The organism is Dyadobacter sp. AC419, from assembly GCF_979253085.1.
Genome location: NZ_CEEDCD010000031.1, coordinates 1 through 57671, shown reverse-complemented (window position 1 = coordinate 57671; position 57671 = coordinate 1). Strand labels below are relative to the sequence as shown.

49 protein-coding genes and 10 pseudogenes (1 of these 59 running past the window's edge) are annotated in these 57671 nt (G+C 45.9%); 35 read left to right on the top strand and 24 right to left on the bottom strand.

The features are described from left to right. Nucleotides 1–574: the 5' portion of a TonB-dependent receptor gene (locus tag AC0IYG_RS30075; RefSeq protein WP_471714719.1), read on the bottom strand. It extends 395 nt beyond the left edge of the window; only the first 574 of its 969 coding nucleotides appear in the window; its start codon is at nt 572–574; its stop codon lies off the left edge, out of view. Nucleotides 575–911: 337 nt separating this feature from the next. On the opposite strand from AC0IYG_RS30075, the pseudogene AC0IYG_RS30070 reads away from it, so the two are divergent. From AC0IYG_RS30070 to lolA1, 3 genes and pseudogenes are all read left to right on the top strand, one after another. Further along, nucleotides 912–1944: pseudogene (locus AC0IYG_RS30070) on the top strand (quinone-dependent dihydroorotate dehydrogenase). Between the two features lie 38 nt (nt 1945–1982). Continuing rightward, complete coding sequence (locus tag AC0IYG_RS30065; RefSeq protein ID WP_471714718.1) at nt 1983–4505, top strand: FtsK/SpoIIIE family DNA translocase; 2523 nt, start codon at nt 1983–1985, stop codon at nt 4503–4505. A gap of 94 nt (nt 4506–4599) precedes the next feature. Continuing rightward, the gene (gene lolA1 / locus AC0IYG_RS30060; RefSeq protein ID WP_471714717.1) at nt 4600–5250 is read left to right on the top strand and encodes an outer membrane lipoprotein periplasmic chaperone LolA1; all 651 of its coding nucleotides are present in this window, start codon (nt 4600–4602) and stop codon (nt 5248–5250) included. 103 nt (nt 5251–5353) lie between these two features. On the opposite strand, the gene AC0IYG_RS30055 is transcribed toward lolA1, so the two are convergent. The 7 genes from AC0IYG_RS30055 to AC0IYG_RS30025 form a co-directional block, all read right to left on the bottom strand. Next, complete coding sequence (locus AC0IYG_RS30055) at nt 5354–5821, bottom strand: ferritin-like domain-containing protein (protein ID WP_471714716.1); 468 nt, start codon at nt 5819–5821, stop codon at nt 5354–5356. Nucleotides 5822–5960: 139 nt separating this feature from the next. Further along, nucleotides 5961–6926 (bottom strand): lipid A deacylase LpxR family protein, encoded by a 966-nt coding sequence (locus AC0IYG_RS30050; protein ID WP_471714715.1) that lies wholly within the window; start codon nt 6924–6926, stop codon nt 5961–5963. Between the two features lie 26 nt (nt 6927–6952). Then, on the bottom strand, nt 6953–8053 hold the full coding sequence (locus tag AC0IYG_RS30045) for a DNA topoisomerase IB (RefSeq protein ID WP_471714714.1): 1101 nt from the start codon (nt 8051–8053) through the stop codon (nt 6953–6955). 118 nt (nt 8054–8171) lie between these two features. Beyond that, the gene (locus AC0IYG_RS30040; protein WP_471714807.1) at nt 8172–8372 is read right to left on the bottom strand and encodes an ATP-binding protein; all 201 of its coding nucleotides are present in this window, start codon (nt 8370–8372) and stop codon (nt 8172–8174) included. Further along, a complete protein-coding gene (locus AC0IYG_RS30035) occupies nt 8279–10462 on the bottom strand; it encodes a GAF domain-containing protein (RefSeq protein WP_471714713.1) in 2184 nt (727 codons plus the stop codon). Before AC0IYG_RS30035 ends, AC0IYG_RS30040 begins: the two co-directional genes overlap by 94 nt. A gap of 3 nt (nt 10463–10465) precedes the next feature. Then, complete coding sequence (locus tag AC0IYG_RS30030) at nt 10466–11083, bottom strand: biliverdin-producing heme oxygenase (protein ID WP_471714712.1); 618 nt, start codon at nt 11081–11083, stop codon at nt 10466–10468. A gap of 26 nt (nt 11084–11109) precedes the next feature. Next, nucleotides 11110–11553: a response regulator gene (locus tag AC0IYG_RS30025; protein WP_471714711.1), complete on the bottom strand. Its 444-nt coding sequence runs from the start codon at nt 11551–11553 to the stop codon at nt 11110–11112. A 203-nt stretch (nt 11554–11756) separates the two neighbouring features. Between AC0IYG_RS30025 and AC0IYG_RS30020 the strand changes: the two genes are divergently transcribed. From AC0IYG_RS30020 to AC0IYG_RS29915, 22 genes and pseudogenes are all read left to right on the top strand, one after another. After that, a complete protein-coding gene (locus tag AC0IYG_RS30020) occupies nt 11757–12320 on the top strand; it encodes a DUF4142 domain-containing protein (protein ID WP_471714710.1) in 564 nt (187 codons plus the stop codon). 195 nt (nt 12321–12515) lie between these two features. Continuing rightward, nucleotides 12516–14088, top strand: a pseudogene (locus AC0IYG_RS30015) (sulfatase family protein). A gap of 10 nt (nt 14089–14098) precedes the next feature. Continuing rightward, nucleotides 14099–15567: pseudogene (locus AC0IYG_RS30010) on the top strand (phytoene desaturase family protein). Between the two features lie 411 nt (nt 15568–15978). After that, complete coding sequence (locus AC0IYG_RS30005; protein ID WP_471714709.1) at nt 15979–16647, top strand: formylglycine-generating enzyme family protein; 669 nt, start codon at nt 15979–15981, stop codon at nt 16645–16647. Nucleotides 16648–16668: 21 nt separating this feature from the next. After that, nucleotides 16669–17196 carry an RBBP9/YdeN family alpha/beta hydrolase gene (locus tag AC0IYG_RS30000; protein WP_471714708.1) on the top strand — a complete coding sequence of 176 codons (528 nt, stop codon included), beginning with the start codon at nt 16669–16671 and terminating at the stop codon, nt 17194–17196. Between the two features lie 80 nt (nt 17197–17276). Next, a complete protein-coding gene (locus AC0IYG_RS29995; RefSeq protein WP_471714707.1) occupies nt 17277–17726 on the top strand; it encodes a YceI family protein in 450 nt (149 codons plus the stop codon). Nucleotides 17727–17743: 17 nt separating this feature from the next. Next, nucleotides 17744–17884, top strand: a complete 141-nt coding sequence (locus AC0IYG_RS29990; protein WP_471714706.1) for a hypothetical protein — start codon at nt 17744–17746, stop codon at nt 17882–17884. Nucleotides 17885–18208: 324 nt separating this feature from the next. Next, the gene (locus AC0IYG_RS29985) at nt 18209–19120 is read left to right on the top strand and encodes a glycoside hydrolase family 130 protein (RefSeq protein WP_471714705.1); all 912 of its coding nucleotides are present in this window, start codon (nt 18209–18211) and stop codon (nt 19118–19120) included. Between the two features lie 90 nt (nt 19121–19210). Next, nucleotides 19211–19777 (top strand): annotated as a pseudogene (locus AC0IYG_RS29980) (fasciclin domain-containing protein). Between the two features lie 287 nt (nt 19778–20064). Next, a complete protein-coding gene (locus tag AC0IYG_RS29975) occupies nt 20065–20781 on the top strand; it encodes a 3-keto-disaccharide hydrolase (RefSeq protein ID WP_471714806.1) in 717 nt (238 codons plus the stop codon). A gap of 34 nt (nt 20782–20815) precedes the next feature. Then, the gene (locus AC0IYG_RS29970; protein WP_471714704.1) at nt 20816–21667 is read left to right on the top strand and encodes a sugar phosphate isomerase/epimerase family protein; all 852 of its coding nucleotides are present in this window, start codon (nt 20816–20818) and stop codon (nt 21665–21667) included. Between the two features lie 24 nt (nt 21668–21691). Then, complete coding sequence (locus AC0IYG_RS29965; RefSeq protein ID WP_471714703.1) at nt 21692–22759, top strand: ThuA domain-containing protein; 1068 nt, start codon at nt 21692–21694, stop codon at nt 22757–22759. 32 nt (nt 22760–22791) lie between these two features. Further along, nucleotides 22792–23619, top strand: coding sequence for a sugar phosphate isomerase/epimerase family protein (locus AC0IYG_RS29960; protein ID WP_471714702.1), 828 nt, complete (start codon nt 22792–22794; stop codon nt 23617–23619). Nucleotides 23620–23752: 133 nt separating this feature from the next. Then, on the top strand, nt 23753–23920 hold the full coding sequence (locus AC0IYG_RS29955; RefSeq protein WP_471714701.1) for a hypothetical protein: 168 nt from the start codon (nt 23753–23755) through the stop codon (nt 23918–23920). Next, a complete protein-coding gene (locus AC0IYG_RS29950) occupies nt 23866–24558 on the top strand; it encodes an alpha/beta fold hydrolase (RefSeq protein WP_471714700.1) in 693 nt (230 codons plus the stop codon). The genes AC0IYG_RS29955 and AC0IYG_RS29950 overlap by 55 nt, the downstream gene beginning before the upstream one ends. 48 nt (nt 24559–24606) lie before the next feature. After that, complete coding sequence (locus AC0IYG_RS29945; RefSeq protein ID WP_471714699.1) at nt 24607–25674, top strand: aldose 1-epimerase family protein; 1068 nt, start codon at nt 24607–24609, stop codon at nt 25672–25674. A gap of 44 nt (nt 25675–25718) precedes the next feature. Beyond that, nucleotides 25719–26933, top strand: a complete 1215-nt coding sequence (locus AC0IYG_RS29940; protein WP_471714698.1) for a class I mannose-6-phosphate isomerase — start codon at nt 25719–25721, stop codon at nt 26931–26933. Between the two features lie 18 nt (nt 26934–26951). Next, nucleotides 26952–28014 (top strand): annotated as a pseudogene (locus AC0IYG_RS29935) (sugar phosphate isomerase/epimerase family protein). A gap of 19 nt (nt 28015–28033) precedes the next feature. After that, nucleotides 28034–29195 (top strand): annotated as a pseudogene (locus tag AC0IYG_RS29930) (Gfo/Idh/MocA family protein). Between the two features lie 190 nt (nt 29196–29385). Beyond that, nucleotides 29386–30888 carry a sugar ABC transporter ATP-binding protein gene (locus AC0IYG_RS29925; RefSeq protein ID WP_471714697.1) on the top strand — a complete coding sequence of 501 codons (1503 nt, stop codon included), beginning with the start codon at nt 29386–29388 and terminating at the stop codon, nt 30886–30888. An 11-nt stretch (nt 30889–30899) separates the two neighbouring features. Then, entirely contained in the window at nt 30900–31886 is a 987-nt protein-coding gene (locus tag AC0IYG_RS29920; protein WP_471714696.1) for an ABC transporter permease, read from the top strand. Next, a pseudogene (locus AC0IYG_RS29915) lies at nt 31883–32819 on the top strand (sugar ABC transporter substrate-binding protein). Before AC0IYG_RS29920 ends, AC0IYG_RS29915 begins: the two are co-directional and overlap by 4 nt. 6 nt (nt 32820–32825) lie before the next feature. Here the strand turns inward: AC0IYG_RS29915 and AC0IYG_RS29910 are convergent. Both AC0IYG_RS29910 and AC0IYG_RS29905 read right to left on the bottom strand, forming a co-directional pair. After that, nucleotides 32826–32978: a hypothetical protein gene (locus tag AC0IYG_RS29910; protein ID WP_471714695.1), complete on the bottom strand. Its 153-nt coding sequence runs from the start codon at nt 32976–32978 to the stop codon at nt 32826–32828. Then, on the bottom strand, nt 32962–33432 hold the full coding sequence (locus AC0IYG_RS29905; RefSeq protein WP_471714694.1) for a DUF6934 family protein: 471 nt from the start codon (nt 33430–33432) through the stop codon (nt 32962–32964). Before AC0IYG_RS29905 ends, AC0IYG_RS29910 begins: the two co-directional genes overlap by 17 nt. 143 nt (nt 33433–33575) lie before the next feature. Between AC0IYG_RS29905 and AC0IYG_RS29900 the strand changes: the two are divergent. Both AC0IYG_RS29900 and AC0IYG_RS29895 read left to right on the top strand, forming a co-directional pair. After that, a pseudogene (locus tag AC0IYG_RS29900) lies at nt 33576–34945 on the top strand (Gfo/Idh/MocA family protein). 388 nt (nt 34946–35333) lie between these two features. Further along, nucleotides 35334–35831 (top strand): DUF4136 domain-containing protein, encoded by a 498-nt coding sequence (locus tag AC0IYG_RS29895; RefSeq protein WP_471714805.1) that lies wholly within the window; start codon nt 35334–35336, stop codon nt 35829–35831. Between the two features lie 194 nt (nt 35832–36025). On the opposite strand, the gene AC0IYG_RS29890 is transcribed toward AC0IYG_RS29895, so the two are convergent. The 5 genes and pseudogenes from AC0IYG_RS29890 to AC0IYG_RS29870 form a co-directional block, all read right to left on the bottom strand. After that, nucleotides 36026–36304, bottom strand: coding sequence for a hypothetical protein (locus tag AC0IYG_RS29890; RefSeq protein ID WP_471714693.1), 279 nt, complete (start codon nt 36302–36304; stop codon nt 36026–36028). A 173-nt stretch (nt 36305–36477) separates the two neighbouring features. Then, on the bottom strand, nt 36478–36828 hold the full coding sequence (locus AC0IYG_RS29885; protein ID WP_471714817.1) for a hypothetical protein: 351 nt from the start codon (nt 36826–36828) through the stop codon (nt 36478–36480). Between the two features lie 226 nt (nt 36829–37054). Further along, nucleotides 37055–40279: pseudogene (locus AC0IYG_RS29880) on the bottom strand (efflux RND transporter permease subunit); the annotation flags it as partial. A 138-nt stretch (nt 40280–40417) separates the two neighbouring features. Then, the gene (locus tag AC0IYG_RS29875; protein ID WP_471714692.1) at nt 40418–41407 is read right to left on the bottom strand and encodes a TolC family protein; all 990 of its coding nucleotides are present in this window, start codon (nt 41405–41407) and stop codon (nt 40418–40420) included. After that, nucleotides 41404–41622, bottom strand: coding sequence for a hypothetical protein (locus AC0IYG_RS29870; protein ID WP_471714691.1), 219 nt, complete (start codon nt 41620–41622; stop codon nt 41404–41406). Before AC0IYG_RS29870 ends, AC0IYG_RS29875 begins: the two co-directional genes overlap by 4 nt. A 249-nt stretch (nt 41623–41871) precedes the next feature. Between AC0IYG_RS29870 and AC0IYG_RS29865 the strand changes: the two genes are divergently transcribed. From AC0IYG_RS29865 to AC0IYG_RS29855, 3 genes are read left to right on the top strand one after another with little or no spacing between them, the layout of a single operon-like run. After that, on the top strand, nt 41872–42549 hold the full coding sequence (locus AC0IYG_RS29865; RefSeq protein ID WP_471714690.1) for a response regulator transcription factor: 678 nt from the start codon (nt 41872–41874) through the stop codon (nt 42547–42549). Next, nucleotides 42546–43082, top strand: a complete 537-nt coding sequence (locus tag AC0IYG_RS29860) for a hypothetical protein (protein WP_471714689.1) — start codon at nt 42546–42548, stop codon at nt 43080–43082. Before AC0IYG_RS29865 ends, AC0IYG_RS29860 begins: the two co-directional genes overlap by 4 nt. After that, on the top strand, nt 43063–43806 hold the full coding sequence (locus AC0IYG_RS29855) for a sensor histidine kinase (protein ID WP_471714688.1): 744 nt from the start codon (nt 43063–43065) through the stop codon (nt 43804–43806). Before AC0IYG_RS29860 ends, AC0IYG_RS29855 begins: the two co-directional genes overlap by 20 nt. A 123-nt stretch (nt 43807–43929) precedes the next feature. On the opposite strand, the gene AC0IYG_RS29850 is transcribed toward AC0IYG_RS29855, so the two are convergent. Together AC0IYG_RS29850 and AC0IYG_RS29845 are read right to left on the bottom strand one after the other, a co-directional pair. After that, nucleotides 43930–44586: a hypothetical protein gene (locus AC0IYG_RS29850; RefSeq protein WP_471714687.1), complete on the bottom strand. Its 657-nt coding sequence runs from the start codon at nt 44584–44586 to the stop codon at nt 43930–43932. Further along, nucleotides 44573–45427, bottom strand: a complete 855-nt coding sequence (locus AC0IYG_RS29845) for a hypothetical protein (protein ID WP_471714686.1) — start codon at nt 45425–45427, stop codon at nt 44573–44575. The genes AC0IYG_RS29850 and AC0IYG_RS29845 overlap by 14 nt, the downstream gene beginning before the upstream one ends. A gap of 122 nt (nt 45428–45549) precedes the next feature. Between AC0IYG_RS29845 and AC0IYG_RS29840 the strand changes: the two genes are divergently transcribed. After that, nucleotides 45550–48501: an FAD-binding and (Fe-S)-binding domain-containing protein gene (locus tag AC0IYG_RS29840; RefSeq protein ID WP_471714685.1), complete on the top strand. Its 2952-nt coding sequence runs from the start codon at nt 45550–45552 to the stop codon at nt 48499–48501. Nucleotides 48502–48508: 7 nt separating this feature from the next. On the opposite strand, the gene AC0IYG_RS29835 is transcribed toward AC0IYG_RS29840, so the two are convergent. Further along, nucleotides 48509–48658, bottom strand: coding sequence for a hypothetical protein (locus AC0IYG_RS29835; RefSeq protein ID WP_471714684.1), 150 nt, complete (start codon nt 48656–48658; stop codon nt 48509–48511). A gap of 307 nt (nt 48659–48965) precedes the next feature. On the opposite strand from AC0IYG_RS29835, the gene AC0IYG_RS29830 reads away from it, so the two are divergent. Beyond that, on the top strand, nt 48966–49379 hold the full coding sequence (locus AC0IYG_RS29830; RefSeq protein ID WP_471714683.1) for a hypothetical protein: 414 nt from the start codon (nt 48966–48968) through the stop codon (nt 49377–49379). A 22-nt stretch (nt 49380–49401) separates the two neighbouring features. Next, nucleotides 49402–49707, top strand: a complete 306-nt coding sequence (locus AC0IYG_RS29825) for a hypothetical protein (protein ID WP_471714682.1) — start codon at nt 49402–49404, stop codon at nt 49705–49707. A gap of 74 nt (nt 49708–49781) precedes the next feature. Here AC0IYG_RS29825 and AC0IYG_RS29820 read toward each other — a convergent pair whose 3' ends face one another. The 6 genes from AC0IYG_RS29820 to AC0IYG_RS29795 are packed head-to-tail and all read right to left on the bottom strand — an operon-like array spanning nt 49782 to nt 54412. Then, complete coding sequence (locus tag AC0IYG_RS29820; RefSeq protein ID WP_471714681.1) at nt 49782–50543, bottom strand: SusD/RagB family nutrient-binding outer membrane lipoprotein; 762 nt, start codon at nt 50541–50543, stop codon at nt 49782–49784. Further along, entirely contained in the window at nt 50540–51253 is a 714-nt protein-coding gene (locus AC0IYG_RS29815) for a SusD/RagB family nutrient-binding outer membrane lipoprotein (protein WP_471714680.1), read from the bottom strand. The genes AC0IYG_RS29820 and AC0IYG_RS29815 overlap by 4 nt, the downstream gene beginning before the upstream one ends. Nucleotides 51254–51277: 24 nt before the next feature. Then, nucleotides 51278–51658, bottom strand: coding sequence for a hypothetical protein (locus AC0IYG_RS29810; protein WP_471714679.1), 381 nt, complete (start codon nt 51656–51658; stop codon nt 51278–51280). After that, complete coding sequence (locus AC0IYG_RS29805; protein WP_471714678.1) at nt 51655–53925, bottom strand: SusC/RagA family TonB-linked outer membrane protein; 2271 nt, start codon at nt 53923–53925, stop codon at nt 51655–51657. Before AC0IYG_RS29805 ends, AC0IYG_RS29810 begins: the two co-directional genes overlap by 4 nt. After that, nucleotides 53922–54050, bottom strand: coding sequence for a hypothetical protein (locus AC0IYG_RS29800; RefSeq protein ID WP_471714677.1), 129 nt, complete (start codon nt 54048–54050; stop codon nt 53922–53924). The genes AC0IYG_RS29805 and AC0IYG_RS29800 overlap by 4 nt, the downstream gene beginning before the upstream one ends. 44 nt (nt 54051–54094) lie before the next feature. Beyond that, the gene (locus tag AC0IYG_RS29795; RefSeq protein ID WP_471714676.1) at nt 54095–54412 is read right to left on the bottom strand and encodes a carboxypeptidase-like regulatory domain-containing protein; all 318 of its coding nucleotides are present in this window, start codon (nt 54410–54412) and stop codon (nt 54095–54097) included. 299 nt (nt 54413–54711) lie between these two features. Between AC0IYG_RS29795 and thrA the strand changes: the two are divergent. Both thrA and AC0IYG_RS29785 read left to right on the top strand, forming a co-directional pair. Further along, a pseudogene (thrA, locus tag AC0IYG_RS29790) lies at nt 54712–57167 on the top strand (bifunctional aspartate kinase/homoserine dehydrogenase I). Between the two features lie 18 nt (nt 57168–57185). Then, on the top strand, nt 57186–57671 hold a 486-nt coding region (locus AC0IYG_RS29785), incomplete at its 3' end, for a homoserine kinase (RefSeq protein WP_471714675.1).

The window sequence follows — 57671 nt, the reverse complement described above, 5'->3', positions numbered from 1 at the left end:
TGCCTTTGCCCCGCACTTGCGGATTTCCGTTTTCATCCAGTGAAACGGCCGGGACTTTTTCAAGCAGGTCACTCACATTGTTGCTGGTCGCCAGCATATCTTTTCCGATGTTGACGATCTTTTTATCAATGTCATCGACGATCATACTTTTTTCGCCTTTTACAATCACTTCGGCCAGCTTCTGTGCTTCCGGCAGAATCGTAATGTTGCCGAGATCCTTCACATTAGCCTCTGCCGACACATTGATATTTGGGACGAAAAGGGTTTGATAACCCATATTGGTTACGCGAAGCAAATATTTTCCGGGCGCCACATCTGTAATGCTGAAAGCGCCGTTTTCATCCGCAACGCCGCCGCTCGCAAGTGATGAATCCTTGGCCATCAGCAAGGCAACCGTGGCAAAACTGACGCCAGCATTGTTGGGCGATTCAACAACTTTACCAACAAGCTTGCCACCATCAGGCCGAACAGATTTTGCACCAATCGTAGGAAGGGCATTTGCTTCGGATAGCGTAAAGAGAGGAAGATTTAATATTAAAAGAGCAAAGAGGCTAAGAAACGGAGTTCTTTTCACGGGTATAGGTTTTAGATTTTTGTTAGGAGTTTAGTTATTTAAATGGTAAAAATGTGTGTAGGATATGACGAAACCGGGTTTCAGTATAATGATCAAAAACCGGCAGGCAGGAACATTTTTAACGCCTCTTTCGCCAGATTAATTACATAAAATTATAAAAAAATTAAGAATGATGGAATTTTAGAAGGTGTTTGCCGGATCCGCAGTAGACGAATTGGCAACCGCAATGCCGAATGGCCCGGAGCTTTCGTTATATTTGTTATTATAGCATAGCATTCAATAAATAAAAATCCGGCTAGGCGAGGACGCTTCTTCTGAAAGATCATATTTTTGCAGGATGTATAAAATTCTCGTTTCCCCTATACTTTTCCTGTTTGATGCAGAACGCATTCATTACTTCGTTTGCGAAGTGCTGCAATTGGCATTCAAAATCCCCTTCGTTCCACAAATTTTAAGGTCATTATACACTTTTGAGCATCCCGATCTGGTGCAGGAAGTCGCTGGTTTGCGGTTTCGTAATCCGGTCGGACTGGCGGCGGGTTTCGACAAAAATGCGGAAATGGTCGATGAGCTTGAAGCGTTGGGATTTGGCTTTATCGAAATCGGCAACGGTAACCCCGCGTCCGCAACCGGGAAACGAAAAGCCCAGATTATTCAGGTTAAAAGACGATAAAGCCCTCATTAACAGGATGGGTTTCAATAACAAAGGTGCCGCTGTTGCAGCTGCTAAACTTGCACAACGCAAGTCCAAAATTCTGGTAGGAGGGAACATTGGTAAAAACAAAGACACACCAAACGAACAGGCATTAAGCGATTACCTGATCTGTTTCCGTGAATTATTTGACGTCGTAGATTATTTCGTGGTCAATGTAAGCTCGCCTAACACGCCCGGATTGCGCGACTTGCAGGAAAAGGAACCACTGACTGCTTTGCTGCGTGAATTGCAGAAAAAGAATACCGAAAAATTTAATCCAAAACCTATATTTTTAAAGATTGCACCCGATCTGACGCTGAGCCAGCTCGACGATATTATTGATATTGTAAAAGAAACTCAGATCGCGGGCGTTATCGCTACCAATACAACCATTAGTCGTGCAGATCTCCGGACGAGCGCTTCGGAAATTGAAAAAGCAGGCGCCGGCGGATTAAGCGGAGCGCCGCTCGCACAGCGCTCGACGGAAGTTATTCGTTATATTTGTGATAAATCGAATCATGCATTTCCGGTCATCGGAGTGGGTGGAATTGATTCAGCGGCTGATGCCAACGATAAGAAAAATGCAGGTGCAAGCCTTTTACAATTGTACACAGGATTTATCTACGAAGGGCCAGGATTGGTAAAAACCATTTGTAAATCCTTGGTCAAAAGATAAGTCGGATACCACTTCACGCATCCCAGAATTAAAGATAAATGTCAGTAAATAAGCTCAGAGGCAATACTCAGCGCCAAAAAACAGAAGAAGCAACGAGTCCCGGCCTTCGCATATCCTTTGATTGGGACAGGATTTTTTCAAATCCAAAAAATATTCTCGCCTGGGGCACCTTTTTCATCGTGCTCGGGCTGATCATGGAAGTTTCATTTCTTTCATACATTATCACCGGCCTTTCCGACCAAAGCGTGATCGACGGCCTTGGCCACGAATCCATTCGCGATGCAGGACGCCAGACGCGAAACTTTTTTGGCGTCCTCGGCGCAGTTGTCTCCCACTTTTTTGTTTACCGATGGTTTGGCATCGGCGCGCTTTTACTCCCGCTTGTTCCATTCGTTGCGGGATGGAAAATGACATTCGGAAAAGAGCTGCTGCCACTCACCAAAACAACCAAGGAGGTCATTTTCTTCACACTTTGGGTGAGTGCGATGATGGGTTACGTGGTGCTGATGAGCGATAAGGAAAACACATTGAGTTTTGTTTCCGGCGGCATTGGTTACATGATTAATGTTGTGCTTTTCGACTGGCTTAAATGGGGAAGTGTGATTCCGATCATATTCGCGCTGTTTGTATTTGCCGTTTTCTTCTACGATGCAAGATCCGCTTACGAATCTTGGCAATTGAAGAACGTGAGGCCGGACATTATTCCTGATCCCGCTATTAAAACTGAAACCGCCGCTGTTTCGGAAGAAAAAGCCGCTGCTCCTGAAAGCAATTTCACTTCTGTTGTCAATGACACTTATGATGACGACGATTTTATTCCCGAGCCAAAAGAAGAAATCGAAGAACCTGTTGTTGTTCAATCAGATGCAACATTTGAAGTCGTTAAGCCCCAGCCCGTTCCGGTTGTCATTCCAGTAACGCCTGCTCCGGCATCGCCGTTGAAACTGGAACTGGAAGTGGAGGATACGACGGTGCTGACAAATGAGGCAGTACAGGAAGATTTTGAAGACGAGGATATTCACGCCACGGTTCTACGCGAATTCGGTCAATATGATCCGATGCTTGATTTGCCAACTTACCAGTTTCCGAGCATTGGTCTTTTGAATGATGCGGTTGATAATCAGCATGAAAAAGTAAGTCAGGAAGAGCTCGAAGGCAATAAGACAAGAATTGTAGACACGCTAGGAAGTTACGGAATCAACATTTCCAAGATCAAAGCGACCATTGGGCCGACCGTTACATTGTATGAGATCATTCCGGAAGCGGGTGTCAGGATTTCGAAAATCAAGAATCTTGAAGGTGACATTGCACTGAGCTTGGCGGCTCTTGGGATACGGATTATTGCGCCTATGCCGGGCCGTGGAACGATCGGAATTGAAGTGCCGAACAAGAACCGGGAGACTGTTTTTATCCGTTCGGTTTTGTCAAACGAAAAATTCCTGAAAGCAAATTACGATCTGCCGATTGTTTTAGGGAAAACCATTTCAAACGACATTCACATTGTGGATTTGGCCAAAATGCCTCACTTGCTGATGGCCGGTGCCACGGGACAAGGAAAGTCGGTCGGTTTGAACGTGATCCTTGCTTCGCTGATTTATAAAAAGCATCCTGCCGAGCTGAAATTTGTGCTCGTGGATCCTAAAAAAGTGGAATTAACCCTTTTCAATAAACTGGAAAGACACTTTTTAGCAAAGCTTCCTAATGCCGAAGAAGCGATCATTACCGACACCAAAAAGGTGATTTTTACCCTGAATTCATTGTGTATCGAAATGGATTCTCGTTATGACCTTTTGAAAGAAGCTGCGGTAAGGAATTTGAAAGAATACAATGCGAAATTCGCCCAAAGAAGGCTAAACCCAGACAAAGGCCACCGTTTTCTTCCTTATATCGTTCTCGTCATTGATGAGCTTGCCGACTTGATGATGACTGCCGGCAAAGAAGTGGAAACGCCGATTGCCCGTTTGGCGCAGCTTGCCCGCGCGGTGGGGATTCACTTGGTTGTAGCAACGCAACGTCCTTCTGTGAAGGTTATTACGGGTTTGATTAAAGCCAATTTCCCGGCGCGTTTATCATTCCGCGTAACATCCAGCATTGACTCCCGCACAATCCTCGATATGGGCGGCGCCGAGCAGCTTGTGGGACAGGGTGATATGCTGCTGGCAATTAATTCGGAGGTGATCAGGCTTCAATGTCCGTTTATTGATACGAGGGAAATTGAGGATGTCTGCGAGTTTATTGGTGCTCAGCGAGGTTACGACGATGCTTATGCATTGCCGGAATACGAAGGCGAAGATGCATCAGAAAGCCGCAGCGACCTAAATCCAGACGATTTCGACGGCCTGTTACCCGACGCAGCGAGGCTCATTATTACGCACCAGCAAGGAAGCACTTCACTCATTCAGCGTAAAATGAAACTTGGTTACAACCGCGCAGGGCGCATTATGGATCAGCTCGAACTGCTTGGCGTTGTCGGCCCGTTCACCGGAAGCAAGGCGCGGGACGTCATGTTCCACGATCTCAATATGCTCGAAGAACATCTTCGGGTGATGGGCGTCGTTTAGGCATTAAACCTTCAACCGTAACATTGGTCTAAAAATTGTAGCACTGCTGTATCACACAGTTTTAATTAACTCATTAAGAACCAAAACGTTTTCTATGAAAAGTATCAGAATAGGCGCTTATTTTTTCGCATTAGCAGTGATCTCGACTTTGGCTATGGCACCCGCCAATGCTCAGGGCGACAAGAAATCATCTGCTATTTTGGAAGCAATGAGCAACAAATATCAGAAGATCAAATCCTTCAAAGCGACTTTCACCTACACACCCGAAGGAGGCAAGCCGCTCAAAGGTGAGGCAACTGTAAAAGGCACGAAATTCAGGCTTAAAATGGCTGGACAGGAGATTTTCAATGACGGAAAGCTCATGGCAACCTACATCAAGGAGACAAATGAAGTGAATTTGCAGGACTTCGATCCAACCGCAACAGGCGATCTGGATCCCACAAAAATTTACTCAGCTTACAAAAAAGGCTTTAAGTATACATTCCTGAAAGAAAAGAAGGAAGGAGCGAAGACATTGGAAGTGGTTGAATTAACGCCAACCAAGAAAGAAAGCCAGGTTAACAAGGTGCAGATCGCCGTTAACAAGGCCGATAAATCGATCAGCAGCTGGACAATTTTCCAAAAAAACGGGCAAGAAGTTACCTACACGGTTAATCAGTTTGAGCCGGATGTTGCCGTTGCCGACACTTATTTTGCTTTTAATGCAAAACAATATCCAGGTGTTGAAGTGGTTGATCTGCGATAATGCTCAAAGCGGATCAATAAGCCATCAAATGCATTTAAAGAAAAAAGCGGCGGATCCAATTGGGTCCGCCGCTTTTTTAGTCTGCAAATTGTATCCTAATGTCTTAATTAACAGCTTGGTGCAAGTCGCGATATTTCTTGATCAGGTTGTGTGATTCAAGTAGTTCCGCTTTTTGGTTCGCAATCAATTGTCTTACATTAACCGGCAAATCGGTGTCTGTTGCCAATGCGTCGTCATATGCTTCCTGCGCTGCATCTTCACCATATTCGCAGCTTTCAAGGACCGAAGTTCTGTCATGGCCTGTGAATGTTGCTTTAATGTCCATCCAAACCCTGTAAATCTTGCCTGAGTTAGTTGTTCCGGTTTCCACTTCGCCGCCTAAGGTGCGGATCTCAGCAGTTAATTCATTTATATTTTCACGGCTTTCATTGGCCATTTTTTGAAATATGCCTTTCAGGTCAATGTCAATATCTTCAACTTCATTTATCGCCCGCTCGTAACCCTCAATGCGGTCGTTGTTGATTTTAATAAGATCATTCAAAACTTCAACAAGATTTTCATTGGTTTCCATAACAATGTCTATTTTAAGTTTGTGATAATTTCTAGTTTGTTAATGGTTTTTGTAAAAATGCTGTGCCAATTGCGGAGACGGCTTCAACGTAGCCTTTCTGAAAATTTTGGAAACGTATATGTAGTTCTTTTTGCACGGACTATAAGATGAAACCAATCTTCACACCGCCCCAGCGATGATCCAGCCCGGTCTTGAATTCCCTGGTCAGAAAAGTTTGATAATATTCAAAATAGAGCCGCCAGCATTGCACAACAGCACCCAAATTATTCTGAAAAGTAACTCTTTGAAGTTGAGAACCCGAAAGTTTATACGGACTCTTCCGATTAAAAATCCCGCCTTGAAGCGTTGCATCATAACCATTGAAGCCCGCTAATGACTGATTATAGAGATAAAACTGAAAATTTTTCTTAACCGGCTGACTGTTTTGAAATAGCGATGAGAATTTGCCAAGTTTGAGCGTTAAGCCAGCTTTGACCTTATTATTTAATGTTCCAAGCTGTAACTGGCTATCCGTGTTTAACGAAATCAAGTTGTGAAGGTTAAGCAGTTCTTTCTCAAACTGAACTTCATAATTTACAACAACATCATTTCTGATCTGATATTGCCAGCCCTTCGGCTCGCGGTCGCCCGTCCATTGATGGATTTTTGTTTGCATGCCACCCGCAAATGCAGCCGGTCCGATCATGCCGGTGCTCAGAATGGCGGATAATCTGGTTTTATTGATCGTATCCGTGGAAGTGCGAAATGTTTTGAGCATAATGACGCCTGCAAAAGGACGATCGTTGTAAAGAATTGCGTTGCTCGAAATGCTGGTCGGTGTAAATCCGTAATGTTCAAAAGCCACTCCGTTACGCTCAAAGCCATTAGGGAGTTTTATCAAAAGCTTATTAAGCGGATTCTTTTTCAGGACGGGATTGACAACTTCGAAACTGTAACCCTGCGTGTAGTAATAATCACTTTCTGCAAAGAAATCATTGTCGTAATGAAGTCTGACATATTTTTCGCCAGCTGGCGAGCGAAATGACGCCGTTTGGTCAATTCGCTGCGCAGTGCCGATTGTTGATAAAAGTATTAGTGTAGGAAGCAGGATCTTGAAACATTGCATAGCTGATATACGCCATGCTGCTGTCTTCAGACCTGATGTGCAAGCAAAGACTTCACCCGCTGCTCGCTGGCCGTGAATAAAGGCTGCTCTTCAACGGGCTTGTTTACAAAACGCTGAATTTTCCCGCTTTCATAGGCCCGGAACACCGCAGGGTGCACATAATATTTTTTGCAAACTGTCCGCGTATTTCCCAAATGTGCCGCCACAACGTCCAGACACGTGTTTAAGGTCTTCGTAAGCTGCCTTTTCGTCTCATATTTTTCCTGACTGCTCAGATATTCAAAAGCGGTCACCGTGCCCATCCAGGTCCGGAAATCTTTGGCAGAAAAATGAGAGCCCGTATGCACGCGAATGTATTCGTTCACCTGGCTCGCATTCAGGGAACAACGTCCGCCATTTTCCATTGTATATTGGAAAAGGCGCTTGCCGGGCATTTCCTTATATTGTTTTACGAGCCGCGCCAATTGGGTATCACGCAATGTAATGTCTTGCTTAATGCCCTTTTTACCGGTAAACATAAACCTGATTCTGCTTCCCGTCACGGTCGCGCATTTTGCATCAAGCGTCGTGATTCCTGACGAGCCATGCTTCAACTTATAACGCTGATTTCCAACACGAATGCAGGTTTTATCCATGATCTTGATCACCAATGCTATTGACTTTTGCAGATCAAAATTGCGTTTCCTTAGGTCATGCTCCACTTGCTCCCTTAATTGAGGAAGTGCTTCCGAAAATGTAAGGAGGCGATAATATTTCGTCTGGTTGCGGATCAGGTTCCAGTGCGGGTGATAGCGATATTGCTTTCTTCCGGCCTCGTCGATTCCGGTTGCCTGAAGGTGCGCATCCGGGTCTTCGCTGATCCAAACTTCGCGCCAGGCCGGAGGCAGCACCAGCGATTTGATCCGCCTGATTTGCTCCTTATCCTTGGCCCTGGCGCCAGTGGAATCTACATAATAAAATTTTGGCGACTTGCCTTTTCTGATAAATCCGGGCGCATTACCGGATTGAATATAATTTAAACCTGCGGCAGCGGCGGTGAGCGCAGGATCTTTCTTTAACTTCTTAATTTGTTTTGCAGTGATGACGGGAGCTTCCGTCAACGTTCCAACTGCTACGGCTACCGACATATGGAAAAACATTAGACTGTTTTGCCCATTGTACCAAATTAATACCAGCTAAAAGCAGGCCACTAATGGCATTCCAATGAGGAACATTCTACTCATTTTTACATGCAGCATTTTCGTGCTATTGCTTCTCGAAAGGCAGATATAATGTAAAAACAGAGCCGACGCCGAGTTCTGAGCTGGCCACGACAAAGCCTTTGTGATTTTCTGCAATTTTCTTGCAAATGGCTAAGCCGATGCCCGTTCCGGGATATTTGTGCGCGGGGTGCAGTCGTTGGAAAACGTCAAAAATCCGGGACTCGTATTCTTTCTCAAACCCGATCCCATTGTCCTGAAAAGCAATGCTGAAATACTGCTGATCACGCGCTCCCCCTGGTTTACTACATCAGAATCGACGACACTTACGTTAATGTTGATCTCAGGCGTCTTCCCGCTTTCCGTGAATTTGATGGCATTGCTGATCAGGTTCACAAATAGTTGATGGATCTGAAATGGGATCACTTTAAGCGTCGGCAGCGAATCAGCATGGATAACCGCGTTTTTCTCTTCAATGTTGTCGCGCAGTTCTTGCAGCACATTTCTTAGGATCAGATCGAGGTCAATGGGCTCAAAAACCTTTTCCATATTTCCTGCTTTGGAATAGGCAAGAATGTCTTCAATCAAATGCTGCATTTTCTCTGCTGCAAACCGCATCCGTTCCACAGAATCTTTAACCTGCAATGACAAGTCCGGATCTTCCCGGTCAAGCACTTTGGATGCAAAGATCTGGATCTTCCGCAACGGCTCTTTCAAATCGTGGGTGCTGATCCAGTTGAGATTCGCCAGTTCCTGGTTAGCTGTTTTCAATTCCTCGTTCAATGCACGGTTTGCGTCCTCCTGCGTTTGAATCACCTGGAAACTAATGTGTTTTTCCAATGCAAATGAGAAGCTGGAAGCAGCATTGATCTCAGTTTTTCTCCATGAAGCGCTCCTGCCTTTCACGACTTCCATCCATCGCTCAAACGACTTCCGGGGTGAAAGCCGCAAACCTTCTTCATTGGGCAAAATGGCTTTGTCCGGATTACCAGCCCAGTTAATGGTTTCCACTTTTTCCTGGCGCATCCAAAGTATCCCGTCGGGACTGCCAGATGACAATGGGTGGTAAATAATGCCGGCTGCCTGTTGCGAAATCGAGTTTCCGTCTTGATAAATTTCCGTTAAACGATCTGTAACCAGGCCTTGCTTTTTATAATTTTTTGCCAAAAAATGAAACAAAGCCGTAAGCGGTTCATCTTCCGGTGTAATGCCATTTTTATAAAGCTGGGCATTTTGAAATATCGCCGCACCCGAAGCATTCGCCAACGTCAGCAGCGCCTCAGAGGAATAGCAATTTTTGATAAAATTTTCATTTTCGTGCAGATCGGTAAGCAAACCTCCGAGGGATTTGTCGACCAACTGGCTCACTTCGAATTCTTCTGCAACTTCCCTTACTGCAATTTGGGACGTAAGAAAATGTCCTTGCAGCAAAGCAGAGAGCCTCGTATAATGCGGCAGCACTTTTGGGGAATAATGATGGCAAGCGATCAGTCCCCAAAGTTTTTGATTTTGTAGCAAAGAAATGGTCAGCGTTGCGCCGACGCCCATATTTTTCAAATATTCAATATGGATCGGCGACACGCTGCGCAGGATCGAAAGGCTCAGATCAAGCGATTTATTGGTTTTTTCGACCGCGTCATCAAGCGTTAGCAATGGCACCGGAACATAGTTAATGTCGGCAATCATCCGCAGCGGATTGCGAACGTAAAGCTCGCGCGCCTGCACAGGAATGTCCGTATGCGGATATTTTTGTCCTGCAAAGGACTGTAAATCTTCACGTTTGCTTTCTGCAATGATATCCCCATTGTAATCACCGTCAAACTTGTAAATCATCACCCGGTCGTAACCCGTGATCGCACGCGTTTCATTCGCAATTTCCTGACATAATTCCTGCAAATAGTTCGTCCGCTCCATAATCGACACGAATGTCCGCGTCTGATTGTAGAGATTCGGCAAGTTCACGGTTCCGTCCGGGAAAGGCTCGAATTCAAGAATTAAAGTGTCATTGCTGACGTGAACGGTCGTGTTATAGTAAATATCGTTCAGTGAAAAAACGAAAGGCTTCGCTGTATCAATAAACTGAGCAGTGGCATATTGGGCAAAATCATCAGCTTGGAGCGTCGGGAAAATTACAGAAATGCCTTTTCCCAAAATCAATTCAGGGGACAAGTCGATATATTCAGCGCTGTTTTCGCTGCAAAATTCAATAGTGTAAGTCTTCTTATTAACGCCTAGCAAAAAGCCATGCGGCTGAATGCTTCCTGGTATATGGATGGGTTCACTTTCGCAATTAGTCAGGTTGACAAGATCGCGATTGACTATGTTCTTAATATTCATTTGTTACTTTTCAATTACCGCTTCGTCAAGCCAATGGTCTATGATCGTGAATGTTTGAATGGCGCTGTCAATGATATTTTCTGCTTGCCCTGACTGTAGTGCAAACTGTGTAAATGCAGAGATGAAAGATTTCCACATTGTGCCGGTGTGCTCACCATATCCCCAGAAGTAAGAAGCACCATTGTCTGCCGTAAGTCCGAGCGTTTTGTTAACATGCTTGTATAACATGCGCCCGCCTAATGTGGACCCTTCCAAAACATACATAGCGCCCAGGGCCTCAGCAGCACTGGACAACGTGAAAGTGTAAACGGGCAATGCATCAATTTGAGCAGCAGAAAATCCGGTTGCCAAAAGATCCTTCTCAATCATCTGCGAACGGAAACGTTCGCTCAAATCTGGAATAATGTGTTGAATTTGGGGAAATACAGCCTTTTCACAACCTAATGTTACGCCGTATAAAGCAGAAAGATAAGTCTGATAATCTGCCACGGAAACATCCGCTTCGAGAATCGCTCTCGACAGATTGTTATCTTCCAATTTCTGATGGCTGGCTGCTGTTTGCTTTCTTAAACTTTGAACGAATAAGTCCTCACCCGAATGACCACTGCGCACTTCACTCATAGATGCATTATGAAATTCACTTAAACCTAATCAGTTATCAAAAATTGTTCCATGCCCATCAAAGGATCGTTAGCAGATTCTGGAGAAAGACATTTATTAAGTATATCAATCAAACCTGAAAAGCTGGTGGGTTTCTGGATATACAAGTGTGCACCGCCCTCATAAGCTGAATCCAGCATGTATTTGGCAACAGAAGTCGACAATATTATGACTTTCGTTTCCTGAAACGTGTCCAGGCTACGAATTTCTACAAGACATTCAAGCCCGTTTTTAACAGGCATGTTCATATCAAGGAAAATAAGGTCGGGAGTGTATTCTTCATTGTGCAGGATCTGCATCAGCCGCATGCCGTTCTCAGCCACGACAAGATCCGTTTGAACCGGCACCTGGGCAAGCGCTTCCCTGAAAAGGAAGGCGTCGTCATCATCATCATCTGCCAGGAGAATCCGGAGTTGTTTGTCTTGGCTCATTAAAATCTATTTGCTGATAGGGGGTAGTCAGCACGTTTAACATCTAATAGTATTTAAGAAAGAAACCGCAAAAATCAATTTCTAACCTAACAGGCAAAAATAATACAAACTTTTGTAAAAGGAGAAATTCGCCTTCATAACAATCGTCATGGCACAGTTTTTTACCCTTTTAAAACTATCATCACGAAAAATTGAAAACAATTATGAAAAAGTTAACATTAAGTGGTTTGCTGGTAGCGGCCATGTTGACGTTCACAGCATGTAACAGTAACAAGGCTGAGGACAGTAAAGAAGTTGCAGAAGAGCAAAATGACGCCAAATTGGACGATACGAAGCTCGAAGACGATTCAGAATTTGCTGTGGCAGCTGCCGATGGCGGAATGATGGAAGTGCAACTAGGCGAATTAGCGCAAACCAACGCTGCAAGCGCAGATGTTAAGAAATTTGGTTCTACAATGGCGACCGAACATGGTAAAGCTAACGAAGAACTGAAAGCGCTGGCACAAACTAAAAATATTACTTTGCCGATGTCACTGAGTGACGATAAGCAGAAAAAAATAGACGAATTGTCTAAGAAAAAGGGCGCTGAGTTCGATAAGGACTACATTGCTTTCATGGTAGACGATCATAAAGAAGACATCAGCGAGTTTGAAGAAGCCGCTAGCGATGCCAAAGACGCAGAGGTGAAATCATGGGCAGCAGGTAAAGTGCCCGCTCTGAAACACCATCTTGAAATGGCACAGGCGCTTAAAGACAAAATGAAATAAGAATCTTATTTCATTGCTAAGGCCGGGATCCGATTGGGTTCCGGCCTTTTTTGTTTTCCAGATATGGATAAATAAAAAGAAATCCTGAATTTGGGCAACAGAGCCGATCACATAAGGTCGCAGCAAGTATTTAATGACAAACATTTGTTAAATACTTTTCTGATAGCTTATTTGTCTACCAATTAAATAGAGTAAATGAAAATGCGTTCCGGGATTTCCTTAACTCACCTTCCTAAATTCGTTCTTATTCTGGCGCTTGCGCTTGCTGGGGGAAATTTATCAGCCCAAACCGCAAGTCGGCCAAACATCATTTTTATCTTCTCCGATGACCACGCTTATCAGGGAATCGGTGCTTATGGAAACAAAATCGCTAAAACTCCGAACATTGACCGCATCGCACGCGAAGGCGCATTATTGACCAATAATCTGGTAACCAACTCCATCTGCGGACCAAGCCTGCGCCACATTGCTCACCGGAAAATACAGCCATTTGAATGGATACAAGCGCAATGATCGAACCCGCTTTGATACGAATCAGACATTATTATCTAAAACTTTACAGCAAAGCGGATATCAGACTGCCTGGATTGGCAAAATGCATTTGAACAGTCTTCCGGCGGGGTTTGATTACTGGAATGTGTTGCCGGACCAGGGCAATTATTATAATCCGGATTTTATCGGTCAGCCCAATGATACAACCCGTTACACCGGTTATGTTTCAGATCTGATCACGAAGTTTTCTGTGGACTGGCTGGAAAAACGGGAAAATTCCAAACCATTTTTCCTGATCGTTGGGCACAAAGCTACCCACCGCGAGTGGCTGCCCGATTTGCAGGATCTCGGCGCGTATGATGATGTAACATTCCCTTTGCCCGCTAATTTTTATGACGATTATAAGGGACGGAATGCAGCCATGCAGCAGGATATGAGCATTGAAAAGACCATGCGCCTGAAACAGGATTTGAAAGTTGGCGTCGATTATGAAAACGATTATGCTTACAAACGCTTTAACCCAGAGCAAAAGAAGGTTTTCAAAGCATATTATGACAAAGTTGCCCAAGAAGTAACTGACAAAAAACTGACTGGAAAAGCATTAACTGAATGGAAATATCAGCGTTATCTGCGTGACTATTTTTCAGTTGCCAATTCGTTGGACAGAAACATCGGGAAGTTGCTCGACTATCTGGATAAATCAGGTTTGGCCAAAAACACAGTGGTGATTTATGCTTCGGATCAAGGCTTTTATCTGGGAGAGCATGGCTGGTTTGATAAGCGTTTTATTTACGAGGAATCATTAAAAACGCCGTTTGTGATCCGCTATCCGGGTGTAATTAAGCCTGGGAAAAAGGTCGATGATCTGATTGTAAACATTGACTGGGCGCCAACGGTGCTTGATCTTGCGCAAGCAAAAGTGCCTTCTGATGTGCAGGGAAAATCGTTTTTACCTTTGTTAAAAGACGCACAAACAGCCAAAGTGCCGTGGCGTAAAGAAGCATATTATCATTACTACGAATTTCCCGAGCCGCACCACGTTTTTCCACATTTCGGATTACGGACAAGCCGTTATAAGTTGGCCTATTTCTACGGAGGAGCCGATTCCTGGGAATTGTATGATCTTGAAAAAGACCCGAGTGAGAATGCCAACATTTACGGCAAACCCGGCACTGAAAAAATTACCGCAGACCTGAAAGGGAAGTTGAAAGCGCTGATGCAGGAATATAAAGATGACGAAGCATTGAAAATTCTGGCAGCAGCTAAAAACATTTAACAGTCTGAAAGTGCATAAAGCAGCATATGACGCCGTGGTGGTAGGTTCTGGACCAAATGGATTAGCAGGGGCGATCACTTTGCAGCGTGCAGGATTGTCGGTTCTGCTGGTTGAAGCAAAGTCCACGATTGGCGGCGGCATGCGTTCGGCGGAGCTCACACTTCCCGGTTATGTGCACGATATATGTTCAGCCGTGCATCCGATGGCGTTGTTATCACCGTTTTTCAAAAGCCTGCCATTGAAAGATCTTAGACTGGAAATGATCCATCCCGAATATGCAGCAGCACATCCGTTTGACGACGGCGGCGCGGCAACATTACATCAGTCATTGGCCGAAACCGCGGAAGGGTTAGGAGCAGATAAAAAACGCGTATTTAGATTTCATGCAGCCGCTCGTCGAAAAGTTGCCAGGCTTACTTCCCGACTTGCTCGGGCCGTTGGAATGGCCAGCACATCCGATTGACCTGGCAGCATTTGGGTTAAAAGCAATTCCACCCGCAACCTGGACGCGAAAATATTTTAAAACAAAAGAGGCAAGAGGGCTTTGGGCTGGAATGGCGGCACACGCGATACAACCTTTACAAAATGCAGCGACGTCTGCATTTGGAATTATATTGATGGCAGCAGCTCATCTCGGCGGCTGGCCCGTTCCCAAAGGCGGAAGTCAGTCCATAGCGAATGTCCTGACTGCTTATTTCAAATCTTTGGGTGGTGAAATACAAACAGATTTTGAAGTTAAATCACTGGATGAACTGCCTGATTCAAAAGTCGTTTTGCTGGATGTGACACCTAAACAGCTGTTGCAAATTGCGGGCAGCAAGCTTCAGCGGATCGCATCGCGCAAAGCTCGAAAAATACCGCTATGGAATGGGCGTGTTCAAAATAGACTGGGCTTTGGAAGAACCGATTCCTTTCGCAGCCGATGTATGCAAAAAGGCTGGAACGGTGCATTTAGGGAACACATTTGAAGAAATTGCGCATGGCGAGAAAAGCTTGTCACAAGGCAAATATGTTGAAAAGCCATTTGTGCTTCTGGCGCAGCAAAGCTTGTTTGATCCGTCGCGCGTGCCCGCAGGAAAGCAATCAGCGTGGGCTTATTGTCACGTTCCGAATGGTTCAACCCGCGATATGACGAACATTATTGAAAATCAGGTTGAGCGTTTTGCACCTGGTTTTAAGGATACAATTAAAGAAAAGCATGTAATGAATGCGGTGGCAATGGAAGCTTATAATCCCAATTACATCGGCGGGGACATTAATGGCGGCATCCAGGATATTTTTCAGCTTTATTCGCGGCCTATATTGCAGGTTTCGCCTTATCGCACATCGGCCGAGGGCGTTTATTTATGCTCGTCATCCACACCGCCGGGTGGAGGCGTGCACGGCATGTGCGGTTATCACGCAGCAAAGCGTGCATTAAAAGATGTTTTTAGAATCAATTTCAGGCCAATCGGCTGCGGTTTAATAATTAGGTTATGAATTTTGTTGAAGCGGTTAAAATGAATTTTTTGGTAGGCTTAGCAATCTTTGCGGCAACAGGCTGTGAAAAAAAGCAAACGGCCGAAGAAAGAAAAGCAGACAGCCTTGCACATTGCATTGCTGACGGAATGCCCTCGCGCGCAGCTGCGATAAAATGCGAGTTACGTCGCAGAGGGAAAAGGCGACACAACCGGAATGGCATGGATTGGCGGCGGTAAGTTTCTGATGGGAGCCGACGAATTTCCGGATTCACGACCTATGCATGAAGTTTCTGTCAATGGGTTTTATATGGATAACACGTGGTAACCAATGCGGAATTTGCAGCATTCGTAAAAGCCACCGGTTATAAAACAGTTGCAGAAAGACCATTGAACCCGGCAGATTCATCCAGGCGTTCCGGCCGATAAGCTGGTGCCCGGTTCAGCCGTTTTTACACCAACCAAAACACAGGTTTCACTGGACAATCCGCTGCAATGGTGGAATTACGTGGCAGGAGCAAGCTGGGCGCATCCCGAAGGTCCGTCGTCATCCATTAAGGGCCGCGAAAACTTTCCGGTAACACACGTTTCTTATGAAGATGCAGCGGCTTATGCCAAATCGGCCGGAAAAAGGCTTCCTACCGAAGCAGAATGGGAATATGCAGCACAAGGTGGAAAAGGCAATCACACTTATTACTGGGGTGACGAGTTAAAGCCCGGCAACAAATGGGTTGCTAATATTTATCAGGGCAGTTTTCCCGATAAAAATACGAACGAAGACGGCTTCATAGCAGCCGCTCCCGTGCAGACATTTCCTGCGAATCCTTACGGTTTGTATGATATGGATGGCAATGTTTGGGAATGGTGTGAAGATCTTTACAGACCGGATTATTATCAAAAAAGTCCGAAGGATAATCCGAAAGGGCCGGCCGATAGTTATGATCCCGATGAGCCGGGTGCTGTGAAACGTGTACAGCGAGGCGGTTCTTTCCTTTGCAGTGACGATTATTGCATTCGCTATAAGGCAGGCAGCCGTGGAAAAGGCGAAGTAACCAGCGGCAGCAATAATCTGGGGTTCCGCTGCGTAAAGGATAAGATCTAATTTTTGTCACGATTGAGTAAAATGAATATGCACTATCTGACCGTCCCAGGCCTGGCCAGCTCAGGTCCGCAGCACTGGCAAACCCTTTGGGAACAGCAGTATCCGCATCTTTTCAGCAGGGTGCAGCAGGAAAACTGGGACTGGCCGGTTAAGGCAGATTGGGTGAAGCAACTAGATAAGCAAATAAGTGAATTAACAGGCCCTACTGTGCTGGTTGGGCATAGTTTGGGCTGTATAACCATTGCGCATTGGGCTCAGGAACACAGCTCCGCCAACATTAAAGGCGCGCTGCTCGTTGCACCCGCAGATGCCGAAATGTCCAGACGTTTAAATTTTGTTGTCGGATTTACTCCGATCCCGATTAAACCTTTTGAATTTAAAACGGTCGTAGTAGCGAGCACGAATGACATTTATGCAACCATAGGCAGGTCAAAGACCTTTGCTGAGAACTGGGCAGTGATTTTGTTAATGTTGGAAAAAAAGGGCGTATCAATGCGGTTTCCGGACTGGAAGATTGGAAAGCGGGAAAAGCGATCCTGGAAAGCCTGAGTGCATTTAAGTTTCCGAATAAATTTTATTATATCTTCTTATCTTACAAATCAATTTTACAACTTAACAATCGAATGACTATGAAAAAAATGTTTGTTTTCCTTGTTGCGGGTTTGCTGTTCAATGCTGCTGCAATCGCCGGCGGTCCTGATAAAAAAGCTGCTGACAAAACACTTGCAGTAGACACAAAAAGCAGCAAAATAACCTGGGGCGCTAAAAAAGTTACTGGAACGCATGCGGGCGCAGTGCCTGTGGAAAGTGGTTCATTGATCGTTGATGGAAATAAATTGAAAGGAGGGAGCTTTGTCGCTGACGTGAAATCACTTGTTGTGACTGACATCGAGGATAAGGATATGAATGGAAAATTGACAGGTCACTTGAAAAGCGACGACTTTTTCTCAGTTGAAAAGCATCCACAAGCGAAATTGGTTATCACTTCGGTAACACCAAAAGGCGGTGACAATTATGATGTCGCTGGCAAACTGACTATCAAAGGCATCACACAGGATGTGAAATTTCCTGCATTGTAAAATCAGATGCTAACAAAGTGACTGCTAATGCAAAAGTAACTGTGGACCGCACGAAATATGATATCAAATTCCGTTCGTCCAACTTCTTCGAAAACCTTGGCGACAAGGCAATCGACAACGACTTTACATTGGATGTGAATCTTGTGGCTAACAAATAAGATAAGGTAATTTTAAGAAAGTTTGTATAATCCGGCTCGATTCGTTCGAGTCGGATTTTTAACCCAATTGTTATCCATGAAGAAAATATTTACCGGCTTGGCCGCAAGCCTGATATTATCTGGCAGGAAGCGCTTTTGCCCAAAAAGAAAACAAGCTTCCCGATTGGACATTCGGCGGTTTCCAGCGCCCGGCCGGTGTTAATCCCGTTATTTCCCCGGATTCCACTACAACATTCTTTTGCCCGATGAACAAACGGCAGGTGGACTGGGAGTCCAACGAATACATTCAACCCGGCTGCAACGATTAAAGACGGCAAAATTGTCGTGCTTTATCGCGCTGAAGACAAAGCAGGCCGCGCCATCGGAAAGCGCACTTCGCGCATTGGTTACGCCGAAAGTGAGGACGGAATCACATTCAAAAGACGCAAAGAACCCGTTTTATATCCCGCAGAAGACAACCAGAAGAAAAACGAATGGCCGGGAGGCTGCGAAGATCCGCGCGTTGCTGTCACTGAGGATGGCTTATATGTGATCATTTACACCCAATGGAACCAGGACAAAGCGCGGCTGGGCATTGCAACGTCGAGAGATTTATTGAAATGGGAAAAGCACGGACCTGCGTTTACGAAAGCATTCAATGGCAAGTTCAATGAGATCTGGTCGAAGTCCGGCTCCATCATCACGAAGCTGGTCGGCGACAAACAGGTTATTGCCAAAATCAATGGCAAATACTGGCTCTATTTTGGAGAAGCCAATGTCAATCTCGCATCTTCCACCGACCTCATTAACTGGACGCCGCTTGTTGACAAAAATGAAAATCTGGTAAACCTCATTTCTCCAAGAAAAGGCTTTTTTGACAGTAACTTAACCGAATGCAGCCCGCCAGCCATCGTTACCGAAAAGGGAATCGTGCTTTTATATAATCGTAAGAACGACAAAGGCGAAGATGGCGACAAGCGTTTTACGCCCAACAGTTATTGCGCCGGTCAGGTTTTGTTTGATAAAAACGACCCTTCCAAAGTGCTCGCCAGACTGGATGTTCCCCTTCTTCCGCCCGATGCGAATCATTTGAGAAAAGCGGGCAATACGTCTTGCCGGAACCGTTTTCATCGAAGGAATGGTATATTTCAAAAACAAATGGCTCCTATATTACGGGCTGTGCCGATTCCCGAGTACGGTGTCAGCAGTTTACGATCCCAAAACCAAAACCGCAGGCGATCCGTTGCCATGATGTAACCCGGTTGGAACAATATTATTTACTTGCCGATCGATCTATCTGCAATGCGTTGGCGTATATCGTAGTATTAAAAAACAAACTTATTACCTATGAAAACGTCGATCAAATTTACAAGCTTTCTTGCAGTGGCTTTAATGACTGCTTTTGGTGCGTTCGCGCAGGAAAAATCTAAAATGGTGGGTCAAGGCGCAGAAATGTATCCTAAATAAAAACATGATTGAAAACGCAGTTAACTCTAAAGCCATACGACATTGGTTGCAGCAGTAAAAGCAGCTCGCCTGGTAGAAACATTGTCAGGAACAGGTCCTTTCACGGTTTTTGCGCCAGTTAACGCAGCATTTGATTGCATTGCCAGGCACGGAACAGTTGAGCAATCTTTTGAAACCAGAAAACAAAGCGACACTTGACTTCGGTTTTGACTTACCACGTGATTCCTGGAAAAGTTGATTCTGAATCGAGTTCGCAGAAAATGATCGAGGACGGAAAAGGAAAGGCAATGGCGAAAACAGCGCAGGGTGCTGAACTTACGTTCTCTATGGACGGAAAAGACCTGATCGTTACTGATGCAAAAGGTAACAAAGGAAAAGTAACCATCGCAGATGTGTATCAATCGAACAGGCGTGATCCACGTGATCGACACAGTTTTGATGCCTTAATGAATTGAGTTAGTGAAGTTCGTTGAGTGAAGTTGGTTGTGATGTGGCGGGAGAGCTTAGGCTTTCCCGCCTTTTTTTGTGCCCCATGCAGGTTAGTACCGGATAGTCCCCCGGATAATTTTCGCGGAATTTTCGGATATTATTTTCTGCTTTTTTAAGAGTTGTTAACTAAAAATTGCCGTTGCTGTATAGGGAAGACTCATTGTTTACAAAAGTCGCTTAAACCTATAAATACAATCCAAATGAATTCCAGATTTATCAGCGCCGGACTTATCCTGGCCGTTTTAATGACCATCGGAAGCCAGGTTTCAAGCGTAGCCCAAAAGAAAGAAGGGTTCGTATCTATTTTTGATGGTAAATCTTTAAAAGGATGGGATGGTGATCCAAAATACTGGAGAGTGGAAAATGGAAATCTTGTAGGAGAAATCACGCCGGAGACCCTTTTGAAAACAAATTCATTCATTATCTGGAAAGGCGGTGAGCCGGCAGATTTTGAATTGAAAGGCTCGGTAAAAATCGCGACAGCCGGTAATTCAGGCGTTAATTACAGAAGTGAGCAATTAACAGACGTGCCTTTTGCATTGAAAGGTTACCAGGCCGATATTGATGGAAAAAACAATTATACAGGCCAGAATTATGAGGAACGCAAAAGAACAACATTAGCCTATCGCGGTCAGAAAACGACGATTAAGCCTTACACAGGCGAAAATACACCCGAAGCTGTGCGTGCAGGCGTAAAAGGAAATGCCTGGACAGGACTCGAAGTGACGGGCTCGTTAGGAAAGTCAGATTCGTTGAAAACCTTGATCAAAAGTGAAGACTGGAATGAGTTTCACATTGTAGCCAAAGGAAACCGCCTGCAACATTATATCAATGGTGTGCTAATGAGCGATGTAACTGATAATGATACGCTTAATGGTAAAATGAAAGGATTGCTTGGCGTGCAGGTTCACGTTGGCCCACCCATGAAAGTGGAATACAAAGATTTGAGAATCAAACAATAGCGTGCATGCCAGCAATGGCAAGAATGATAGTAAAATGAATAAAATAGGATTTAATGTGCTTGCCTGGACGGCAGCGGTTTCGGATGATCTTTTCCCCATTTTAGACCGGCTGAAAGGCATCGGTTACGACGGAGCAGAATTTTATCTGGGCCCGCAGGAATCAGCTGCTTATCAACGTGTTGGGAATTATACCAAAGATATCGGACTCGAAACTTCGGCTGTAATGACGCTCGGCGCGGACGAAAATCCGGTGAGTGAATCAGTTGAGGTGCGGCAAAGGGCTTTGGATAAAATAAAATGGGCTGTCGATCGCGCACATGATCTGAATGCGAAAATCATTTGCGGCCCGTTTCACTCGGCGCACACGGTTTTTGTGAACCGTCCGGCTCAGGATCAGGAATATGCATTGGCAGGAGAGGTTTTGAATGCAGCAGCAGAATATGCGGCTCAGGCCAACATTATATTCGCGCTGGAAGCACTGAACCGTTTTGAATGCTATCTGTGCAATACCATGGAGCAGCTGCTTAAACTCGTGAAAGCAGCCGATCATCCCAATGTGCGCGCCATGTTCGATACGCACCATTCCAACATTGAAGAGAAAAAATACGCAACCGCGCTTCAAACCATCGCGCCCGTTTTGGCGCACGTGCACATCAGTGAAAATGACCGCGGCACGCCCGGAGATGGACAAGTGCTTTGGGACGATGCTTTTTCGTCATTAGCGGCAATCAAATATAAGGGCTGGCTTACCATTGAGGCATTTTCAAGGAACGATCCGGATTTTGCCAATGCGATTGGCGTGTGGCGCGAGTTTTCAGATCCTTGGGACATTGCCGAAAATGGATACAAGTTTATCCGCGAAATGAGCCTGAAACACGGTCTGTAACCAACCCACTTTTATTCCCGAACCATGCAAAAAATCCTGAAATCATTGCTGCTGACCAGCATTGTTGCTTTTATTTTCTGTTTTAACACAGCGAATGTAAATGCGCAAGATTTTGATGCTGAAATGTATCGCGTTGTTTACAAAGGCGACAAAGGTCCGGGTGTTGGTAAAAATATCGTTTTCATTGCAACGGATCATGAATACAGGGGGGAAGAGTCGTTACCAGCACTGGCAAGAATTTTAGCAAAAAATTACGGCTTCAACTGCACCGTCGTGTATGCGCTGGATTCCGCAGGCAACATTTTTCCAGGCGGATCTAACATTAAAGGCCTAGACGTGCTTGATAAGGCCGATTTACTCGTGATGTTCATGCGCTTCGCCCATTTTCCGGACGCAGAAATGCAGCACATTGACGATTATATCAAACGCGGCGGGCCTATCGTCGCTTTCCGCACATCCACCCACGCTTTTGAAATCAAAAACGATCCGAAATGGGCACATTACAGCTGGAATTATAAAGGTGATAAGTCCAATTGGAAAGATGGTTTTGGCGAATATGTGCTGGGCGAAACTTGGGTTTCTCATTATGGCACCAATCACAAGCAATCTTCGAAGATCATTATCGAAAAATCACAGGAATCGCACCCGATCATGCGCGGCGTGAAAGATATGTGGGTGCAATCCGGCGGTTACACAGCTGAGCCTAAGGGAACAGTGCTCGCAAAAGGCCAGGTCCTGAACGGCATGACCGCAACTTCCGAGCCTGACAAAACCAAAGAATTGCTACCAGTTGCCTGGATTAAGGAATATCAGGTCGAAAATGGCAAAAAGGGGCGCTCGTTCACCACCACACACGGTGCTTCCGAAGACATTTTAAATGATGGATTCAGAAGAATGGCGCTGAATGCAACTTTTTGGGCGATGGGCATGGAAAATGACATTAAGCCGACTAATAACATTGCTTTCGTAGGGCCGTACAAACCCACAACCTTCAATTTTAGCGGTTATAAGGCCAACGTGAAGCCTGCGGATCTTGCAGGCTGGGATTCGCTCATTATGCCGGGCGAGATCGTCAAAAAGAAGACAAAATAATTTTTGATTTATATAAAAATAAAAAGCATTTAATGTCTCAAACACTTCCATTTCGCTTCGGATCAGAGGTTTACACCTGGTTTATGAGCAACAACGGGCAAACGCATCAAGGTCGGCTCGGCCACATGATTGAAGTCATCTCGAAAGCCGGATTTACCGGAATTCAACCGATTTTCACCTGGATGGGCGATTTGATCGATCCGGATAAGCTGGAAGCAAAGTTGGACGAACAAGGCATTGAGCTGGCTGCATTGGCATTGGCATTGGATTGGAATGAGGCGGAAGAAACCGAACGCGAGCGCGAAGTGGCAGATCATGCGATCAAAGTTTTGCAACGTTTTCCGGGTGCGGTTTTAAATACAGTGCAAATTCCAACAGGTCGCCACGATCTTGCCGAACGCCAAAAGCGGCTTGTGAACATTGTCAACACGGTTTCACGACGTGCAGCGGACAAAGGCGTTCCTTGCAGTTACCACCCCAATTCACCGCATACATCCATTATCCGCACGGCCGAAGATTACAAAATCGTGCTGGAATCGCTCGATTCGACGGTTACAGGCTGGACGCCGGATGTGGGCCACATTATCAACGGCGATATGGACCCGCTTTCCAAAATGAAGGAATATCAGTCGCTCATTAACCACGTTCATTATAAAGATTGGGACGGAAATCCTGAATTTACCTTAATGGGTAACGGAAAAGTCGATTTGCTAGGCGTCACGCAATGGCTCAAAGACATTAATTATAGCGGCTGGATCATTTGTGAAGACGAAGGAAAGGAAGCATTGGAAGATCCTGATTTCGTAACCACCCACGACGGCAATTGGATCCAAAATGACCTGATTCCAGCATTAAAATAACATCGGCTGTCGAAAATCGGCCGTCGGCAGATTGATCTGCCATTGCTAAGGCTCCGGAGGAGCTCCCTGTTTCTAGCAAAACGAATTGACAAATGTTTAAGCCCCAGCGGGGCTTCCTGAAAATAACTTGTAAATGCCAACGATAAAAACCAACGGAATAAACATGTATTACGAGGAAAGGGGCTCCGGCGAGCCGCTTTTGCTGATCATGGGCATTACTGCGCCGGTTCAGTCTGGAATGTGCATGTGGCCGATTGGAAACACCATTTTCGCTGCATCATCGGCGATAACAGGGGCGTAGGGCAAACCGACAAACCCGCAGGCGCATATACCAGCGAACAAATGGCCGATGACTACGCCGGTTTGCTGGATTCGCTGGAATTGGAGAATGTGAATGTTGTGGGCTGTTCCATGGGCAGCACTATTGCGCAGCAACTCGCAATCAGGCATCCCAATAAGGTCAAATCATTGGTGTTAATGTGTCCCTGGGCGCGCTGCGATGCATATGCGAAAGGTTTATTCCAGCACATTATGAACAGCAAAGCGCGGTTCAGACCCGAGGAATTTAGTCTTTACATTCAATTACTAATTTTTTCCAAATCATCCTGGGACGATCCCAGAAAGCATGAAGAGCTGGAATTGGGCAGAAAACAGGATGCCGTAAATCCTTATCCACAGCCTTTACACGGCTTGGAAGGTCAGGCCGCCGCTTGCATTAATCACAACGCGCTGAACGATTTGGGTAAAATTAATCAACCAACATTGGTGATAGGAGGCCGGGAAGACATTTTTACGCCCGTTTGGATGGCAGAGGAAGTCGCAAACGGCATTCCGAACGCTGAGCTTTTCCTTTATGACAAGCTCGGACATGCTTTTCACTTCGAAAACACGGATGATTTCAACCAGAGAGTGAGGGATTTTCTCTCAAAAACACATTAAAACGAGGTGATTAGCGCCTTTTTTATTTTTGAATTGACCTAATACAAAATGGAAAGTGCGGAGCATATAAATCAGGACTGGACGGACAAAGTATCCAATCACGCGCAGATAGGCGGCATTGAAACGTCCGTTCTGGACAATGGCGCGGGAAGAGGAACACGCATTGCCTGGATCAACACCGGCGCAGGTTTGCGTTTTAAAGTGGTCATTGACAGGGCGATGGACATTGCCGAGGCATTTTACAATCAGCATAGTCTGGCCTGGCTGAGCCACGGCGGCATCACTTATCCGCAGCCTTTTTCTGACAAAGGCATTGACTGGTTAAGAACATTCGGCGGAGGCTTGCTTACCACTTGCGGCCTTACGCATGTAGGCGGACCGGAATCGGACAAATTCGGAGACAGAGGTTTGCACGGACTGATCAGCAATTCTCCCGCAGAAATTGTGTCGATTATTCAGCCCGAGCCACGAGCTGGGAAACTGGAAATGAGCATTACCGGCATTATCAAGGAAACCAAACCATTTGGGCCAAGTCTGGAACTGCGCAGAACCATTTCGGCAACATTAGGACAACCCGGAATCCGCATTCATGACGAGGTTACCAATAAAGGCAACACGCCGTCTCCGCATATGCTTTTATATCATTTCAATTTTGGCTGGCCGCTCGCTGACGAAGGAACGGACATTCTTTGGAGAGGCAAATGGCATCCAAGACACGGCGAAGAAAATGCCAAAATTTTCAAAGAAGGAAACGATTTCAAAAAGTGTCCTGCGCCATTGGAAGATCACCTCGGAAGCGGTGAAGAAGTTGCTTTGGTTGACATTGAAGCGGATATTTTCGGCGACAGCGTTTGCGGACTTTATAATGAGAAGATCGGTCTGGCTGTTGGATTAAAATTCAAAAAAGAACAACTGCCCTGGATGGCTAACTGGCAACATTGGGGCAAAGGAGAATACGTTACCGGGTTGGAACCGAGCACGCATCCGCTGTCTGGGCAGGCGAAGGCGAGAGAAGATAAGACATTGATTTTCATTAGCCCTGAGGAGACGAAGGTTTACGATGTTGAATTGAATGTGATGACGGAGCAGGAGGCAATTGATGAATACTTTTTATAAGGAGAGGAGATATATAATAATAACTAAACCAACTTTTAACCACAATGGGACTTTCGAGTATAGCTGAAAAGGCGTTAGAGCAGGGAAAAGGAATTTTGCGTTTGGCGCCGACCTGGGTGCCGCGTTCATTTTGCGTTCCCGGCCGCAGGATCAAATTACATCCGGACGATTATTATGTACTGGGTGGAGAGCGTGGCGGTATCGATGAGCGCTGGTTATCTTCTACTACTCCCGCGGAGAACGGGCCGCTGACAGGCGAAAATGAAGGTTTGAGCCAAATTGTTTTGGAAGATGAATCAGGCGTTCAAAAAGTCACATTGCGGGATGCGGTGGAAGAGCTGAAAGGTGAAATTATTGGTAACAGACTTTGGGATCAATACAAAAGCTGGCCGATGTATTCCAAATTTTTTGATAATATGGGCCCGCTTCCGCACCATATCCACCACAGAGACGAGCACGCCGCAATGGTGGGCCAGAATGGAAAGCCGGAAGCCTACTATTTCCCGCCGCAACTCAACAACCATGGCGGCGATTTTCCTTATACATTCATTGGAATTGCTCCCGGAACTTCCAAAGAACAGATCAAGGAGTGTCTGATGAACTTCACCAAGGGTGACAATAAAATAACGAATTACTCTCAGGCATTTCGTCTGGAACCGGGTACGGGCTGGGATGTGCCTCCCGGCATGCTGCACGCGCCGGGTAGCTTGTGTACATATGAGCCCCAGAAAGCTTCAGATATTTTTGCGATGTATCAATCACTTGTGAACGAGGCTGTTATTCCCGAGGAGTTGCTTTGGAAAGGCACCCCGCAAGACAGAATTGGCGATTACGACTTGTTGATGGAAGTAATCGACTGGGATTTGAATGTTAATCCTAATTTGATGGAGAAACATTTCATGCGTCCGAAACCGGTGAAAGATGTTGCCGAAATGGAAGCTGAAGGATATAGCGAAAACTGGATTTGCTACAAAAACGAAGCTTACAGTGCCAAAGAATTGACCGTATTCCCCGGGCAAACCGTAACAATTAAAGACGGTGGCGCATACGGAATGATCGTGATGCAGGGCCACGGTAAGTTTGGCGAATGGGACATTGAAACACCCGCATTGATCCGTTACGGACAACTGACGAATGATGAGTTTTTCGTAACTGAAAAAGCTGCAACAGAAGGAGTTGTGATCAGCAATCCTTCCAAAACAGATCCAATTGTAATCTTAAAACACTTCGGTCCGGGAAATCCTGACTTAGTTCTTTAACCAATAAATTCTTAAACCATGCCAGAAAATAATTATCCCAAGCTCCACAATGCCACATGGCCTGGCATAATTGGAAAAGGTTCTGATGAAGAGCCCATTATTTCTTTTGATACAATGCTTGAAAAAACGGCCTCTGCGGAAGTGGATGGCGTCCGTTTTGACGGCGTTGACTTAGGTCTTTTTGACCCGCATGTTGGTATTTATATGAACCAGGACGGCGGAGCGGAACGTCTGGCTGAAAAGCTGAGCGGCCTTAACCTCGAAGTGGGAAGTCTTGTCGCGAACGTCTGGGCTGGTTCTGCGATGGGGACTAAGGAGGCGAAAGACACATTTGTAGAGCAGGTGCGCCAGGCTTGTATTTTTGGTAAAAAACTACGTGATCTTGGCCTTCGTGAAGGCGGTGTAATCCGTGTTGACTCAGCTGCTTCTCCGGAAGTTTGGGCGGTTGATCCTGCTGCCAATACAAAGCAAATCGCTGAAACATTCAGACGCGCTTGTGACGTTGCTGCTGATTTTGGTGAAAAAATCGCTGCCGAAGGTGAAATCTGCTGGGGCGGAATGCACAGCTGGCGGGCGATGCTTGACACATTGCACGCTGTGGACCGTCCGAATATGGGTTTCCAGGCTGATATGTCACATACATTCCTTTATCTGTTGGGTTACAATGCACCTGAACATCGCATTTTACCAGTTGATTTCCAATGGGGCGATCGCTTTGCTTTGGAAGAGGGTTTGAAAAAAATGACTGCTGAATTGCGTCCGTATACATTCGATTTCCACGTTGCACAAAACGACGGAACGGTTCACGGAACAGGTTCGCACGATAAAACGGGCCGTCACTCGTCTGGCAACCGATCCAAACGGCAGATTGGACATTACAAAAGACGCCGGATATTGGATGCGGGATGAAAACGGCAACATTACCAAGGCATTCCGTCACATTTGCTGGGATGGCTGCATGTTCCCGAACGAGGTGATGACCAATCAGCAAACCTGGAATGACATTCTTGCGGCGCTGGTGAAAGTGCGTCAGGCGCATGGCTGGTATCAGGAAGATTCAGTTGTTTCTACCATCGTTTAACCGATTTGAATTCAGGAATATGTCAAATAAAAAAGAAATCAGGATTGCATTGATCGGAACCGGATTAATGGGCCGCACGCATTCCAATGGATATAAAAGAATAGGCGACTTCTTCCCGGAGCTGGAATATCGCCCTGTTTTAAAGGCAGTTTGCTCACGCAACGAAGAAAAAGTGCGGGCTTTTGCTGAGCAGTGGGGTTACGAATCCATCGAAACGGATTGGAGAAAGATCATCGAGCGCGATGACATTGACGCAATTGACATTTGCACACCCAATGACACGCATGCCGAAATCGCGATCGCGGCTGCGGCGGCGGGCAAAATGATACTTTGTGAAAAACCATTGGCAAGAACATTGGAAGAAGCCAAAACCATGGTGGATGCCATTGAAAAAGCCGGTGTAAAAAACACGGTTTGGTATAATTACCGCCGCGTTCCCGCCGTAACATTAGCCAAGCAAATCGTCGATTCAGGCAAATTGGGCCGTATTTTCCATTATCGTGCCAATTTCTTACAAGACTGGACCATCAATCCGGACGTTCCCCAAGGAGGCGCTGCAACGTGGCGACTGGATGTGGACGCAGCCGGCTCCGGCGTGACCGGCGACTTGCTGGCGCATTGTATCGATACAGCGATGTGGATCAACGGCGGCATCAAGGATGTTTCGGCTGTTACCGAGACATTTATCAAAGAACGCGTGCATTCGGCCAGCGGCGAAGTGAAAAAAGTAGGCATCGATGACGCATGTATTTTCCACTGTCACTTTGATAACGGCTCGTTAGGTCTTTTTGAATCAAACGCGTTACGCACGCGGCCACAAGGCACTTTATACATTTGAAATAAATGGTGAGCATGCATCCATTCGTTGGGATTTGCACGATTTGAACCGTTTGGAATTCTTCGATCATAGCGACGAATCCATCGTCCGCGGTTGGAGATCAATTTTGGTAACAGACAGCGACCAGCCTTACATGAAGCGCTGGTGGATTCCGGGTACGAGCATTGGTTACGAACATTCATTCATCCACCAAGCCGCCGACTTTTTCGAAAGCCTGCAAACCGATGAGCCGTGCCGCCCAACATTCAAAGACGCTTACGAAACCCAGAAAGTCTGCGAAGCAGTTTTGGATTCGGCAGCTTCAAAGAGCTGGAAAGACACTAATGTGACTTGGGAAGGCTAATTTAAATCAGCTTTATCCTGTCCTATTCCAGTTTATCTTCCATTATCATAAAGCCCGGGGTTTCAACCCCGGGCAATGTTTTGTTTTTGAGGGTCTTGCATCCAATATGTGTTCTTGACTTCTTTATTATCTAAAAAGAATCCCAAAACAAAAATATTGCCCCCGGTTTCAACCGGGGGATTAAAAAAGAATGATGGGAACAATCCTCCAAGTCTCAAATCTCTCAAAATCATTTTCCGGTGTGAAAGCACTGGACAATATTCAGTTTGAGCTAAAAAGGGGAGAAGTGCATGCTTTGATGGGGGAGAATGGAGCTGGGAAATCTACATTTATGAAAATTCTGATCGGCTTGCTGGCGCCGGATTCGGGGGAAATTGTTTTTGAAGGACAAAATTTAAAAAACAGCAAAGTCAGCGACACATTGAAAAAGGGCATTTCAATGATCCACCAGGAAATTCTGATCATTCCAGAACTGACTGTTGCGCAAAATATTTTTTTAGGGAGAGAAAAGGAAATTTCAGCAAGAAAAGGCTGGACATCCGGCTGGTTGAATGACACTTCCATTGACAGAAAAGCGGCGACGTTACTGGATGAAATGGGTGTCAACATTAATCCTAAATCCAAAATAAAGCATCTTAGTGTCGCTCAGATGCAGATGGTGGAAATTGCAAAAGCGATTTCAAATGATGCAAAAGTGATTATTATGGACGAGCCAACTTCGGCCATTTCTGATAAGGAAGTTGATACACTTTTCAAGATCATCAAAGATTTAAAAGCGAAGGGAGTAAGCATCATTTACATCTCTCACAAAATGGACGAGATCTTCCAGATTTCGGACACCATAACCGTCTTGCGGGACGGAAAATACATTGCCACCAAGCCTGCTTCTGAGCTGGATAAGCAATCACTGATCTCCTTGATGGTCGGCCGGGAAATTGACCATATGTTTCCTGGATCATCATTTACAAAAGGTGAGCTGGCGCTTTCAGTGAAAGGTTTAAGCAAAAAAGGGCAGTTTGCCGACATAAACTTCGACGTCCACGCCGGGGAAATCCTTGGTTTTGCAGGGTTAGTGGGAGCCGGACGAACTGAGATTGCACGGGTAATTTATGGTTTGGATAAGCAGGACAGCGGTGAAATCAGCATTAAAAACAGAGCTGTAACGAATAAAACACCCCGGCAAGCCATTGAAAACGGGATCGGTTATGTGAGTGAAGATCGCAAGGGTCTGGGGTTTATTCCCGGCATGTCGGTGAAGGATAATACCACATTGGCCAGCATGAAGCGTCATAAAAAGGGCATTTTCATCAATGGGTCAACTGAAAAAACTTCCACCGAGCAAATGATCGCAGACCTGCACATTAAAACTGCGGATATGAATCAGAAAGTCAGCTATCTGAGCGGGGGCAATCAGCAAAAGGTAGTCATAGGAAAAGTGCTGCTCGCTGCACCCGAAATCATCATTCTTGATGAACCAACAAGAGGGGTGGATGTGGGGGCGAAATTTGAAATATATAAACTCATCAGAAGCCTTGCCGATAAAGGAATTGCCATTATTATGATATCTTCTGAGCTGCCCGAAATCCTGGGAATGAGTGACCGGATTTTGGTTTTGTCAAAAGGAAAACAAACGGCGATCCTTTCCAAACAAGAAGCGACGCAGGAATTAATTATGAAATACGCGGTTGCGTGATCAAAAGCATTATGGATAAATCTTTCCGCTTACAGCGTTTTACACAATACGGCATTTTCCTCGCTTTTGCATTGATATGCATTGCATTAGCACTGAGCACACCCCGGTTTTTTACTGTTCCGAACCTGATGATCATTGGGACGCAGGTTTCCATCAACGCATTGCTCGCATTCGGCGTCACTTTTGTGATTATCACTGGGGGGATCGATCTTTCGCTTGGTTCAATGGTTGCCGTTGCCGGAGTTACGGCAGCCATGTTCGCGCATCCGGACACTTATCCATTGTTGGTGCCGTTGCTAACGGGTTTGGCGGCCGGAGTTTTATTTGGTGCTTTCAATGGATTTGTAGTGATCAAAAGCAAAGTTCCACCCTTCATCGTAACGCTCGGCACGATGACCATTGGGCGTGGATTAGCATTGATATTGAGTAAAGGCAGGCCTGTTTCTAATTTGTCAGATTCATTTAATTTTATTGGAGGCGGCAATGTGTTCGGCATTCCTTTTCCCATTATTATCCTCATCATCGCGTTCGTAGTTTGTTCTGTTATTTTAAATAAGACCGTCCTCGGTCGCTACATGTATGCGGTGGGCGGTAATGAGCAGGCGGCGCGTGCATCGGGAATCAATGTTGGCAATGTAAAAATGTGGGTATATACGCTATGCGGACTGCTTTCTGCGGTAGGCGGAATACTGCTCACATCCAGGATTACGACCGGGCAGCCCAATGCCGGAGCAGGTTTCGAGCTCGATGCCATTGCTGCCGCCATCATCGGCGGAACAAGCACATCAGGTGGCACCGGCACCATGACCGGAACATTAATCGGTGCGTTGCTCATTGGCGTGATCAGTAACAGTCTGGACCTGCTGAATGTGACTTCTTATTATCAGCAGGTTGTGATGGGCATCATCATTATCGGGGCGGTTGTGCTGGATAGCATGGGCGAAAAAAGATCATTAGTTTTTAAAAATCGAATTAGGATAGCATGGCGCATTCAATGAAATATTTCTTTCTAACAGCATTAACATTGGCAGTTGCAGGCTGTAACCAGTCTCAAAAAAATGAAGGCGCGGATGGCAGATCCGGTAAAAAGCTGGTTGTAGGCGCCACGATGCTAAGTATGCAGAATGAATTTATCGTTAATGTCAGCGATGAAATGGAAGCCAAAGCCAAGGAGCTGGGCGTTGAACTGATCACGGTCGACGCAGAAAGGTCTGCTTTGAAGCAAGTGGAGCAAGTGGAAAGTTTCATCGCCCAAGGCGTGGACGCAATTATCATGAACCCTTGCGAAGTGGAAGCCAGCTCGCCAGCCGTGAAACTTGCTATGGATGCCAACATTCCGATCATCAATGTTAATTCAGAGACTTCCGCCAAACCAACCGCATTTGTCGGTTCCGATGATACTGAATCTGCACGCATTGCTATGAAATATCTTGCTAAAAAACTCGGCGGCAAAGGAAATGTGCTCATTATGCACGGATTTATGGGTCAAGCTGCTCAGATCAAACGCGACAATGGTGCAAAAGAAATCCTGAAAGCCAATCCAGGCATGAAACTGCTGGCAGAGCAAACCGGCGAATGGGACCGCGCAAAAGCCATGTCTTTAATGGAAAACTGGATCCAATCCTACGGCTCAAAAATCAACGCCGTCTTCGCGCACAACGACGAAATGGGCATGGGAGCCGTAAAAGCCCTCGAAGCAGCGGGTTTGAAAGACAAAGTAATCGTTGTAAGTGTAGACGCAATTCCGGATGCCTTACAATCCGTAAAAAAAGGAGCGCTGAATGCTACTATTTTCCAGAATGCTCAGGAACAAGGCGGAAAGGCGATAAGAAACAGCCGTGAAGGCGGCGAAGAAAGAGAAGTTTGAAAAAGAGGTATTGATTCCGTTTCAGTTGGTAACTAAGGAAAACGTTGAGCAGTATTTGAAGTAGGAGTGTTTATAACTCCTTTTGATCGAAAAAGACACTAAGGTCCATCTTATCCAGACTTTTCTTCACCTGTTCTAATTTTCTTTGTGAAAATGCGTCAATCGCTGCACGTTCTTTTTCGTTCTTTGCAATAGAACGGACTATTTTAACTTTGCTTTGCATAATGATGTGATTTGAATTTCAGTTTTACAACAAATCCGTCATAAGGGCGGTTCTTGGCAAATGGCTCAGCCTCTGACTTAATCCTTCCAAAGATATCAAAGTCTTTTTGAAACGTGCTTAACTCTCTACTTATAATCATCCTGTACAGACGGGTTCTTTGAGATGTACTTCCTTCTATATAAAGCAATGCTTTCGGATTTTCCTGAAAAAACAGATAAATACTTTGAATGACAGTTGCAATTATTTTTTCCATATCAGCATTATTGCTAACCGCCAAATCATCAATCCCAGCATTCTCTTTCAAATCGCCAAAAGCCAGATTGTACACATCAATGCTATCAGAGTAACGTGTGAATGTAATGATTTTTGAAATTGTCTTCTTTTCGCTGATGCTATCAAACAGAAACTCCAAGCCGTCTTCACTAGCTTCAGTCTCGTAATATTCTGAATTCATATCCTTTAAATTGCTTTTCCATTGATACGGCGAAGCATTTCATTGGTCACGCAATTCAAATAAAAAATTTTGCTGAAAGTAAACCAGCCGGGCAAATCCCTTTTAATCACAACTAAACCAGACCATAACCAACCATTCAATCAATGAATAATTTCAATATCAACCGCCGGAGTTTTACTGCATGGCGCTACGGCGGCGCTTGCGCTTTCTACATTTGGGGCGAGGGGAATGGACCTTATTAATCCTGCTAAAATGCTCCGCGTGGGGCTTATTGGAACTGGTTGGTATGGAAAAAGCGATTTGTTCAGGTTGATACAAGTGGCTCCGGTTGAAGTGCTTGCGCTTTGTGATGTGGATAAAAATCAGTTGAATGAAGCGGGAAAACTGGTGAGCCAACGGCAGAAATCGGGGAAGACGCCGAAGCTTTATGCCGATTATCAAAAAATGCTGGCTGAAAATGAAATGGACATTGTGCTCATTGGCACGCCGGATCATTGGCATGCATTGCAGATGATTGACGCCGTGAAAGCAGGAGCGCACGTGTATGTTCAAAAGCCGATCAGCGTTGATGTGATGGAGGGAGAGGCAATGGTGGCCGCTGCAAGAAAGTATAAAAAAGTGGTTCAGGTGGGGACGCAGCGCAAGAGTACGCCGCACTTGATCGATGCGAAAAAGAACATTGTTGATGCTGGCTTGCTGGGCAAAATCTCACACGTTGAAATGTGCTGTTATTTCCACATGCGAAATAATGGCAATCCGCCCGTTGAAGCAGTGCCCGACTTTTTGGATTACGAAAAATGGACCGGCCCCGCGCCATTGCGGCCTTATGACGGTTTGCCACACGTTCGCTGGTGGCGCACATTCATGGAATATGGAAACGGGATCACGGGCGATATGTGCGTCCATATGTTTGACACGGTGCGCTGGATGCTCAAACTGGGCTGGCCGAAAAAGATTAGCTCTACGGGCGGCATTTATGTTCAAAAGGAAGGGAAATCAAACATTTCGGACACGCAATCGGCCATTTTTGAATATGATGAATTGAATTGCGTTTGGCAGCACCGCACCTGGGGAACGCCCAACAATCCCGATTATCCGTGGTCATTCACTTTGTATGGCGAAAAAGGAACATTATGGGCGAGTACAATGGCTTATGATTTCATTCCCAACGGCAAAGGCGAAAAGATCCACAAAGATGTGGTTTTTGAAAAAGAAAAATACCCGGAAGATGTGACAGAAAAGGCCATTGAACTGAACGCAGCACCCGCCACAAGGCTCCATATGCTCGACTTTTTGAGTGCGATTGATAGCAGCAGCAAACCTGTTGCCGACATTGAAGAAGGACACATTTCGACGGCCAGCTGCATTCTTGCAAATCTTTCGATGAAAACCGGGCGACCCATTGTTTATGATCCGGTAAAACGCGAAATTGTAGGGGATAGAGAAGGCAAATGCGCTCTTAGCCCGACCATATCGGGATCCTTACAAACACCCGGATTACAAGAAAGTTTAGGTTGGTATAAAAGTTTTGTGGTCCCTATAAATCCCAGTGCTTCGCGTCCGGCTAACCCGGCGCTTTTTTGTTTTACAACCATTTCTCACTAGTCCGCATCCTGTTAATAGACCGCTTTCAGTGCAAACGTTTGCATCGCCGTTAATGCGGCGGAAACGCGCATTTTAGTGATTGAAAAAATGGATTTTTTTAAACTTATATACCAAAATTTTTTGTTTATAGTTTATATGATATTGTCATCCGAACAATTAAACTTTTGCCCTCGGAAACTGTCAGATATATACAATAACTAAACGTTCAAACAAATATGAAAACCATAGTGAAGTTGATGAAGTCACCGCAGCGGTGGTCGTTGCGGGGCTGCTAATGATGGGATGCAGCCAGGGCGCTGCAGGTAAGTTATGATTATGATTCTTCTGTTAACCTAAAACAATTCAAAACGTTTAAAGTGGAAGCCGAACACAACATGGAAACGGATCCGCTTTTGGGAAGTGAATTGAACAGAAGAAGGCTTGGAGATGCGGTTGTGGAAGTGATGGAGGCCAAAGGTTATAAAATGGACGCCAAAAATCCTGACATCATCGTAAGGTTTATGACGGATGTGAAAGATCGTCAGCAAGTGCGTTCCAACAACATGTACTCGCCTTATATGTGGTGGTACGGCGGCGGAAACAACATTTCGACCTACGACTATCAGGGAAAGCCGTTTTATCCTGAACATTTATCAGAAAAACGGCGACCGGATGGTTTGGCGAGGATGGGCTTCCGGAAAGGTGAAAGCGCCAACCAAAAAAGAAGACCGCGAAACGATGGTAAAAAACGCCGTGAGACGGACATTCTGAGGACTTTCCCGCAAGCCACGTCGGATACATATAGCAGGAATTAATAGAGTAATCGACCAAATTGAAAAGAGCGTGAAGGCTAACCTTCAGCGCTCTTGTTGTTTACAAACTCTCCCCATTCCTAAACTCCTCCGAAGCCTACTTCACAATCGGATCGCCTGCGTGGAGGTCGACCGAAAACTTCGACTAGTGTGTCCACAACGGTTCCCCGTTTCACAGGCACCCGTTCTGCTTTTTTCTATCTGTTTTCCCGGATCACGAAAATTTGTTCGCTGGAATAGACTACTGCCGACGTGGGGACGAATAATGTGTTGGTGGTGCGGGCTGAGTTGAGTGAAACTTGGGCGTACATGCCTGCTTTGAGTTCGTTGGAACGGTTATCGACGTCGAACTCGGTCATCATGGAGCGGTTTTCGTTCAGATAATGTTCGCGAACTTCTGGCGTAAATGCCTTTGTATTGTTTTTCCGGACTGGCTGAAACGGTGAAGTTGATTTCGCCTTTGGAGGGAATGGCATTGACCGATCAATTTTTCTGGGATTGCCAGCGTTAAACGGAGTTTTGTGTTGTCTTCCAAAACAAATAATGGTTTGGCGCCGCTTTCTCCCGGTCCTACCCAAAGCGCCCCGACGGACTCAGTGCCCGCTCCGGTGATAATGCCGTCGAATGGTGCTGCCAACTCTCAGATATTTTAGCTAAGTGCTGATTTTGTTTCCGTATAGGAGCGCGCAGCCTGCACATTTCCCTGGGCCATCGCGACTGCCGAACTGTCTGTGATCGACCTCGCTTTAGCGATATCCAACTCGTTGAGCGACACGGCACCCTGGGTTTTGTTAGTGCGCAAAAGGCGATTATAGGTCATGGAACTGGTCTGAAATTTGGTCTGACTTTCGTGTAATGCGGCTTCGGAAGCAAGTAGCTGCGCCTCCGCCTGGCTCAATTCAGATATAAGACTTCTCGTGCTATCGAGCGTAGCCAGAATCTGTCCTTTTCGAACCATCGTTCCGCGGTCTGCATTTACGCTTTTTACAAATCCTTTCACCTTTGGATGAGAAGATGCTGACCTTATTCCAGGGTTTTAATTCGCCGGGCAATGTGAGCTGTTTGGCAGGTTTCAAACTTTGCACTACGGCCATTTCAACCGCAGGTTCCTTTTCTGCTTTTTGCTCCTTATGCTCCGTAGTTTCAGCCTCGGAATTGCATGACGTGAATCCGAAAGACAGCGTTCCAATGATTAAAAGTGATTTTAGGGTGTTCATAGAAAGGGAATTTTGAAGTTTTTTGCGGAAAAAATTGCTTTCCGGATCTTCCGGATCGAGTGATAATGATTGAATGGATGCTTTTTTTCTGAACCATTGTGAAAACGGCCGGAAGAATTAGCAGAGAAGCCAATGTGGATGCGATCAAACCACCGATTACAGCTTGTCCGAGCGGTGCAATCTGGTCGCCGCCTTCACCCATCCCCGATGCCATCGGAATCATCCCGGCGATCATCGCGATGCTGGTCATTAAGATCGGCCTGCATCCTGCTTCCGGCTGCTAAGATCACAGCCTTATGTGAGTCATTAAGCTGCAAACGGAGATTTTCCGCGTTGGTAACCATTAAAATCGCATTCGCCACAGAAACCCCGACTGACATAATCAGACCCATATAAGATTGCAGATTCAATGTCGCGCCGGTCAAAAGCAGCAAGCTGATGGAGCCGACAACCACTGCTGGGATCGTCGAGAGAACAACGAGTGATAACTTAAATGATTGATATGTCGCAGAAAGCAACAGGAACATGATCACAATAGCGATTACCAAACCAACCTGTAAGCTGCCCAATGTTTCGGTCAGCAGATCGGATTGTCCTTTTAGCTCTAACCAAAACCCCACGCGGAGGTTCGCCGACGTTTTTTATGGCTGTTTGGACGGCTTTTGTGGCTGCACCCAGATCCTTTTTATGAATGTTGGCAGTGACGGTTACCAACCGGTTCGGTCCAGCGCGGTCATATTCACCGGGCGCTGTTTTTTCCGAAAATGTGGCAACATCGGCCAATAGGGGATTGCTAACACCCGTTTTCAAGGGAATTGTTCCAATGTCTTCGACAGAAGTCATCTGATATTCCGGGATCTGAACCTGAACCTGATAGGCCAATCCTTTTGCATCGTCAAGCCAAAGGTTTTTATCTGTAAAACGGCTTGATGAAGTGGCGGCGACCATGGATCGCGCAACCTGCGTAGAAGTGATGCCTAACTGACCCGCTCTTTCGCGGTTGATCTCCACATTCAGCACCGGATATTCCAGCGGTTGCGCAATTTGTACATCGCGCAAGAATGCAATATGCTGCATTTCTTTTTGAATTTTCTTGGCAAATCTTCCCGCTTCTTCCACATCCTTCGCAGCCACGCTCACCTCAATCGGTGTGGAGGCGCCCTGACTCATGATTTTATCGACAAGCTCAATGGGTTCAAAGGAAATTTTCAATGCAGGAATTTCCTTGCCGATGCGTTCGCGCAGTTTCTCCTTCAATGCATCCATTTTTACTGGAAAATCTTCTCGCAAAGAAACCTGCAAAACGGCCTCATGCGGCCCGCTATTGAACACGAAAATATTGGATGTTCCGTAACTGGAAGGCACCGTGCCCACATATGCCGATGAAATCTCGACATGTTCCTTGCCCACTTCGGATTTGATCAGATCCAGCACTTTTAATGTTGCCTGTTCCGTTCGCTCGACGCGCGTTCCGTCTGCAATCCGCAGGCGCATTTGAAACTGGTGACTGTTGGCTTTTGGCAAAATATCGGTCCCGATCAGGAAAAAACCACCGACGATCAATGCGACTGCTCCGACCAGATAAACGGGCACCACGAGTTTCCCTTTGCGCATAATACTGCTCAGGAAGTCAATGTATTTCAATTTGAATTTCTCAAAACCCTTCGGCGGCAATGACGGGTGCGCACCTTCTTCAATCACATCGTCGATTTCCTTTTTATCCAATGCTAATGTCGGCGCTTCGTGATGCGGATGGTCTTTCAATAGCCAGTTGGCCAAAACCGGAACCAATGTTTGGGATAATAAAAATGATGCGATCATAGCAAAACCTACGGCCAATGACAGCGGCAAAAACATGGATCTCGGAATGCCGCTCATCACAAACGAAGGCGCAAAAACGGCCAGGATTGCCAGCAGGATCAGAAATTCAGGAAAAGCAATCTCCTTACAAGCATCCCAAATGGCCTGTTCTTTGGGCTTACCCATTTCCTGGTGCTGGTGAATGTTCTCAATGGTCACCGTCGCCTGATCGACCAGCACACCAATTGCCAATGCTAACCCGCTCAATGTCATAATGTTGATGGTTTGACCAAACAAATTCATCAAAATCACCGCGGACAGGATTGAAATGGGAATGGTAACAATTACAATGATCACGCTGCGCCAGTCGCGGAGGAATAGCAGCACCATTAAACCGGTCAGTAATGCACCGAGAATCCCTTCCGTGATCAGGCTTTTCAAAGAATTGGTGACATAAACAGATTGGTCAAACTCGTAGGAAATCTTCACATCCTCGGGAACGGCATTGCGTAATTGCGGCAATGCTGCGCGAATGTTGTTCACCACATCCAGCGTGGAAGCATCTGATTTTTTAACAACAGGAATATAAACCGCACGGCGGCCGTTGATCAACGCATAACTCACCGTAACGTAGGCGCCATCTTCCACGGTGCCTACGTCGCGGATGAAAACGGTCGGTCCTGCACCAGATGCGGATCGGGATGTTGAGGAAATCTTCGGGTTTTTTGATCAAAAGAGTTGACCCGGCGTCATCAATGTTCGGTCACCCATACGAATGTTACCCGCAGGAGAAGGCTGGTTATTTGTCACAATGGATTTAATGATCTCTTCCGGCGTTAGGTGGTAACTTCTCATTCGCTCCAGGATCAACGCGGATGACGATCGTGCGCTGGTTTCCACCAAATGGTGGCGGACTTGGAAACGCCTTCAATGCGGCTGAACATTGGCCGCACGCGGGAAGACGCAAATCCTAATTTCGTTCAATGACCGGGACGAGCTTTCGAAAACCATTTGTCCGATGGGAACAGAACTGGCGTCAAAACGCACGACTTGCGGCGGAACTGTTCCTTCGGGCATGTATGCTTTTGCCCGCGAAACATTGTTGGCGACTTCCGCAGCGGCCTGCGCCATATCGGTTCCTGGATAGAACGAAAGTTTGATTAGCGAAAGCCCCTGAATGGTCTTCACATCCACATCCCGGATGCCTGAAACATACAGAAAGTGGTCCTGATAACGGGTCGCAATGAAGCCGTCCATCTGGTCAGGAGCCATTCCACCGTAAGGCTGAACGACGTAAATAGTCGGCAAATCGAGGTTCGGGAAAATGTCGACAGGAATGCTGCGGATGGACAGAACGGAGAAGAACAGGATCCCGATCACCACCACCACAATGGATATAGGCTGCCGCAATGCGGTTCGAATGAGTTGATACATAGTGAATTAATTATTTATTTGGCGATCTGATTAAGGAAAATGGACAAGTCTCCTCCGGCGGCAGCGGCCTGCATCAGCAGCGCCCGCCAGGCATTTCCGTTTGTGACGAACTTGTCCACCTCGGCGCGGTTAAGGGCATTAACGCTTTGCGCTAATGTGAATAAGTCGGTTAAGCCGCTTTCGTAGCGCGCTTGTGCCTGATTGAAAGCACCTTGCGCAGCATTTAACTGAACGGGTGTTAACCGCGCCTGTTCTAATGCCAGTTGAAATTGCATGTCTGCGTCGCGGCTCTGGCGGTCGAGTTGCAGTTTCTGGGGTTCGATAAAGTTCTTTAAAACGCTCAACCTGAAACTGTTCGGTTTTGTAATCATTACGCACCCGCAAAATATTGGTCAGGTTCCAGCGTGTGGAAACGCCAAACAGATAATTGTAAACCTGATAATTTACGCCGCTTCCAAAATCCGTTTTGAAAGAATCATCCTTATTAGAAACACCGGAGCCACGAGCCCAGCCCGAGCCTAAGATCGAAATAGATGGCAGGAATGATTTACGAACGGCATTACTTCTGGCCAGGGAAGCGTCAATCTGACTTTGGGAAAAACGCAGTGCCGGGTTCTTGAGGAAATCTGTTTCCACGTTTATAGCGGGCAATTGAGAGTAAAAAGCCATGCTATCCACCTGAATGCTATCCCGCAACTCGCCGGTAAGCTCGGCCAATCGCAGCGCCTGTGCCTTTAGGGAGCGCTGACTTTCCAGCAATAACAATTGTGCTTTTGCAAATTCGGCACTGGCCAGCGAGCTGTCCACGCCGGGACGCATGCCGGAGCCCACCGCCGCATCCGTAACCTGCTTAAAAACAAGCGCTCGTTCCAGATTTTGCTTTTGCGCTTCTACGAGTTTCTGATTCATCAGCAGCACAAGATATGCGTCCACAATGCGCACCTGATGCTGGAAAATCTCGTTCTCATAATCGGCCTGACTGCGGGATAATTCTGCTTTGGCCGTGTTGACATTGGCCTTAACCTTTCCAAAATTGAACACACGCCAGTCTACGAGCGCACTGGTAAAGCTGCCGAATGTTCCGGTGTAAATGTTGTCAGGCCGAATCCCGCCGGAAGGAGAAATCACGCTGCCTTCATTGCCCCAAAGGAGCCGGCAACACTGTTATTGGTCGAAAATGTGTATTGATCCTGAATAACAAAAGCAGGCAAATAGTCTGTTTTGACAGATTTGATGCGCATTTCAGCTCCGCGCACTTCGGCTTGCTTTGCTTTCAGAAAGGGGTAGTTTTGGGTGCCTTCCTGCAATATTTCCTGCAAGTTCAATTGCTGCGCGTTGCACATTAAGCTGGACATCAATAATGCGAGCAGGAAAATGAGGCCGGTGTTTTAAGCTTTTCTGGAAAAAGCTTTTTCGAGATTGGAATGAACATGATATAACTAGTTAATCCGATAATATTTTGGACGAAACTAGAAGTCAATTCTGGAAAAAATTGGGAAAAAGGGCCTTCAAGGCATTGTAACACAAATTATTATCATCCTAAATTTTTCCAGAATCGTATCCTACTTTTGTTCGATATCCTATAAAATCCAATGAAAGTTTTAGTTGTAGAAGATGAAAAGGGCCTGGCAGAAAGCATTGTTGCGTATCTGACGCGGGAAGGATTTGTGTGTGAAGTGGCTAACACATTCTGGCAGGCGGATGAAAAAATCAGTTTATATCAATATGACTGCACGATTGTAGATCTCACGCTGCCCGACGGCGACGGATTTGACATTGTGCAAACATTAAAAAAGATCGCCGCCGCAACCGGAATTATCATCATATCTGCCCGTAACACGCTGGAAGACAAGATTAAGGGCCTCGAAATTGGGTCGGATGATTATATGACCAAGCCGTTCCATCTTTCGGAGTTAAATGCGCGCGTGAAATCGCTGATCCGGAGAAGGAATTTTGGTGGGAATAATGATATGACCTGGCAGGAAATCCGGGTTCAGCCGCAATCGAGACGCGTTTTTATTGCTAATAAGGAGTCGCTTTTGTCAAGAAAAGAATACGATTTGTTACTCTATTTTCTATCCAACATTGACGTGGCGCTTACCAAGGAATCCATCGCGGAACATCTGTGGGGCGATCATATGGACTCTTCGGATTCGCTCGATATGGTTTATTCACACATTAAAAACCTGCGGAAAAAGATTTTGGAAAAAGGCGGAAAGGATTACATTCAATCGATTTACGGCATCGGATACAAATTCACAGCGCCTTGAAATTACTCGAAAAAACCAGCCGCATTTATCTTCTAGTCTCATTATGCACTTACCTGGCGGTGGGCATTGCATTTTATTGGAGCATTAAATACATGATCTATGAAGAAGTAGAAAGCAGGCTCCGGGTCGAAAAACGAGATTTTGAAACTTATGTAAAAACGCATGACACGTGGTCGACGAATTCTTATTTTGTTGAGAACAAAATTGAAGTTGTGCCCGCCTACGAAAAGCCAAATAAGAAGGTCATTTTCAAGGACACATTGATCCAAAACCGATATGAAGAGGGCCTGGACCCTTTTCGGCAGGTGACTTTTTACACGACCATCGGCGGTGTGTGGCATCGGGTTGCGATCCGGAAGTCCATGATCCAATCTTACAAATTGATAGAGGCCATTTCGGCTGTTATGATCGCTTTTTTGGGGATATTAATGGTCGGGATGTTCTTTTTCCAAAGGCGCCTTTCAGGGAAATTATGGCAGCCGTTTTACGACTCGCTGGCCAGCATTAAGGATTTTGACTGGACCAAAAAGTAAAAAGCTTGAACTTGCTCAAAGTGAAATCACAGAATTCAATGAGCTGGAAGATGTGATGGTCAAAATGGCATCCAAAATGCAGCACGACTATAAAAGTCTGAAAGAATTTGCCGAAAATGCTTCGCACGAAATTCAAACGCCGTTGGCACTGATTAACGCGAGGGTTGAGCAATTCATCCAAACCGGCGATTTGGGCAAAGAACACACTTACTGGATCGAAGAAATTTACCACGCCTCACGTCGCATTTCCCGGCTTAACCAAGGGCTGCTTTTATTAGCAAAAATTGAAAATCAACAATTCACAGATTTAGAAAATACAGATCTGTCTGCACTGCTCATTTCCAAATTGAAGGATTTCGAAGACATTATTTCACATCGCGGAATTCAAGTGCATGTTCGTTGTGATGAGCCATTTATGATGATTATGTCACCCGCGCTGGCCGAAATAATGATTGTGAATTTGATCAACAATGCTATCCGGCATAATCATCAGAACGGTGAAATTCAAATTGAAACAGGAAGCAAATTTTTGCAGGTTAGCAACACAGGAAATGCCTTGCGGGCCGCTCCCGAAGACCTTTTTGAAAGATTTAAAAAAGAATCGACCGGAAGTGAGTCACTTGGCCTCGGACTCGCTATTGTAAAGCAGATTTGTGATAATTATAATTTAACAATTGATTATAAAAATCAAGAATCTACCCACACGATCCGTATTAGATACTAAATCAAAATCCCGGAGGGATACAATATCGGTAGCAAAAATGATTTTTTAAACAACGAAAATCCCGGAGGGATGAAACAGCGTACACGCCGTTTCATCCCTCCGGGATTTGGAATTGTGGTGAATTTATGTTGTTACCAATGTTGCATCGCTGCGCGATTTGGCTAGCGAGCCACTTTGTTTAGTTCTCGCAGTCAAAGTTTTGTTGTCAGGAAATTCCTGCGGGATCCAGCGGCTGACGATTTTTCCGGAAGCGTCGGTTACCAAAAACGGATAACGGATGTCAATCGCGTATTTCTCTTTGAGCAATTCAATGTTCTCGTCTGATGCCCAGAGATGTTTTGCATTAGGACGATCTTTCGCATATTGTTTCCAGGTCGAAAACGGGATTCCAGGTGCGACGGACACATAAACGAATGTTGCTTTGTCAGCAAGCTGATCTTCCAATGCTTTCATGCCCGGCTCGTGCTGACCGATGCTGAACGAAAACACCATGCAAACCGGCTTTCCGGTAAGCGACGAAACAGCCACTGCCGCACTGTCCACATTTAGTAATGTAACGTCAGAAAGTGAAGCACCTGGCTGCAAAGATTCCTTCGTTGTGATCAGCTTCGAAATGTATTCTGCATTCTGCGACTGTGGGAAAGTTGTTTTGTAATCTTCCAAAAGCGCCTTGCTCGTTTCAATTGATGGAATGGCGGTTGCAGCGTAGTTAAGCCAGTAAGTCAGCAAATATTCCTTTTGTTTTGGATAATTGGCCAGTTTCTCTTTAACTAAATGCATACACATCTTTCAACGCTTCCGGACTGATCTCATAACGCGACTCGGAAGTTAATGGAAACTTGCGGGTGGAAGGAATCAGGGCCCAGTTACGGAGCTCGTCGCGGTAAGATTGGCTTAGCAATGCATCGTCAGACAATATTTTGAAGTCCGCTAATGTCAGATCTTCCAGTTCTTTGCGTTGCTTGTCGTCCAATTTGGCGACCCGGTTGCGACGCATGATCTTTTCCTGGATTAAGCGGCGGGTTAATGATGGTTCCGTTGCAGTGGTCGCCAGCACATAGGCTTCAAATCCGGGCGCGACAGGATTGGCGGCTTTGAATTTTTCAAATGCTTCAAGACGCACATTTTTAAGGCTATCGCTTTGCTGCACAACGCTCTTATTGTCAATCTGTGAAGGTTTGTAGCCAAACACAGGCAAATATTGATATTGGTTTTCCAGGAAATAATTTTTCAAAAAAGTCTGATAATTGGCATTTTTACCGGAAAAAGTAACGTCCGCATTATCGGCAAAACTAATGGTAAGATCGTCGCCGGGCTGGATGAAGAGCATCCACGTTTTGTTTATAGCTCCGCCGCCATATTGCAGGCGCATCATTCTTGGTTCAGGCAATTGAATGACTGCTTTTTCAGTTGTTTTATCTTTGAAATCAGTTGAAACGACCGGTTCTAATTTGACGTCTGCAAGGCCTATGCCCAGATTGGGGTGAAAGTGTACATCTTCCTGAACCAATGTTGCCGTTACCGGGCCTTGTTTTGCGTTAGTGAGCGTTATAGTTGCGGTATTCTGGGCTTTTACCAATGCACTGGTAAATAACAGGATCAGTAATGTTACTTTTTTCATTTTGTGTATAATAAGTTATTTGAGGTTGTTTCTCAATTGTAAAAAGTGTGCCAATATACGTAACATCATACGTCATTGGCCTGCACTTCATTTAACTTAGCTTTTTAATTCCCGGATTTACAATGAGTCGCGTTTCGATTATACAGTTCAATGACCTCCGCTCCCGGTTTCAAGGCGAGCTTTATTATGACAATTCAACATTGCACGCGGCCCAAAAGTCGATTTACGCAACGGACGCTTCTGTGTATCAGGAAATGCCGCTTGCTGTTGCATTGCCGCGAACGGTGGAGGATATTCGCAACCTCATTGAATTTGCAGGAAAAAATAAAGTGACCCTCATTCCGCGCGCTGCGGGCACTTCCTTGGCCGGGCAGGTTGTAGGAAGCGGCATTGTGGTGGATATATCCAAGCATTTTAGCAAAATAATAGAAGTTAATGTTGCCGAAAAGTGGGTGCGCGTGCAGCCAGGCGTGATCCGCGACGATCTGAACAAGCATCTGGCGCAGTATGGACTTCTTTTTGGCCCTGAAACTTCAACGGCCAGCCGCGCCATGATCGGCGGAATGATCGGAAATAATTCCTGCGGCCTGCATTCCATCACCTGGGGGACAACGCGGGACCATTTGCTCGAAGTAAAAGCATTGCTGGCAGACGGCTCGGAAACTGTTTTTTCCAAACATTCATCACAGGATTTTATACAAAAAATTGCGCAAAAGCAGGTTAAGGGTCAGCGTGAGCAAGCCATTTTCGCAGGCATGTTCGGACTAATTTCTAATCCGGTTGATCAGGAATTGATCAAAAAGCAATTTGCAAAACCAACTGTAACGCGCAGAAATTCTGGTTATGCGCTCGATGCGCTGGTCAGGGATTTTGAGAAAAATGAAATAAATCTCTGTAACCTGATCGCGGGTTCAGAGGGAACATTATGCTTTGTTACCGAGGCAAAACTGGCTTTGGTGGATGCACCGCCCGCTTCGGTCGGGGTGGTTTGTGTGCATGCCGATTCGCTGGCTGAGTCGCTGCACGCGAACCGGGTTGCGATGCAATTCAACCCGAAAGCTTCCGAGCTTGTGGATCGCTATATTATGGATTTCACCAAAGCGCACACGGTTTATTCGCACAACCGTTTTTTTATGCAAGGTGATCCGGCGGCGTTGCTGATGGTTGAGTTTTGGGGAAATAACAACGAAGAAGTTGAGTTACAGGCTGCAAATCTCATTGCCGCGCTGAAAGCCGAAAACCTGGGTTATGCTTATCCGCTTTTGTTTGGTGAAGATGCAAATAAGGCCTGGGACATCAGAAAGGCCGGTTTGGGTTTGATTCGAAATCTGCCGGGCGATACGCAGCCGGTCAATTTAATCGAAGATTGCGCGGTTGCAGTTGAAGATCTGCCCGAATACATTGCAGAGCTTGAAATCCTTTTGAAAAGTCACAATCTGCACGCTTCATATTATGCACACGCCGGCGCTGGTGAATTGCACGTGGAGCCCATGATCAACCTCAAAACCGAATCGGGCAAGCAACTTTTTCGCCAGGTTTTGGCGGATACGGCTGCATTGGTCAAAAAATATAACGGTTCGCTTTCGGGAGAGCATGGCGACGGGCGGTTAAGGGGCGAATTTATTCCTTATATGATGGGGAGTGAAGTGTATGAAATGTTCAGGCAGGTGAAGCGCATCTGGGATCCGGAAGGGATTTTCAATGCGAATAAAATCGTGGACACGCCGCCTATGAACGAGTTCCTGCGCTATGAACAGGATAAGCCGCAACCCGAAATCAAGACAATTTTCGATTTTTCAAAACAGGAAGGCATGCTCCGGCTGGCTGAAAAGTGCAGCGGATCAGGCGATTGCCGCAAAACCGAACTGACCGGCGGAACAATGTGTCCGAGTTACATGGCAACCCGCCGTGAACGCGACACAACACGCGCGAGGGCGAATATTCTGCGCCAATATCTAACTCCTGCAAACAAAAAAGAGCAAATCAGCGCCACACAAGAAATGGTAAAGGAAGTGCTGGATCTTTGTATTTCGTGCAAAGGCTGCAAATCAGAATGCCCTTCTAGTGTAGACGTGGGCAAAATGAAGGCGGAATTCACGCAGCAATATTATGACACGCACGGCATTCCGATGCGCAGTAAGCTGATCGCTAATTTTTCCAAACAAATGAAAATGGCCTCCATCGCGCCGTGGGCTTTCAATGGTGTTTTTGGGACGCCGTCGCTGCGGAAGATTGCCAACAAAATGGTCGGATTTCATCCCGAGCGCACAATGCCGCATTTGCATACGGAGACATTAGAAAAATGGTGGAAAAAAAGATCAAAACCGGCTCATGCAAATCCGCGGAAAGTCTATTTGTTCTGTGATGAGTTTACGAATTATAATGATGTTGAGGTTGGTAAAAAGGCTGTTGAATTGTTGGAAAAGCTTGGTTATGAAGTCATTATTCCAAAACATGACGAGTCGGGCCGTTCTTATTTGTCCAAAGGTTTTGTAAGGGAAGCGCAGAAATTGGCGGTTAATAATGTCTTGCTTCTTAAAGATCTGATCACTTATGACACGCCGCTGATCGGCATTGAGCCTTCTGCAATCCTTTCGTTCAGAGACGAATACATTGATTTGGTCTCTGCTGAGCAAAGAGAAGACGCCGTGAAAATCTCTGAAAATGCATTGCTTTTTGAAGAGTTCATTGCGCGGGAAATTGATGCAAAACGACTTAGTAAAACCGTTTTTACACAAAAAAAGCAACTCATTAAGTTGCACGGGCATTGTCATCAAAAAGCATTATCTACATTAACTGCCTCTAAAAAAGCACTGTCACTTCCCGAGAATTATCAGGTTCAGCTGATTCCGTCGGGTTGCTGCGGGATGGCTGGATCATTTGGTTACGAAGAAGAACATTATGATGTTTCGATGCAAATAGGAGAGCTGGTGCTTTTCCCTACTGTTCGCCAACAGCCTGATGATGTGCTTATTGCAGCTTCCGGAACCAGTTGTCGTCACCAAATGAAAGATGGGACAGGACGTCGTTCACAACATCCTGTCGAAATTTTATGGGATGCACTTATTAAGTAGCAAACGCTTATTCCGTTTTGCGAACGCCTTGCTCAATGGTGTCTGACGCAATGCTGTCAGCCGCCGCTGCGCCTGCTGCGCCGGAACCTTGTTCTGATGGAGTTTCTGATTCCGTAAAATTCTCGTTGTGGTTAAAAAAACCGCCCCAGAATCGCAATGGCCATCAATACAATTCCTACCCCCAATATCCACTTCCACACGTTTTTTGTATCTTGGTTGCTCTGGCTTGGTCGTCAGTTTCTCGCCTGTCCATGGTTTAATGATTTAGTTCGATGTGGGTGTTACCAATTTTGTACCAAAGACCAAAAACCCGTTTTCAGGGCATTTATATAATATTGTGTTGATAAAATTTCCCCAAACCAAGTCATTTGGATAAAATGTAATAAAACAGGTATGTTTGATGTTAACTTAGTTGAAAATTGGAATCGCTCACAACAACCTCTTTACGATATTCGGCCATATCTATGAAAATTTCCCTCAAATGCCTTTCATTGCTTTTTGTATTTTTCTTAGTAAATGATCTTGAAAGCAAAGCGCAGAACACACGTAGTTTCTTTTCCATTACGGGGGGTTACAGCTTACCCGTTGGCGAGTTAGCGCGTGAAAAACTGGATGACCCGTTTGCAGGTTTGACTGGTTCAGGCGTTTTTGGTCAGGCTAATTATGACTTTCGCATTGCAAGATGGTTGGGGCTTCGTGCATCGGGAAGTATGAACATTAACAAGACAAATTCTCAGCCGATATTGGACAAAGCCAATGACTATGCGCAGATTCTTGGCGAGACTTACACTTGGCAAAGCGATGTTTCCAACTGGAAATTGAATGCAGTGATGTTTGGCCCTGCTTTGTACATTAACATGAATCGGGTGCAACTTTGAGTTTCATGCGCAAGCGGGAAAAGTGTGGGCTAATTCGCCGACTGTTGATTTGATCGGGACATCAGAAGTGGGTGGGGAACCGATTACAGTAAGTCTTAAAAAAGCAACAACCAGCGCTTTTGGGCTTGCCGGCGGCGGAAGTTTGCGTGTGCCATTATCGGGTGCATTGTTTTTTCAGCTGAGTGCCGATGTGATCGGAGCGGAGGCGGAAATTAAAGACGTTTACATTCGCGCAGTGCGGGGTCCTTTGGAAATTGCTGATAAGATCAGCGAAAAGCGTTTCATTGGCGTGGTGAATGTGGGCGCTGGTTTTGGCATTGCATTCTGATAAAAATATAGCTTTATAAGAGAAAACGGGTCGGATGCCGCACGCATCTGACCCGTTTCTTTTTTTCCCCTCAGTCAAACCTCCATTACTTGGCGAACCAAACGTTTCATTTTCATATCATTCTTGCCACCCTGGCTGGCTAATGCAGCCGAGAAGTTTTCGTAGTTCAGCGATTCTTCTGAACCCGGGTAAGGCATGCGCGTAGGAATGACATTCTGATTTGTATTTAGTACGGGCGCTTGCAATGCAGGAATCCCTGTTCTGCGATATTCTGTCCAGGCTTCCAGTCCTTGTCCGTAAAGCGCGATCCATTTTTGCTCCATAATCTGCGTGTAACCCGGTGCGCCAGCCTTTAATGCATTGGCCGTCAGATATTCCGGTGCAACGGTGAGCTTGTACTGCGCGTGAGAAGCAGTGATGGCGTCGGTGTAATTTTTGGCAGCATCGCCCGCTGCTGCAATGCCTTTGTAGGCAAATTCCGCTTTCAAAAACAGCAGTTCAGCGTAACTCATGATCACACCGGGCGCAGTAGGAGCGATGAAATAAGCGCCCACGCGAGATGTGTTTTCCAGTCCCAGCTTGCCCGCTTCCGATGAAGATAAGCCATTGGGAACGCCTACGTAAGCAGGTTCAAGTGTGGAAAGATTAGCGTAAATCGGCAGCCTTACGTCATTTAATGACTTCAATTTGTTAACCAAAGTGGCGCTAACACGGTGATCGTCACGCGTTTTGCGGTTCACATTCACCGGATTCTGATTGTTTGTAACGTCCAGATAGTTCAGCTGAACATTCTCAGAAACGGAGCTGATAACCGGATATTTGGTCGGGTCACTCAAAATGCGGGTGACTCAGCTTTCACATCAACGGTTGCATCCGTTTTGTCGATCATGCGGCTCAAAATGCGGAGGCTCAGAGAATTGGCAAATTTTTTCCATTTGTTTAGGTCGTTGCCAAACAGGATATCACCGGTGATCGCGATGCTTTTATCCGTTGTGTTAATGGCTTCGCCTGCCGCTTTCAGCTCTGCAATAAGTCCGGCGTAAACATCTTTTTGCTTGTCATATTTGGGAAGCAATGTGCCTTCCAGCCCTTGCAACGCATCTTTGTAAGGAATGTCGCCATAAATGTCACTTAGCAGGCAAAAAACCCAAGAGCGCATAATGACTGCGACCGATTGGTAATTCACATTGTTGGTTTCTTGCCCAATCTTGTAAATGCGCTGATAATCAGCAAGGGACTCAATGTAAAGTCCTTGCCAGCCAGCCGTAAATACATCGCTTGAAACCGTGTATTGGTCAATGTCCGTGTATTGGATCCTTGCCCAGTGTTGTGAAAAACCATCGCCCACATCCATTCCCAGCGAACCGCCCCAAAATATGTCCACAGCGCTCTGAATGCCGTGCGGAAGAAACAGGTCGGCGGTGCCGGTGGCGGCGCTGTTGTTATTGGTGTTAATCTCGTCAAACTCACTCGTGCAACCCGCAAAACCAAGCAATGATGCTGAAAGTAAGCCTTTGAAAATGATTGAATTTATATGCTTTTTCATGTCAATTCGGTTAATAACAATGTCTTATAAATTGAAGCTGATGTTGAAGCCCACTGTTTTTGTCGTAGGAATCTGACCGTTTTCTATGCCTTGCAGGTTGCCATCATTGTAATAGCTCGTTTCCGGATCGATGTGCGGCAGATTGCTTTTCAGCAGCGCCAGGTTACGTCCAACGATCGAAACAGCGATGTCGCGGAAAGGCAGCTTGTTGAAGACTTTGCCGGAAAGCATGTAAGTGAATTTCACCTCGCGCAGCTTCACATAACTTGCGTCGAAAATCGTGTTCTCGTTGTTGGTCAGCAAGTAATATTTGTGGTGATATTCTTCTGATGATATCCTTTTTTCGTTTGGCACATATTCCGGCGCAGCAGCTGTTCCTTTGTTAACCACACCCGCACCGATCACACCTTCTTCGCGGCCGAATGTTGTTTCTTCTTCAAAACTCCCGTGTAGCGGCCAATGTTGATCGATTGTGAGAAAATGTCTCCGCCTGACTTAATGTCGATCAAAGTGCTCAGTGAGAATCGTTTGTAAGTAAATGTGTTTGAAATTCCGCCGATCCAGTCCGGTGTGAAGCTTCCCAGCACGCGGCTTACCGGATCGATCATCGGGTAACCTTGTGCATCGTAAACAATCTGTCCGTCCGGAGCGCGCAAAAAGCCTTTTCCAAAGAATGTTCCGTAAGGTTGTCCTACACGCGCTTCAACAGAAAGTCCACGAAATGAGCTTGTTGTCGTTGCCTGTGTAAGCGAGTTGTAGCTTGTGTTGAGCTGGTAAGTCGTCAGGCCGCCGTCGAGCGAAAGCACTTTGTTCTTGTTTTTTGCCCAGTTCAAACCAATGTCCCACTGGAAGTTATCAAGCTTAACCGGTGTCGCAGTAAGTTGAATTTCAATACCCGAGTTTTTGATCTTACCGGCATTCAAAAGTTTAGACAAAAATCCTGTTGCATTGGAAATGTTCACATCCAGAATCTGGTTTTTCGAAACTTTGCTGTAATAAGTTACATCAATGCCTACCCGGTTTTGCCAAAGTCTGATTTCCGTTCCAATCTCGTAAGACGAAGTGATTTCAGGTTTCAGATCTGCATTCAGCATGGCATTGTTTTCAGATAAGCTTGGTGTGCTTCCCCACGCGTTTTCGTATTTGTAAGTGCTTACAAGGCGATAAGGGTCCGTATCGTTACCCACCTGTGCAACCCCAGCCCTGATTTTGGCAAAAGAAAGCACGGAAGATCTCACATTAAACATGTCCGTAATAATTGCGCTCACCGCCGCAGAAGGGTAGAAATAAGAGCGATTGTTCGAAGGCAATGTGCTCGACCAGTCGTTTCTGGCAGTCAAGTCTACGAAAAGATAGTTTCTGAAACCAAGGTTAGCTGCGGCGTAAAGGCTGTTTACGGTTTTTTTGATAAAACTGTTTTCACCCACAAGCTTCTGGCGAGAGTTACCAAAGTTGTAAACACGCGGAATGGCCAGCTCGGTTGCGCCCATGTAATTGCGCTGCGCATAATTTGTTCTGTGGTTACCGCCGAAATTGGCCGTGATGTCAAACTCACCAAATTTGTGCGTCGCGTTCAAAAGGAAGTCCGAGTTGGATTCGCGAACAAAAATTTGCTCCTCATTATAAGCGTCAAACAAGTTGGAAGTCCCGATCACAGGCTGGCGTGCGGCACTTTTGGTTTTGCGGCGATCTTCGTAGAAATCAGTTCCTGATCTTCCGGTTAATGTCAGCCAATCGGTGAACTTATAAGTTGCCGAGAAATTTCCGTGAAGGTGGTCTTTCTCATTTGCTCTTGTGCTTTCGTTGAGCAAATAATAGGGGTTAGTCCAGTAATTGTCGTTCCAGTTGTTCTGGTAAATGCTGCCCGGCTTTTTATAGCTTGTCAACTTGTCCATATCCACCTGGCGGCCAAACCAGATGAAGTAAAGTCCGAAGTTATTGCGGTTATCGCTGCCGTCCTTTACATAATTTCCGGTCGCTCTTACGCTCAATTTTTTGGTCAGATTCCAGCCTACATTCATGGAAACCGTGCGGCGTTTGTAATCTGTATTAGGCAAAATTCCGGTCTGGCTCAAATTGGTAAATGATAAGCGGAAATCTGCTGTTTCATTTCCTCCCGTCACGGCAACGCTATTCGTATACGTTTTGCCTGTTTCAAAGAATTTATCAACATTATCTGGATGTGCGATCCAGGGCGTAGGCGTTCTGGTGCCGTCCGCTGCAATGGGCGAATCAAATTGCGGGAGCAATCTGTCCAGTTTCGGGCCCCAGCTTTCATCCACACCGTCGCCCTTGCCTCCGCCTTTTCCATCCACGTAAGAGAAGAGGCCGCCGGCACCTTGTCCATATTCATTTTGCCATTCAGGAAGTCTGAACGGCGTTTCAAAAGCTGTATTTGTGTTGAATGACACACCGATTCCCTTTGTTCCTTTTCCACTTTTGGTGGTGATCAAAACTACACCATTGGCACCGCGCGAACCGTAAAGTGCTGCTGCACTGGGTCCTTTCAAAACGTTGATCGATTCCACGTCGTCCGGGTTAATGGACGCTGCAGCATTTCCGTAATCCACGCCTGTGCCCGAACCAAAGTTGCTGTTATCCACCGGAACGCCATCTACAACGAATAGAGGCTGATTATTGCTTCCAATTGAGCTTGCACCGCGAATGATCATCCGGGAAGACGATCCCGGGCACCATTGGAATTGGTAACTTGCACACCCGCAAGTCGTCCCGAAAGGGAGTTGATCAGGTTGGTTTCCCGCGCCTGGGTCAATGTTTTTCCGCTCACTTCCTGCACAGAATAGCCTAATGCTTTCTTTTCGCGCGCTATACCGAGGGCCGTTACAACGATTTCACTGAACTGCGTTGCGTCGCTTTCGAGCTTGATGTCAAAAGTCGTTTTGAGCCGACCGGCAGTTCTGATGTTTTGTAGCCGATAAAGGAAATTACCAAGGTTGCCCCGGGAGGAGCGGTCATTGTGAATTCGCCGTTTGCGTCGGTTGTGCTTCCGCGGCTGGTGCCTTTGATAAGAATGCTGGCACCCGGCAGGTTTCCGTCGTCAGACAGAACTTTTCCCTTAATGTTCAGGTCCTGTGCAAAGCTGGCTCCGGAAAGGAGCAATAGCATAGACAGAAAGCCCAAAGTAAAGACTTTTCTCATAATTGAATTTTTAAGGAGTGAAATAAGTTAGGCATTGCTCAAACAGAATTATATTCTAGTGAAATTGAATTTGGCATAATAATAAATTAGATAAAAGTGTTTTGTTAAAATATTAATGTGGTTAAATGATTTTATTTAAAACATTATATTTTAAGATGTGATAGTGATATGCGGCGGCTGCGTATAGGTCAATCAGCAGGCATTTGAAGTATGGGGCGTGTGAATTGTTATATTTGCATTCGGTTCAAACCCGGTGACGGCGAACCATTGATCATCTGCTTATTCGAATATAGCTTTAAATGAAGGTTCTTAAATTTGGCGGCACCTCTGTCGGCTCGGTTGACAGCATTAAAACAGTAATCAGTATTCTTGAAAAAAACCTTGCGGAAGGCGAGCGGATCGCGGTCGTTTTTTCAGCAATGGGCGGCGTAACGAATCGGCTGATCGAAATCGGTAAAATGGCCGCTGCGGGAAATGCCGAGTATATGGATTTCCTGAAAGGCGTGGAAGAGCGCCATTTCGCAGTGGTTCGCGGCCTGATTCCGGTGAAGAGCCAAAGCAGCACTTTTGCAGCGGTAAGGGGCATTTTCAACGAGCTGGAAGATATTTTAAGAGGTGTTTCCTGGATTAAGGAGCTTTCCGAGCGCACGCTGGACCTGATCATGAGCTTCGGAGAAAGGCTTTCAACATTGGTAATCACCGAAATTTTGAAAAGCAAAGGCATTCCGGCCGAGTTCTGCGACGCACGCCAGATCATTCACACCAATGCAACTTATGGCATGGGTGATGTAAATTTTGAGATTACCAATCGTCAGATTTTAGAATATTTTGCCAAAACATCCGCTTTACAATGCGTAACAGGCTTTATCGCTTCCACGGCAGAAGGCGTTACGACAACATTGGGCCGCGGCGGTTCTGATTATACAGCTTCCATTATAGCAGCAGCGCTGGACGCGAGTTCGATTGAAATTTGGACCGACGTGGACGGCATGATGACGGCTGATCCGCGCAAGGTTGCCAATGCATTTACGATTCCTTCGATTTCCTATTCTGAGGCAATGGAATTGTCGCATTTTGGTGCGAAAGTGATTTATCCGCCAAGTTTGCAGCCTGCATTTGCAAAGAACATTACGCTAAAAGTCCTGAACACATTTAATGTTGATTTTGAGGGCACTTATGTCCAGAAAGCGGCTAACGGGAAGGATTATGCGATCACGGGGATTTCTTCGATCGATGAAATTGCTTTGGTGAACATTCAGGGCAGCGGCATGATTGGCGTTGCAGGCATTTCGGGAAGGCTTTTTACAGCGCTTTCCAACAATGCAATCAGCGTAATACTCATTTCACAGGCTTCATCGGAACATTCCATCTGTTTTTCGATTGATCCAAAAAATGCACAGCGGGCGACGGAAGTGCTGGAAAAAGAGTTTGCTATTGAGATTTCATTAGGTCATATCGACAGCATTGCCATTGAGAAAAGTCTGTCCATTATTGCAATCGTGGGCGAGGGGATGAAAAAGAGCACGGGTGTTTCCGGAAAGCTGTTTTCTGTTTTGGGTAAAAATGGTATAAATGTGGTTGCCACCGCGCAGGGTTCTTCCGAGCTGAACATTTCTGTGGTGATTGCAAAAAGTGACCTTTCCAAAGCGCTTAATGCCATTCACGGCGTATTTTTCCAATCGGAAACGCGTTCGCTTAACCTGTTTATTGTTGGAATGGGGCTTATAGGCGGCACATTGCTGGGCCAGATAAAAAACCAGACAAGATATTTAAGAGAAGAAAAACTGCTCAACCTGAACATTGCAGGTTTGTCCAATACAAAGAAAATGCTGCTTGATCCGCACGGCATCCAGCCCGACAACTGGCGCGACCGCGTGATGGATGAGGGTGTGAAAACGAGCTTGCCGGCATTTGTACAGCGCATGATCGAGCTCAACTTACCGAACAGCGTTTTTGTAGATTGCACGTCGGATAAGGACATTGTGCAGTATTATAATATGTTGCTGGATGCGAGCATTTCGGTCGTTACGCCGAATAAAGTTGCCAATTCGGGTTCGTATTCTGAGTATGTTTCCTTGCAACGCACTGCTTTACAGCGTGGTGTGAAGTTTTTGTACGAGACCAATGTCGGCGCAGGTTTGCCGATCATTAATACGATCCAGGGCCTGATGGCCAGTGGCGATAAATTCTTGAAATCGAAGCGATCCTTTCGGGAACGCTTTCTTATATATTCAACAATTTTGGCCCGGGAATACGTTTTGCAGATGTTGTCCGGGAAGCGAAAGTGAAAGGTTTTACGGAACCCGATCCGCGCGAGGATCTGAGCGGAGCCGACGTTGCGCGTAAAATTTTGATTCTGGCGCGTGAAGTGGGCGTTCCACTGGAAGCAGATGAGATTAAGATCAAAGCAATTTTGCCAGGAAACTGTCTGAATGCGCCCACAGTTGATGCATTTTTTCAGGAATTGGAAATATCCGACGGCTTTTTCGCCAGCATGCAAGCGGAGGCAGAAGCGAAGCACGAAAAACTGCGTTTCATCGCCACACTGGAAAACGGAAAAGCGAGCATTGAGTTAAAAACTGTCGACGCGCAGCATCCTTTTTACACATTATCCGGAAGCGACAACATTGTTTCATTCACCACCGAACGTTACAAAGACCGCCCATTGGTGATCAAAGGCCCAGGCGCCGGCGCCGAAGTAACCGCCTCCGGCGTCTTCGCAGATATCATGAGTATCAGTAGTTATTTGGGGTAAGCAAAACAATCATTTAAAGTGAATTCAATAAGAGCTTTTGCGCCGGCTACGGTGGCTAATGTTGCGTGTGGGTTTGATATTTTCGGCTTTGCGATTGAGGCGCCGGGCGATGTTGTTGAAGTGACCAGGCGCGATGAGCCGGGCGTGGTCATTACAGAAATAACGGGTGATGAGGGACGGTTGCCGCGTAATGCAGAAAAAAATGCCGTGACTGTTGTAATGCTACATTTATTGAAACATTTGGGCATTAAAGATTTTGGTTGCGAGGTGATTTTGCATAAAAATATGCCCTTAGGAAGCGGAATGGGTTCAAGTGCGGCGAGTGCAGTGGCGGGCGTCGTGGCGATGAATGAGTTGCTGGGCAATCCGCTGAGCCGTCAGGATTTGCTGCCGTTTGCTATGGAAGGGGAGAAGATCGCCTCCGGATCGGCGCATGCTGATAATGTCGGGCCGTCGCTTTTGGGTGGTTTTGTGGTGATCCAATCTGTAACCTACTCGTTCAGG

Excerpts from the sequence above, each read along its gene's own strand:
- AC0IYG_RS30065 (WP_471714718.1), top strand. The coding sequence starts at position 1,983 with ATGTCAGTAAATAAGCTCAGAGGCAATACTCAGCGCCAAAAAACAGAA.
- lolA1 (WP_471714717.1), top strand. The coding sequence starts at position 4,600 with ATGAAAAGTATCAGAATAGGCGCTTATTTTTTCGCATTAGCAGTGATC.
- AC0IYG_RS30055 (WP_471714716.1), bottom strand. The coding sequence starts at position 5,821 with ATGGAAACCAATGAAAATCTTGTTGAAGTTTTGAATGATCTTATTAAA.
- AC0IYG_RS30050 (WP_471714715.1), bottom strand. The coding sequence starts at position 6,926 with ATGCAATGTTTCAAGATCCTGCTTCCTACACTAATACTTTTATCAACA.
- AC0IYG_RS30045 (WP_471714714.1), bottom strand. The coding sequence starts at position 8,053 with ATGTCGGTAGCCGTAGCAGTTGGAACGTTGACGGAAGCTCCCGTCATC.
- AC0IYG_RS30035 (WP_471714713.1), bottom strand. The coding sequence starts at position 10,462 with ATGAATATTAAGAACATAGTCAATCGCGATCTTGTCAACCTGACTAAT.
- AC0IYG_RS30030 (WP_471714712.1), bottom strand. The coding sequence starts at position 11,083 with ATGAGTGAAGTGCGCAGTGGTCATTCGGGTGAGGACTTATTCGTTCAA.
- AC0IYG_RS30025 (WP_471714711.1), bottom strand. The coding sequence starts at position 11,553 with ATGAGCCAAGACAAACAACTCCGGATTCTCCTGGCAGATGATGATGAT.
- AC0IYG_RS30020 (WP_471714710.1), top strand. The coding sequence starts at position 11,757 with ATGAAAAAGTTAACATTAAGTGGTTTGCTGGTAGCGGCCATGTTGACG.
- AC0IYG_RS30000 (WP_471714708.1), top strand. The coding sequence starts at position 16,669 with ATGAATATGCACTATCTGACCGTCCCAGGCCTGGCCAGCTCAGGTCCG.
- AC0IYG_RS29995 (WP_471714707.1), top strand. The coding sequence starts at position 17,277 with ATGAAAAAAATGTTTGTTTTCCTTGTTGCGGGTTTGCTGTTCAATGCT.
- AC0IYG_RS29975 (WP_471714806.1), top strand. The coding sequence starts at position 20,065 with ATGACCATCGGAAGCCAGGTTTCAAGCGTAGCCCAAAAGAAAGAAGGG.
- AC0IYG_RS29970 (WP_471714704.1), top strand. The coding sequence starts at position 20,816 with ATGAATAAAATAGGATTTAATGTGCTTGCCTGGACGGCAGCGGTTTCG.
- AC0IYG_RS29965 (WP_471714703.1), top strand. The coding sequence starts at position 21,692 with ATGCAAAAAATCCTGAAATCATTGCTGCTGACCAGCATTGTTGCTTTT.
- AC0IYG_RS29960 (WP_471714702.1), top strand. The coding sequence starts at position 22,792 with ATGTCTCAAACACTTCCATTTCGCTTCGGATCAGAGGTTTACACCTGG.
- AC0IYG_RS29955 (WP_471714701.1), top strand. The coding sequence starts at position 23,753 with ATGCCAACGATAAAAACCAACGGAATAAACATGTATTACGAGGAAAGG.
- AC0IYG_RS29945 (WP_471714699.1), top strand. The coding sequence starts at position 24,607 with ATGGAAAGTGCGGAGCATATAAATCAGGACTGGACGGACAAAGTATCC.
- AC0IYG_RS29940 (WP_471714698.1), top strand. The coding sequence starts at position 25,719 with ATGGGACTTTCGAGTATAGCTGAAAAGGCGTTAGAGCAGGGAAAAGGA.
- AC0IYG_RS29925 (WP_471714697.1), top strand. The coding sequence starts at position 29,386 with ATGATGGGAACAATCCTCCAAGTCTCAAATCTCTCAAAATCATTTTCC.
- AC0IYG_RS29920 (WP_471714696.1), top strand. The coding sequence starts at position 30,900 with ATGGATAAATCTTTCCGCTTACAGCGTTTTACACAATACGGCATTTTC.
- AC0IYG_RS29910 (WP_471714695.1), bottom strand. The coding sequence starts at position 32,978 with ATGCAAAGCAAAGTTAAAATAGTCCGTTCTATTGCAAAGAACGAAAAA.
- AC0IYG_RS29905 (WP_471714694.1), bottom strand. The coding sequence starts at position 33,432 with ATGAATTCAGAATATTACGAGACTGAAGCTAGTGAAGACGGCTTGGAG.
- AC0IYG_RS29890 (WP_471714693.1), bottom strand. The coding sequence starts at position 36,304 with ATGCCATTCCCTCCAAAGGCGAAATCAACTTCACCGTTTCAGCCAGTC.
- AC0IYG_RS29870 (WP_471714691.1), bottom strand. The coding sequence starts at position 41,622 with ATGTGCAACGCGCAGCAATTGAACTTGCAGGAAATATTGCAGGAAGGC.
- AC0IYG_RS29865 (WP_471714690.1), top strand. The coding sequence starts at position 41,872 with ATGAAAGTTTTAGTTGTAGAAGATGAAAAGGGCCTGGCAGAAAGCATT.
- AC0IYG_RS29850 (WP_471714687.1), bottom strand. The coding sequence starts at position 44,586 with ATGCATTTAGTTAAAGAGAAACTGGCCAATTATCCAAAACAAAAGGAA.
- AC0IYG_RS29845 (WP_471714686.1), bottom strand. The coding sequence starts at position 45,427 with ATGAAAAAAGTAACATTACTGATCCTGTTATTTACCAGTGCATTGGTA.
- AC0IYG_RS29840 (WP_471714685.1), top strand. The coding sequence starts at position 45,550 with ATGAGTCGCGTTTCGATTATACAGTTCAATGACCTCCGCTCCCGGTTT.
- AC0IYG_RS29830 (WP_471714683.1), top strand. The coding sequence starts at position 48,966 with ATGAAAATTTCCCTCAAATGCCTTTCATTGCTTTTTGTATTTTTCTTA.
- AC0IYG_RS29815 (WP_471714680.1), bottom strand. The coding sequence starts at position 51,253 with ATGAAAAAGCATATAAATTCAATCATTTTCAAAGGCTTACTTTCAGCA.
- AC0IYG_RS29805 (WP_471714678.1), bottom strand. The coding sequence starts at position 53,925 with ATGATCATTCGCGGTGCAAGCTCAATTGGAAGCAATAATCAGCCTCTA.
- AC0IYG_RS29795 (WP_471714676.1), bottom strand. The coding sequence starts at position 54,412 with ATGAGAAAAGTCTTTACTTTGGGCTTTCTGTCTATGCTATTGCTCCTT.